This window comes from Methanohalophilus portucalensis (assembly GCF_002761295.1).
In the GTDB taxonomy this organism is placed as follows: domain Archaea; phylum Halobacteriota; class Methanosarcinia; order Methanosarcinales; family Methanosarcinaceae; genus Methanohalophilus; species Methanohalophilus portucalensis.
On record NZ_CP017881.1, the window covers coordinates 230687 to 288357 of the forward strand.

A 57671-nucleotide genomic window follows, 5' to 3' on the forward strand; every position below is an offset into this window, starting at 1 on the left:
GGTGCATCCTGCAAGTGATCAGCATCCAGATCAAAAATAAGGTCTGCGCCCTTCCATTTTTTCTCTTTCATTGTAGGTGCATCGGGATAATCATAAAGGGCAACCGAGTGATACACATGGGCCGGTTGCATTGATACAAGATAATCTCTGAGTTCTCCTCCCGTACCGAATGCTTTATGCCTGTACATCATGGTTTCAGGCATGGAATCATACGATATGAATCCCCATTCACGTTTGGTCAGGGAATGGGGAACATGTATCTTTGCTTCCCTGTAATAATCATGGAACCTTGATTTGAGATAGCGTTTTGTTGATGTGTTCATCTTCAGTGCCTTCTCCGTCTCTAATTTTTATCGGGGATATTAATCTATTGCACAAAACTTTATAGCCCCTTCCCCAATTAGTACAGTTTATGAAAGAAGAGATGACAAGTGCGGATGTGGCAGCACTGGCAACGGAACTTGGCACAGGGGAGGATTCCCTGGTCGACTCCAAGATCGGCAAGATTTATCAGCCCGGTGAGAGCCTACTGCGTATCCACCTCTATATTTTTAAGAAAGGTAAGGCCAATCTTTTAATTGAGGCCGGAAGCAGATTGCACCTTAGTGAATATATTCCTCCCAGCCCTAAAAACCCGCAATCCTTTCCTATGCTTTTACGTAAACATATAATGGGTGGGCGTATAACTTATTTCAGGCAATATGATTTTGACCGTATTATTGAGATTGGTATAAAAAGAGGAGACGATGAGACCGTTCTTGTCGTAGAGATATTTGGACAGGGCAATATAATATTGCTTGACTGCGATAGAAAAATCATTCTGCCTATGAACCCTGTTACTTTTAAGGGCAGACGTATCAGAAGCGGTGAGATCTACCAGTACCCTGAAGCGCAGTTAACACCTCTTGATGTGAATGAGGATCAGTTATGTGAAGTGTTTTCCCATTCCGATTCGGATGTAGTACGAACCCTGGCAACGCGTTTTAATCTGGGAGGCATCCTCTCAGAAGAAGTCTGTCTGCGAAGTGGTATAGATAAAACCCTTCCTGCTTCGGAAGTTAATCCGCAGGTCGCCTCTAAATTGATTGAAGCAATAGGTTTCCTTTTCTCCCCTCTGGAAAAGGGGGAGTTAAACCCCTGTACGGTCAGCAAACCGGACTCAAAAGAAACTTTTGATGTAGTGCCCTTTGATCTTGAAAAATATTCGGATTTTGAAAAGAATTACTATGATTCATTCAACAAGGCACTGGATGATTTCTTTGGCAAAAGAGCTGCAAAATCCCTGGAACAAAAAAAGGAAGCCACTGTGAAAGAAAAAACAGAAGATGTTTTCCAGCGCAGGCTCAAACAACAAGAGGGTGCCATTAAGAAATTTGAGAAAGATATAGAGAAAAACACCTCCATTGCCGAGAAGATATATGAACACTATCAGGACATTGAGCAATTACTACAAACACTGCTTGATGCCCGTGAAAAAGATTATTCATGGAAAGAAATCCAGTCAATAATCTCGGATGCAAAGGACGCATTGCCTGCGGCTAAAAAAATAGTAAATATCGATGGTTCACAGGGTCTTGTAATGCTGGACCTTGACGGCAAGAAGATGAATATTGATGTACGGCTGACAGTCCCCCAGAATGCCATGCGCTATTATGAGAAAGCCAAGAAACTGGAAAAGAAGCGTAAAGGTGCTCTTGCTGCAATCGAAGATACGAAAAAGGCAATGCAAAAGAAAAAAGCTGCACCTAAAAAGCATTTCAAGGTAGTGCACAAGAAACACTGGTATGAACGTTTCAGATGGTTCTTTTCTTCTGATGGTTTCCTTGTGGTAGGTGGCAGGGATGCCACAACCAATGAGGAACTTGTAAAGAAGTACATGGAAAAACGGGATCTCGTATTCCATACTCAGGCACCAGGTGCCCCGATTACGGTTGTCAAGACAGGGGGAAAGTACATTCCCGACACAACTTTGCAGGAAGCAGCGGAGTTTGTGGTTTCATTCTCAAGTATCTGGAAGGGGGGACAGTTTAGCGGGGATTGCTACTGGATATATCCTGAACAGGTCACAAAGACACCGGAATCCGGGGAGTACCTCAAGAAAGGTTCCTTTATAATCCGTGGTGAGCGTAATTATTACCGGGATGTGCCTGTCAGGGCTGCGGTGGGTCTGGAACTCAAACCCGAGACCCGGGCAATCGGTGGTCCTGTCTCGGCTGTGAAAGTGCGGGGTGAACATGTTGTAGAACTGACACCCGGCAAATTCAACCAGAACGATATAGCAAAGAAAATATACCGTATATATGTAGAAAGGTTAAAGGATGTACATTTTGTAAAACAGATAGCATCTCCTGACAAGATTGCCAATGTACTGCCCCCGGGCGAATCAGACATCAAAAAGTGAATCGTGATTGTATGAGAGTTACCAAAAAAAACCTGAAAGGAAATGAAGGGGAGATCACCGTAGTACCGGAGACCCTGGATGACCTCTGGCATCTTAAGTACATAATCGAAAGAGGGGATCTTATATTTGCCTTGACCAAACGCAAATCCGATTCTGCAAACGATAAGATACGCCCTGAAAAAACCGAGAAGAAGACTGTGCGGCTTGGTATCAGGGTCGAAAACCTGGAATTCCATAAGTTTTCCAACCGTCTCAGGATTCATGGTCCAATTGAGCACGGAATGGATGCCGGTTCTTATCATACCCTGAATGTCGAGGACGGGGTTGATATTTCCATTATAAAGCGCTGGAAAAAAGACCAGATTGAAAGGATCAATGAGGCAGAGGCATCCTCGAAAAAACCGGGCGTAATAATTGTTGCAGTCGAGGAAGGGGATGCCGACATCGGGCTTGTGCGCCACTATGGTGTGGAATCCTATGCCCATATATGCCAGTCTTCGGGTAAAGGGGAAGGCACTTTAAGAGAGGTCTTTTTCAATGAGATTCTTGACAAGCTTAAATATGTGGTTTCAGATTCTCAGTCTGTCGTGGTTGCAGGACCCGGCTTTACCAAGGATGATTTTCTCAAATATGTTGAATCAAATGACCCTGAGCTTGCGGCAGGTATTATCGTGGAGGACACTTCTTCGATAGGCACATCTGGTTTCCAGGAAGTGCTGCGCAGAGGTGCGGTTGATAGGATTATGGAGCAATCACGTATAGCCCGGGAAGCATCCCTCATGGAGGCCCTGCTAAAGGAAATAGCTATGGATGGCAAAGTTGTCTATGGGGTGGAGGAAGTTAAGCGGGCCAACAATTACGGTTCAATTGAAACGCTTCTCATTTCCGATGAATTCCTGCTGCATGAAAGGGAGAAAGGCGAAGGTGGAGGAATTGACTCTTTCATTCGGAATGTGGAGTATTCCCAGGGTAAACTTGTGGTTTTCAGTACCGAATTTGAACCAGGGCAAAAACTGGAAGCGCTTGGTGGAATTGCCGCACTCCTGAGATTTAAGGTGTGATCAGTGTTTACGGATGGCCCTGTCGTTGCACTCTATAGAGGCCATTTCCTTGCCATCCATGAACATCCGTACTGTTCCGCCACTTTCTGAAACAGTTATTGCAACTGCCACGGTGTCCCGAGTGATCGCAGCTGCTGATACATGTCTGCCTCCCAGTCCCTTATTTATCCCTATGTCCTTTGCATCAACATCCAGGTAACGACCTGCGGCATGCACTACTCCTTCTTTAGATATTATAAAAACACCATCAAGCAGAGCAAATTCTTTAATCGATTCCCGATTGTTTTTCTTTAAGATGTTCCTTTCATCCTCAGGATGGCCTGAATAAGGGTTGAGGATCATCTGGTGGGAGCGCTGCATCACTTCTTCAAGATCACCGATTATAAAAGCTGTACCTACGGGACTGCCTTCCCTGCCTGTGGAAGCAATTTCCAGAGCAATTTTAAGAACTGCTCTTATTATTTCAGGGGAGACTCTCTGTTCAAATTTTTCCAGAGCTTTTAATAGTGGATTCCCTGAAATATTATGGATAATCACAGCACCTGAATCATCTGTAATTATCAGTCCTACAACCTTTCCTTTTTTAATATTCCCGATTGCCTGTTCAATAGCTGCTGCATTTTCTACATCTTCTATGGAAACCGCGGCATCTCTCTGGATCTGGTTGACAATTTGTTTTAACCTTCCTTCTTCTTCGTCAAGAGGTATCAGGCTTTCGACAGCATTTCTTGATGGATTAGCAGCAAAGTAGACGGGCAGGTCACAACCAAATAAATTCCTGTCAACATCTCCTGATACGATTATTGCAGAGGCTTTAATTTGTGTTGCAGTTTCAAGTGCGGATTTTACAAGTATGTCAGCGGTGTCCATTTCATCCCCGTTTTCTTTTATTCAGATTATATTTTTGCTACTATTAATTTTTGTCTATATAATAAAATAAGGTTTAGTATCCTGTGTCGTTATTCTATTAAAGAATACCATTAATTTCAATATGGTGATTTGGTTTGGTAAGGACATTTGTTGCTGTGGAGTTTCCTGTGGATTTTACGCAGATAGTAATAGAAGTACAGGAAAATTTCAAGGAAATGGGAAAGATGAAAATTGTCCCTGCGGAATTGGTTCATGTTACCTTGAAATTCCTAGGCGAAGTTGATGAAGGCAAAATTGCGGATATAGAACAATCACTTGAAAATATTTCCTGTGAGCCTTTCATATGCCTTATAAAAGGGGTGGGGGTATTTCCCAGCGTCAAAAAACCGCGTGTATTGTGGCTTGGTATTGAAGGTAATTTTGACCCTTTGCATAAGCAGGTTGAATGCTACCTTGAAAAAGAAGGTTTTGAACCTGATGCGCGTGAATTTACTGCTCATGCAACTATTGCACGAATAAGACACATTCCTCGCTCCAACATGAATCAGTTTGCCAGTATAGTTAAGAGAACAGAGGATGTCGAATTCGGGAAATTTACGGTTGACAATTTCAGGCTAAAAAAAAGTATATTGACTCCAGAAGGGCCTGTATATGAAACCCTCCGGGAGTTCAATCTTTAAGTAGTTCGTATTTATCAAACCCGCTTGACCTGGTGATCTCTTTCTCACTGTTTATAAGGAGGCACTCCACTCCTTCAAGTTTTTCTATCATTTCAAGCCCCTTTTCTTCTTCCATCACAAAAACAGTAGTTGCAAGTGCATCTGCTTCTATGGCTGTAGGAGCTATTATCGTTGCACTGATCAGGTTTGAAACCGGGTAGCCTGTGCGAGGATCTGCGATGTGTGATACGCTGGCGGATTTGTTGTAGTAGCGTTCGTAGTTGCCACTGGTCGCAACAGCTATGTTGCGGGCATTGATTATTGTTATTGGCTTTGCTTTTTTATCCGGGTCCTGAAGCCCGATAGACCATTCCTGTCCATCGGGTTTTTCTCCTATATATCGTCCGTCTCCACCAGCATTGACAAATCCGTCTTCAATTCCGTTTTCCTGCAGGCTTATTATGGCCCTGTCTACAGCATATCCCTTGGCAATTCCTCCAAGAACGATTCCCATATTATTTCCAATAATTATTGTGTTGTCATTTATAGTTATATTTGAGGAATTTACGAGGGGAAGTGTGTTGTTTATTTCGTTCTCTGTCGGGGGAATATTAGGTTTATCGGGTCCGAATTTGCTTGCCCACAGGTCCAGTACAGGTTTTACAGTTATGTCAAATGCCCCATCACTGATCTGTGAATAATAAATTCCACGTTCAATTACGTATATTAGTTCATCACTGGCATTTTCTATATCCTTGTTCTCATTGAGGATGTAGATTTCACTGCTGTTGTTATAAGAATCAAGCAAATTGGATGCCCTTTCCATTTTCATAAAAGCATTTTCAATGCTGTTATATGCATGTACTTTATTGTTGTCCACAACCGTTATTGTGACACTTGTGTCCATCAGCATTCTTGTCTGGCTATATGTACGGTATTCTTCAGAATTATCATCTGAGGTAGATTGCACGTATGCAAACCCAACAGTTATAATGATTATTAATGTAAGAATCAACAGGTATTTCGGGTTCATGCGAAGGGAAATGAGGTGTTTTATTTTAAACTTAATTCGAAATCTATAAATATATTCAATTGGTCAGTTCTGCTTTAATAATAACAAATCACGATTATGTAATCATTCCTGCTTTATGGTTGTATGCTCTCCACAATGGTGGATGTTGGATGCGAAAGCAGGTTATATAGAAGGAATATATTGTTGCCTGAATGGCTCGATTGGTATTATGACCAGTATCTGAAGAAGTTGCAAAATTATAATGTGTGATCTTTATGGCAAGTTTGAAAGCAAGTCTCGTTGCGGTTTCATTTATCGTCCTTGTATTAGCAGGGATAAACCTGTATTTGGGATACAGTGGAAACGATCTTCTTGCACATCACTATATGACAGATGGAGAATGGACAGACTCAAGTTGTGGTGGCTGTCATATGGGTGTGTATGAAGAAGTTGCCGAATCCTCTCATGTACAGAGGGATATAGCCCAGTGGGAACCCCTAACCAATTATCATGCTGATATCCAGGGAGAAGAACAGTGGGTGAAAGAATATGGTCGATATCATCCGGGCGGGGGTGAACTGGAAGAATATGGCGTTGATATCGATTGTATGAGCTGCCATGAACAATATGGCTTATATGATGCTGAAAAGAGAGCTATGGCATTTGAATCAGGGAATTTTTCCGCTGCCAACGATGCTGCTTTGGAAGATGCCATTCCTGTGGTTCAGCAGGACCCTCTACATGTGGCTACTTATACCCTGGATGTGGTAACACCTCTGCCAATACTCATTGCTTTTCATGATGCTGTGAATGCAGGGCCTACTAAGACCTCATGTATAGACAGTTGCCATGAAAAGGATGTACCAACAACTGCTGTGATGTGGGCTTCAGAGGACTATGAAGAATACGATGTGCATGCTGAAGTCAACTGTGTGGAATGCCACACTACGGAAGAACACAACATTGCCGGAAGCGAAGTTCATGGACCAGAAACCACAGAAGAGATGTCTGTTCACGGAGAATTGGCTACCATGAAAAGTTGTGAGGATGCAGACTGTCATGAGGGAATTTCCCACGGCCCAGTTGCAGATGCTCACCTGGAATTCCTGGAATGCCAGTCGTGTCATATTCCAGCCCTGCCGGGTGGCGAATTGCCCGGAGGTACTCCACTTAAGTCTTTTAACTGGTCTTCGGGTGAACGTGTGGATTCTTACAGAATGGAAGACTTTGCTCCACAACTTGCCTGGACAAATGGTGTGCAGGAAGGTAAACTCAATTTGCCCGACAGCAAGAATGACAGTGATGTCAAACTAGCTTCTTTCAATGTGGTAACAGGTAGCTGGTGGGATGCAGGTCAGGATGCCGATGTCCTTGCCAATCCGCATACAAGTGCTTCAATGGGTGATCCAATACCTACATCCGAGGTAAAGGCAGCTGATTCCAATGGTGATGGAACGGTAACTTCTGAGGAAATGCAGGCTTATGATGGGGACAGTGACGGTACACCGGATTATCCGAATGCTGTCCTAAGGCAGATTGATCTTCACTATAAGCTGGGACATAACATTGCAGGCTCTGAAACCGGAATGGAAGAGCCCCTTATGTGCGATGATTGCCATGGGGTCTCTGCTTCGGAAACCCTTCAGCAAGTCCACTTTGAGGAAAGGCCGGATTGCCAGACCTGTCATGAAGTGCAGCCTGTGATTGATTGGGCAGCCCTTGGATATGACAGTGATCCTGCAGAAACCGATCCTCCTACCAATTTCTCCGCAAAGACCATAGATATTACAATACCCGGGGCAAAGCCACCTGAGGTAGAAAGGGAGCCTGCATTCTAAGGAGCTGGTATCAAATGGCAGAAATTAATGTAATGGAAACAATCCCTGAAAAAATGATTATTCCTCTCAAGCAGCACAATGGGGATATTTGCGAACCACTTGTAAGCAAAGGAGAAGTTGTTAAGGTTGGCCAGAAGATAGGTGAATGTCCTTCTGAAAAATGTGCTGCAATCCATTCCAGTGTCTGTGGGGAAGTGGTTTCAGTTGAGGAAAGTTCACATCCATCCGGCAACAGGATAAACAGCGTAGTTATACAGCCCATAGAAGAAACAGAATGTGAAGATTTCACTCCTTTCAAAGATTCCGGTAAGGAGCAATTAATCTCGGCTATCAAAGAGGCAGGTATCGTGGAAAATTACGGTACTCCCACTCACCTGGTATTAAATCCTCCTGATTGTGATATCGATACAGTTCTGATCAATGCCACCGCATCGGAATGGGTCGGTCATAACTATGAAACTCCCCTGGAATATGCATCACAGATGCTTGATTCACTCCGTTTGTTGATGAAAGCTGCCGGTGCCAGCCGGGGGGCCATTGTTCTGAGAAATGATGATAAAGATTCAATCGATGCTTTTGATGGCCTGGATTATGAAGGTAAAACTATAATGGTGGCTCCTCTTCTCGGTAAAAGAAGGGTTGGTTATTATTTCAATGACCAGAATACTGATATCATTGTAGCTTCACAGGACAAGATATACGGCAAGAATATTTTTGAATATTTTACTTATAATGTTACAGGTAGGAAGGTGCCTTTCCGTTGCACTCCGGCCAATGCAGGAGTTGCCATATGTGGGGTAAAATCCGCAAAAGCCATTCATGACCTGGTCAATACCGGAATGCCATATATAGAAACAGTGGTTAATGTGTCCGGTCAGGTGAATAATCCTCAGCATCTACTGGTAAAAATAGGTACTACTTTCAGAGATGTCATCGAAGCCTGTGGGGGTTATAGTGGTGAACCTGCGAAACTGATTTCAAATGGAGTAATCACAGGAGTTGCACAGTATGAGGAAGAAGTCCCGGTTACTAAAATGACCACCTCGATTATAGTTCAGGGCAAAGATGAAGTACTAAAGGATATCTCAAAGGATTGTATCCATTGTGCCCGTTGTGTGGATGTGTGTCCTGTAGATCTTATTCCAAACAGGATAGCAGCTCTTTCCAATCAGGGTCGTTTTGATGAGTGTAGACAGATGCATATAGAGAACTGTATAGAATGCGGAAGATGTTCTTCTGTTTGTCCCAGTAAGATTCATGTAATGCAACTCATCCAGTACTCCAAGGAAGCAATTGCAAGAGCCGATGAAGATTTTTCTGAAAAGGAATCATCAAATATTAAATTAGGATGTTCATGCGGAAGTGAATAAAATGACTTTTACAATATCGCCCCCTCCTCATATCAAGCAAGATACAACATTCAAAAAAATAACCTGGATCAAGATTCTGGCTCTTTTACCTGTAAGTGTTGTTTCAATTTATTTCTTCGGACTATATGCACTTGCTCTTATCCTTGCCGGAATCGGTATGGCAATAGTCACGGAACTGGTAATAGAGAAGGCCTTCAATAAAGATATCACAATAATGGACGGGCAGGCTGTTCTTATAGGGTTGATGCTAGCTCTTATGTTGCCGGCTGAAGCACCGATATGGATACCTATTGTGGGTTCCTTTTTCGCAGTGGCCATTGGAAAACATGCTTTTGGAGGGATTGGTTCATATATATTCAATCCCGTGCTGGTTGCCTGGGTTTTTCTAATTCTGGCTTATTCATCCTATATGTATCCCGTATCCTTCCCTGAGCTGGGAGGTATTTCTGACATATTTCTTGAAAACGGGGCAGGGTTGCTTATTGGTGTATCACCGGTTGCTTTGATAGGTGGTTTATATCTGATTTTAAAAAGGTATATTGAATGGAAGATTCCGGCTTTCTATGTGCTTACAACTCTTGTGCTTGCTTTTCTCGTAGGGGATGAAATAGGGCATGTGGTAACAGGTGCATTTGTTTTTGGCGTATTCTTCCTTGCTACAGATTCACCTTCGTCACCGGTGACTAAAAATGGTAGGATTATCTACGGTATACTTTGCGGTGTTTTAACTGTAATTTATGGCCATTTTGCAAATTATATATTTGCAGTTTTTTATAGTATATTTCTGGCCAATTGTGTAACGGCATTTATTGATACTTCTACTTTGCCGGGTTCTTTTGCAGAGGAATCCTTCCTCCAACGTAAATATAGGAAAATAATGGAAAAAATCCCGATTGAAAGGCTTGGGGTGAAGACTGATGACTGAATCAGGAAGAGATGTTGCAGTAATTATCGGCAAACTTGTATTGGTTTGTCTGGTTGCCTCTTTAATGCTTGGCCTTACCTACGTGCCCACACAGGAACAACTTGAAATTAATAAGATAGAAGCACAAGAAGAAGCTATGAAAGAGGTAGTACCTTCTGCTTCAGACTTTGAACCCGTTTATAGTGGAGAGCAAATACTTTATTACAGAGCATTTGATTCCTCTGGTAACTTGGTAGGTTATGCTTTCTTTAGTGAGGAAAACGGCTATAATGGACCAGTTGAATTAGCTGGTGGTATTGATTCTTCCTTTAATACGATTACTGGTATGGAGGTAATGGGTCATTCTGAAACACCAGGCTTGGGTGCAAAAATCACTGAGGATAAATTTAAAAACAAATTTTCCGGCTTAGCTGTTGAAGATCTTCAACTTTCGCAAAACGGGGGTTCTATAGATGCTATTACCGGCGCAACGACTTCATCTCATGCTGTGGTGGATGCATTGAATTCAAAAATTGATGAAATCAAGGAGCATGAAACTTAATCAGGTGATATCTATGAGTAAAGCATTCAACGAGTTCATTCGTGGAATTACAAAAGACAATCCAGTATTTGCTCTTGTGTTGGGCTTGTGTCCTGCACTGGCGGTAACTACTTCTGTAGAAAATGCAATAGGAATGTCTGCAGCGACTGCTTTTGTTTTGATTTCTGCTAACCTGATGGTTTCAGCTCTTAGAAAACAAATTCCTTCCACTGTAAGGCTGCCTATATTTATTTTGATCATTGCCACCTTTGTATCTATTGTCGAAATGGTGATGGAGGCCTATACACCGCCTTTGTACGAAGCATTGGGTGTTTTTATTCCCTTGATTGTTGTAAACTGTGTAATCATCGGGCGGGCAGAAGCTTATGCAAATAAGAATACAGTTCCATATTCTTTGATAGATGCACTTGGTATCTCAGCAGGTTTCCTTTTTGCATTGGTACTCATAGGTGGTACCCGGGAACTTTTGGGCACCGGTCAAATTGTTGTTTTCGGCCAAATGCTTATTGCACTGCCTATGGTGGAGCCTGCTGCTTACATGATCTTGCCTCCAGGTGCATTCCTTACAATAGGTATAATTATGGCACTTATAAATCACAGACGCGCAAAAAAACTTGCAAGAGGTGAATGAAATTGGTAGAAAAAGCTTTATTTGCCATTTTTTTAGAAGGAGCTTTTATTAAGAACTTCCTTATTATACAGTTCCTTGGGCTTTGTTCCTTCCTTGGTGTCACAAAAGACACTAAAGGTGCTGCAGGTATGTCGGGAGCCGTTATTTTTGTCATGACAATGGCTTCAATAATTTCTTACGGAATTTATACGTTTATTCTTGATCCATTGGGTCTTACCTTTTTAAGACTCATCAGTTTCATTGTGGTGATCGCTTCACTTGTACAGCTTGTTGAATTTGTTGTGAGGAAAAATATACCTTCCCTTTACAGGTCACTTGGTATTTATCTCCCTCTTATAACAACAAATTGTGCTGTGTTAGGTGTAGTATTACTTAATGTAATGAATGAATATTCTTTCCTGGAAAGTATTGTATTTGGAATTTCGGCAGGTGTAGGTTATACTATAGTAATGGTGATGATGTCAAGTATAAGAGAAAGAACCTCTTTAGTACCTGTCCCTGCTGCAATGAGAGGTTTGCCTCAGGCATTTATTATCGCTGCCTTCCTCTCAATGGCGTTTATTAACTACTTCAAGGTGATACCTATATGAACCTTACAACAATTCTCATCCAATCTATGGCAACTCTGGGAGGTTTGGGTCTTGCTATTGGTATTATGTTGATTGTTGCTTCCAAGAAATTCAAAGTGGATGTAAACCCTCTTGTAGAAGAAGTAACTGAAATTTTGCCAGGTATAAACTGTGGTGCATGTGGATATGCCGGATGTTCTGACTTTGCTGAACATGTGGTGGAAGATAATGCTCCTCTTACTGGATGTCCGGTAGGTGGTTTTGATGTAGCCAAAGAAATCGGCGGGATTTTGGGACAGGAAGTTTCTGATGCTGAAGCAGAATACCCCTATGTTCGTTGCAATGGGGGTATCCATTGTATCGACAGGTTCAATTATGAAGGTATTGAAGACTGTAAAGCCGTGATGATGCTTTCTGAAGGTGAAAAGGGTTGTAACTACGGATGTATGGGGCGGGGGACCTGTGTCAGGGTTTGTCCCTTTGATGCTATTCATATTGGTGATGACCGTTTGCCCAAAATTAACAAGAATTTGTGTACAAGCTGCGGTATTTGTATTTCATCATGTCCCAACGACATCCTTGTATTTGCAAAGGAGTCAGAAAAGGTGCATGTAGTTTGCATGTCCCATGACAAAGGAAAGACTGTAAAAGCGGTATGTGAAAACGGTTGTATTGGTTGCAAACTTTGTGAGAAAGCATGTCCTGTAGATGCAGTACATGTAACCAAATTCCTTGCAGAGATCGATCAGGAAAAATGTATATCCTGTGGTAAGTGTGTGGAAAAGTGCCCTCAGGGCTGTATTGAAATGAGGTGATTTGATGAGTCGTCTTGGTTATTCAACGGTTACCGGATTGGATGAAAACGTTGAAGCTGTGCTTTGTTATCTAGGTTTCTGGATCACAGGTCTTATATTCCTTCTCATAGAAAGGGAAAACAGGTTTGTACAATTCCATGCATTGCAGTCTATACTAACATTTTTGCCTCTTTCTGTAGCTATCTATCTCATTGCCTGGATTCCATATGTAGGCTGGATACTTGCTGATATTGGAGGATTCTTTTCCCTTTTCCTGACACTTGTCCTTGTAATTATGGCATGGAGGGGTGCAAAGTTCAGGCTGCCTTTTTCAGGAAAACTTGCCTATGAAAAGATTTATAGATGAAGTCACTTCTGGCTTCATCTCCTGTCATGTTTTGCGAAAATTTAAATTCTAATTAACTCTTATTCTTACCTCCCTTGCTCCCCGTATCTGGAGGATAGCTATGAAAGAAGAAATATGGATTGAAAAATACAGGCCCTACAGGCTTGAAGATGTGGTGGGACAATCAGATACAATTGAAAGATTACGATCCTATATAAAAACCAATAATCTTCCACACTTGCTTTTTTCAGGTCCGCCCGGTGTAGGAAAAACAGCTACTGCCGTATCAATTGCCAGAGAACTCTTTGGGGATGATTGGCGGGAAAATTTCACTGAACTGAATGCCTCGGATGAGCGTGGTATTGATGTGGTCAGGACCAAGATAAAGAATTTTGCAAAAACTTCTCCGATTGGTGGAGCGGATTTTAAGATAATCTTTCTTGATGAGGCTGATGCTCTCACACCCGATGCTCAGTCTGCATTGAGACGTACTATGGAACGCTATACGAACAATTGCAGATTTATTCTCTCATGTAACTATTCTTCCAAGATCATTGAGCCAATACAATCCAGATGTGCTGTTTACAGGTTCCGTCCTCTTTCCGATGATGCAATAGGTAAACGTTGTCGGCATATAGCAGAAAAGGAAGGTCTGGATATTGCAGATGATGGTATCGAAGCTATCAAATATGTTGCAGAAGGGGATATGCGCAAAGCAATAAATGCCGTCCAGGCTGCTTCAATGTTTGATTCAAGTATCCATGCGGACAGTATTTATCGGATTACTGCCACGGCCCATCCTGAAGAAATAAAAGCCCTTTTGGAAAGTGCTCTTGGAGGCAACTTTATTTCATCTCGCAAAAAGCTTGAAGATTTAATGGTTTTAAGAGGTTTGTCGGGGGAGGATGTTGTAGGTCAGGTTTACAGGTCACTCTTTGACATTGACATGCCTGCCCGGAAACTTGTCTCAATTGTTGATGTGCTGGGTGAAATCGATTTCAGGATAACTGAGGGGGCAGACGAGCGCATCCAGCTGGATGCTTTACTTGCTCATCTCTCCATTGAAGGTGAGGAATAAGGTTATTGAATGCTTTTTGGTGACCATCTTGTCGATTTACTGGGTTCTGTTCCTTCCTGGCTTGCTACCATCGTAATGGCTGCTTTGCCGGTAGCCGAGCTCAGGGGTGCAATCCCAATAGCTATAGGTTTATACAATATGTCTCCTCTGGAAGCATATTTTCTGGCTGTTTTTGGTAATATGCTTCCAGTGGTGCCTCTTTTATTGTTTCTTGAGCCGGTTTCATCCCGGCTCAGGCGTTTTTACATTTTAGACAGGTTTTTTGGGTGGCTTTTTGCACGCACCCATCGTAACCATTCGGAGAGATTTGAAAAATACGGAACCATGGCACTGGTAATGTTTGTGGCCATCCCGCTTCCGATTACCGGTGCATGGACCGGCTGTGCAGCAGCTTTTGTTTTTGGAATAAAATTCAGACACTCTCTTATTGCCATTCTTGCAGGGGTCATGATTGCCGGTTTTATAGTTACCATATCCACACTGGTGGGGATTAGTGTTATGGATCTTGTAGTTTAAACTTTAGTCACGTGTCTTGCGTGCAATATCAACTGCCATTTTTATATCTTCTTCTTTAACGGTTTTCCTTCCTGCGTGCCTGGCAAGAGCAATGGCTTCATTCGATATTTTTATGCCATATTCTTCCAGTATCCTGGCAAGCTCTGCACTTGCATTTTCACTAATTCTCTCTGCACCTGCTTCTCTGATAACTCTTCCAACCGGTGCAACTGGTATTATTGTCATTCTTTCTTATGTCTCCTTTATCGGGTGATTAATGTATTTTTTGTTTTAATCATCAATTTCTTCATCAAAGTCGATACTGACGCTACCTGATTCTTTTGCCAGTGTTTTGGAAATAAATCCTGATTCAAGATGGCAGGCATGAATTGCTCCACTAGGTACGATACAGGTCGGACATGTGTGTGCTTCCTGTGCCTTTTTGGTGATGTGGTTGTCCCGGATGTCAAAAATTTCCATTCTGGGTACTTCCATCTTTGACATTTCCTGTATTTTTTTGCAATCACTGGTAATATCAACGTTAATCTTTTTACCTTCTTTTTCTGCGTTAATTTTATGTTTGTAACCGCAGATTCTTGAGTTTACAGTAACTTCTGTCATATTTTCACTCCTTTTAAGATAGGTGTTTCTATCTGATAATTATATTTGCTGGTCTTATATAACAGTTATGCACACATCTCACAAAACCACTGTGATTATGTTCGTAGCTATAGTTTTTCTCCGGGAATAATTCGACATCCTTAAATATCCAAAAGAAAGAGATTATTAGCAGTTCATTAAAATGACTTAATCATTCTTTTATGAGGGATACAAATTGGATAGAGATAAAATAATTGAACAGGTTCTTGAAAAACTGGGTCAGGTAAAAGGTGTAGGTGCTACAACACTACTTTCTTCAGATGACAGGGAAACCATAAGGAAAATGGAGGAAAAGGCTGACCAGATGACTTTAATGGGTCTGGGCAGAGGTGATAATCAGGGCGTGAAAAAAGTACTTGATATGGATGTACTTGTGTCTTTCCTTACGGATATGGACTATGAATGGCCTTGTGGCCCAAATGTAATCTTAAAGCATAAAGATAAAAAAGTGGGTGAAGACACTGAGGATGCCGAAAGGATTAAAGAAGTGGAAAAGTGTGCCGATTCTCTTGTAATAGGAAATATTATCATTTATGACAAGGGGATCCTTATGGAGGCCAATAGCAGCAAGGAACCGCTTGTAGTTGTCCTCCCGCCCAAAGAATGTGAACCTGTAGGCTGTATTGAAGGCGTTAGTGATGCAATTCTGGCTTCCCCCTCACCTCCTACTGATGAATACATTAAAGAAAGGATGTGTGAGAAGAACGAATGTGGGAGCGGTACATTCCTACTGGGATTTGATTTTGAGAACAAAAGCTGATTTACAGCTTATAGCAATTTAATTATTATGTAACAGTGTGGTTTTGTGATTACTTCACAAAACCTTATATACCTTCGGATTTTATCTTCTTTATGCATTACTTTCTTTATTAATAGAGGTGTATAAAATGTATGGTATTGCTCTAGATTTGGGAACAAGTGGTTTTCGGGCACAATTGATTGATCTTGATACGAAGGATGTTTTAAAGACTGCTATTACAATGCGCCATCCACTGCCGGGCGGAAATGTGATGGATCATCTGGATTTTTCTATTCAGGTAGGTCCCGATATTTCACATGAAATAATGATGGATACGGTAAAGAAAATAATCGAAAGATTTGATGTTGACCCGGCAGATATCAGACGTATTGCTATATGTGGAAATCCTATACAGCTTTCAATTTTCCAGAACATTGAGATCCGCGACCTGGCTTATGCAGGTAAAAACAAACAAAAAAAGCTTGGTGTCGAAAATGTGGTGCGTGATGCCCGGGTTTTCGATGCCTCAGAGATATTTGATGGTGTGATTCCCCTTCCAAATTGCGAAATCATAGTCCCTCCCGCAATCAAACATGAAATTGGTGCCGATGCACTGGCAATGATGATTATGACCGATTTCTATGAACAGGAAAGACCTTCTCTTGTAACGGATTATGGTACAAATGCAGAAATGGCACTTAAAATAGGGGAAAAGATTATTACTGGCAGTGCAGCTGCAGGTCCTGCAATTGAGGGCCAGGGTATATCCTGTGGTATGCTTGCAAGTCCCGGTGCAATATCCGACGTAAATCCTGAGGGTGATTATTGGAGAATTACGATTTTGGATGAAGATATGTCTCCCCGTAAAGCCCATCTGATTGACCCGACTACCGGTGACATAAAAGAAGCCAGTGACCTGATTGCAAAAGGTATTACCGGTACGGGTGTAATTGCGTCAATTTCTGTTGCCCTGGATACTGGATTAATCAAGAAACTTCCAAATCTACCCAACGGTAAAATTATCCTGGCTGATGGTGTGGAAATTTATGACAGGGATATTGAAGAAGCAGGCAAAGCTATCGGTGCGATACGTGCTGCACACCTGACTTTACTTGTTGAAGCAGGTCTTGCCTATGAAGACCTTGATTATATGTATATGTCCGGTGCAACAGGTGCATATATTGATGCGGACAAAGCCAGAATACTGGGTTCCTGCCCAAACTTTTCCAAATCAATAGTGCAATTTGGTAACACTTCAATCTCCCTTGCAAGGGAACTTGTATTTGATGGAGGTCGTCTTGAGAATGTTAAGGAAGTAGCCAACAGAATAAAGGCCGATCATTTGATGATGGCAGAAAGCAAAACGTTCTCGAACTTCTATGTTTGTGAACTTTCCTACTGGACACAGGGAATGCCCATTGAAACATACAATCAGATGCTTGAAATGTATGGTCTTCCAACATTACCTGAGCCTTATAAGGATCCTGTAATTGAAAAAAGGGTCATAAAGGATATTGATGAAGTAGGCAAAGAAGGCCTTGAAGTTGTGAAAAATCTGGGTATCGTAATAGAAGAGGAGGCTCCGGATTGCATTCTTTGCCGTAAGTGTGAAGAGGAATGCCCTGAAGATGCTATTATAGCGCTGGAAGAAGGCGGTAAGAAATATGTGCATTATGATAGTGAAAAATGCCTTGGAACTTCCTGCCATCGCTGTGTTGCAATTTGTCCGGTGGACGCAATTCATTACATAGACATTGATATCAAAACAATCTGATATCTCTATTTTTTAGCGGGCGCGTGTGGAGCGCGCTTTTCTTCTTATTTATAATTTCCGTTTGTGTCACTTATAATTCTGTATTCCTATTGTTACTCTATATTGATATTTAGAAACAACGTTGTCTTTACAATCAATATTAATATGTTGGATAATACTTGTGTGTTATTGAGGGCTTTGGAGCAAATTGCCTTGTTTTTGTAATGTAATTTTGTTGCAAAATTGATTTGATATAAACGGTGCCCATTATCATCGATAATTCAACATTGATAACATTGGACCGATGACAAATAGAATTGATTTTTAGTTGATTTCTAGATCACGAATCGATTAATATCTACTATTCTTTCCCTTTTGTGATAATTAGCGGTGACGTCCTGGTCTGCTATTCACCGACAAATATATATGGGCGTATTAAAAATCAGATTATGACAGCTAGTAATGGAGATGGAACTTACAGCACTACAAATTTGACGGATATTCGGCAAAGTTTGTTATGTTTATTTATGGAGGTTGTAAGTTTGCCAATGAATAAGGGTTGGTTTTCCTTCCCGTAATTTGTTGGCTAAAAAATTGCATGGGATGCGGATCACCCATCTCCTGGTCCGATATAAACCTGTGCTGGTGGTATCAATCCACTATAATATGAAATATGAATAAATATAGGAGTGAAAGGAAATGAAAGAACACTACTATCCAGGTGCACGCCCTCTGAATGGCGTTGAACTTAACCTCTTCTCTGAAGAGGATTTAAGGATGATCCATTCCGCTACAATGGAAGTCTTCCAGAACCCGGGTATCCAGGTTTCTGATGCTGAAGCAAGACAGATCTTCAAGGAAGCCGGCTGTGACGTCGACGAAAAGTCCCAGATCGTAAAGATCCCTGAATTCCTTGTAAACAGGTCTCTTCGTGACTGTCCATCCAGTTTCTATCTCAATGCACGTGATAAGAAGAAAGATGTAAAGCAGTCACACAAAGGTAAGGTCAACTGGACCTGCTTTGGTACCGGTGTCAAGATGTGCAACTATGAAGCACCAGGCAAGTACAAGACTGTCGATTCCGTCGAGGAAGACGTCGCAAACACTGCCAAACTCTGTGACTGGGCTGACAACATTGACTACTACTCCCTTGCAGTATCTGCCAGAGACTGGGCAGGTAAGGGTGCACAGGATGTCCACGAAACATTCACACCAATGACCAACACCTCAAAGCACTTCCACCACATCGACCCTGTCGAAGAAAGTGTGGAGTACTACAGAGACATGGTTGTTGCATACTATGGTGGCGACGAAGAAATGGCACGTAAGAGGCCTACTATGTCCATGCTTCTCTGCCCAACCAGCCCACTTGAACTCAGTGTAAACGCATGCCAGGTCATCATTAAGGGTGCACGCTATGGTCTCCCATTGAACGTCCTGAGTATGGCAATGTCCGGAGGTTCTTCCCCTGTATTCCGTGCAGGAACCCTCGTTACACACAACGCAGAAGTTCTCGCAGGTATTGTCCTTGCACAGCTCACTGTTCCAGGTGCAAAATGTCTCTACGGTAGTTCTACCACAACCTTCGACCTGAAGAGAGGTACAGCTCCAGTAGGTGCACCAGAGCTCGGTTTGATCAGTGGGGCAGTTGGTAAGCTTGCACAGTACTACGGTCTTCCATCCTTTGTTGCAGGTACCTAGGCAGATGCCAAGATCCCAGATGGCCAGGCAGGTCACGAAAAGACAATGACTACCCTGCTTCCAGCGCTTTCAGGATGTAACACCCTCTATGGTGCAGGTATGCTTGAACTCGGTATGACATTCTCCCTTGAGCAGCTCGTATTCGACAACGATATCATCGAGATGACCAAGTCTGCAATGCGTGGAATTCCTGTTGACGAACTGACCCTTGGTGTAGAATCTATCCAGAAGGTTGGAGTAGGTAAGAACTTCCTTGCACACAAGCAGACCAGGAACTACATCGACAGAGTCTCCGATCCAAAACTCATTAACAGGGATATGTTCGGTGACTGGGCAGCAGCAGGTTCCAAGGATCTTGCAACCGTTGCTCATGAAAAGGTTGTTGACGTCATGAAGAACCACGAAGTCAAACCAATCGATGCTGACATCATGAAAGACATGAAAGCTGTCATGGACAGGGCAGACGAAGATGTCAGGAACGCAATGTAATTTAATTTCAATTTAATTTTTAGGAGAATAAAAATGGCTACACAGGAAGAGTTACAAGAAAAAGGAAAAGCTGCAGTTATGGATTTTGATGACGAAGCAGTTGTAGAAGTTGCAGAAGAATGTATCGCTGCAGGACTTGACCCGGTTGCACTCATTCAGGACGGCTTCACTGCCGGAATGAATGAGATTGGTGACCAGTTCGAGCAGGGTACCCTTTTCCTTCCACACGTCATTGCTGCATCCGAAGCAATGAGTGCAGGTGTTGAAGTTCTCACCCCCGAACTTGAGAAACTCAGCGCAAAATCCGAAGACAAAGGTACAATAGCAATTGGTACTGTAGAAGGTGACATTCACACCATCGGTAAGGATATCGTTGCAACCATGCTCAAGATCGCTGGTTTCAATGTAATCGATCTCGGAAGAGATGTACCAATCGCTGACTACGTTACCGCTGTTAAAGAAAACAACCCAGACATCATTGGTTCCTCTGCTCTGATGACCACCACCATGGTCCTTCAGACACAGATTGAAGAACAGCTCAAGGAAGCTGGTGTACGTGATGGTGTCAAAACCATGGTAGGAGGAGCTCCTGTAACCCAGGACTGGGCTGACAAAATTGGCGCAGACATCTATGGAGAGAACGCATCTGACGTAGTCGTCAAATGCAAGGCAGCAATGGAATAATTCCGTTGATGTGCGTGGGTGTATTGTTTAATACACCCACAAATTTATAACCTCTTTAATATCTATATATATTTGCTATATCAACTATAAATATTTGTAAATGAACTGGAGGAGTTTGTTTGGTAGATCTACAAGCATTAAGACAAGCAGAACATGGAAGACGTATCCGCTTTGGATATATGTGGGCACTTTTCTGTGCTGTACTTTGGGGTCTCTGGTATATACCAGGTACCGTCGTATGGGGTCTTGCACCCTTCGTTGAAATGTACACTGAAGTCGCTTCAACAAGCGGCGACAGTATGGCATTGATAGTTACTGCAGTATTGATTACTGCATTAAATGCTGTTACAGTTGTACTTGCGCTATTCGTATGGAATGGTGTGCTTGGTAATTATGGTGAAATGATAAGGACAGCCAAGTCTTTCCACCCCTGTTCCAAGTGGTTCTTATTTGCATCTGTATTTGGTGGACCGGTTGCAATTCTTGGTTCCTTTATGGCAATGGGATTTGTCGGAGGAGCTTTTGCAGCGGTTGCCGCATTGCTTTATCCTGTTATTGGTGCCGCACTTGCCAATGTATGGCATGGTGAGAAGATCAGTAAGAGGGCAGCAATGGGTATTATTGTTATCATCGCCGGTGGTATAACCATCTTTGGTGGCGGTGTAATTACTGAACTCCAGGCAGGAAGTGTTGGCTGGATTGGATATCTCGGCGGACTGATGGCTGCAACCGGATGGGGTATTGAAGGTGCTGTTGCTGACAAGGGTCTTGACGTTGCAAATGCCGATGTCGGTCTTCACCTGAGATTCATCGCGGAACTTGCCATCTGGATAATCATTGCGTTGCCTTTGCTCGCAATCATGGGTTACCCGGTCTTCACATATGCATTCCAGGTATTCCAGCCTTGGACAATACTAATGTTCGTATTTGCAGGAATCACTTTCGGATTCTGTTATGTGTCCTGGTATAAGTCCTTCCCACTTATCGGTGTCGGACGTGGTCAGGGTATTGCAAACCTGTACGGTATGTTTGCTGTGATTTCCACAATTTTGTTCTTCGGTGACGTACCACAGTGGACTGTGCTGGTTGGTGGTGCTCTCTGTATTGTTGGTAGTTTCATAATGTTCTCCGAAGAGAGTCTGGAACTCGAAACACTAAGGAACTAAAGTGATCAGGAGGTATCAAGAATGTCTAACTTACCACGAAAAATTAGGTTGATGGAACTCATGCAGGATGGCAATGAATACTGGAATTATGATGTCATCAAGCAGGCAATGCAGGACTTTGGTTTTCAGAGTGACTTCTCTCGCGACACGTTGAACATGGACCTGATTGAACTGGCAGCAGTAGCTTTCATCAAGGAAGTCGATCTCAAGGTCGATGATGAAGGTGTTTACAAGAAGGGTTTCCTTCTGCACAAGTATGTAATCACTGAAGCTGGAAAAGCCAGACTTTCCGATGCATGTATGTACGCAATCTAAGGAGGCTTTGTAAATGACACAAATGGAAGCATATACAGCATTCTTTGAATCTTCATATGTCCCTGCAGGGGAATATGTATGGTTGTTTGTTGTACTGCTTATTGCCTTTTTGGCAATCTGGCAGGCAAGGACTTGGGTATCGAATTTCTAAACTTTAAAACGTAAAATATATATAGATATTAAGCAGTTGATGGAGTTGGCAGGTGGGTGTTCACATGCCAATATCCATCGCTGATTGTGTTTTTTCTATAGTTTCACTATAGAACTTTTTAAGGAGGTTGTAACAACGACAAAAGAAGAATTATACAAAGAATTGTCTGACGCTATTGTAAGTTGCAAGAAAGATCAGGTTCTTGCTGCTGTCGAAAAAGCCCGTGGTGAACTCGAGGCTCCAGAAATCATTGAGAACGGTCTTGCAGCAGGTATGAATGAAGTCGGTACCCTTTTTGAAAGGGGTAAGTTATTCCTTCCACACGTCATGATGGCTGCAGAAGCCATGCAGGCCGGTGTGGACGAACTTAAAGATGATATGCCTGAAGCATCCGAAAAAGCTGCTGCTGTAATTGTCAATGGTACAGTAGAGGGCGATGTCCATGACATCGGTAAGGCTATTGTATCCACCATGCTCCAGACATCAGGATTCGAAGTCTATGACATCGGTCGTGATGCACCTGTAGCAGATTTCATTGCCAAGATCAAGGAAACAGACGCAAACATGGTTGGCATTTCCGCACTTATGACCACCACTCTCCAGGGCCAGAAGGAAGTAATCGAAGCCCTTGAAGAAGAAGGTCTCCGTGACAAGGTAAAAGTCATGGTAGGTGGCGCACCTGCAACCAATGCATGGGCCAAAAAGATCGGTGCAGACTGCTATGCAGAAAATGCAACTGAAGCTGTCAGCAAAGCAAAAGAGCTTCTCTTATAAGGTGATTATTTATGGCAAATGAATATTTTGTAAGGATGGGAGACGGCGAACGTATCTCCATGACCAAGGAGCAGATCATTGCAGACCTTCAGGAAGGTACTGCAGATGCAGCAGACCTTGGTGACATTCCTGAACTTTCCGGGGATGAACTTGACAAGCTCGCAGATATCATTATGGATCCCAACCGCATGGTCAGTGTCGAGCCAGGTATGGAAATCCCTGTAACCCATGACATTGGAACCCTCAGAATCGATGGTGACCAGGGTAACAGTGGTGTAGGTATCCCATCCAGCCGTCTTGTAGGATGTATGATGCACGAGAGAGGCTTTGGTGCTGACACAATGGAACTGGGTCATATCGACTACAGTTACAAGCCTGTCAAACCGGTTATTGCTCAGGAACAGCAGGCAATGGAAGTCTGCCAGCAGAATATGACTGTCCCCCTTCTCTACGGTGCAATGCCAAATCTTGGTCTCTATTATACACCAGATGGTCCATTCGAAAACCCTGGTGACCTCATGAAGGCTTTCAAGATCAACGAGGCCCGTGAATCCATCGAACATGCCGGTGACCATGCAACTCGTGATATCACCTGGATCATGCAGCACCTGCAGAAAGTAGGCTGTGACGGTGTCAACTTCGATACCATCGGTGCAGCAGGTGACGGGGACGTATATGCATCCCTATATGCGATGAAAGCACTCAGGGAAGAATTCCCTAACATCTACATCGAAGCAGGTATGGCCGGAGAATGTACCCTTGGTATGCACGGTGAACTTGAGTTCGAAGGTAAGGCTCTTGCAGGCCTCTGGCCACATGAGCAGGTGCCACTTGCTGAAGAAGCCGGTGCAAACGTGTTCGGTCCGGTCTGTAACACCAACACCAGCAAGTCCTCCGCATGGAACCTTGCCCGTGCAGTAACCTTCACCAAAGCAGCCGTTTCAGCTGCAAACATCCCCTGTCATGTTGACATGGGTATGGGTGTCGGCGGTATCCCAATGTTCGAGACTCCACCAATCGATGCAGTAACCCGTGCCAGCAAGGCAATGGTCGAGATTGCAGGTGTCGATGGTATATAGATCGGAGTTGGCGACCCAATCGGTATGCCAATCTCACACATCATGGCTTCCGGTCTTACAGGTATGCGTGCAGCCGGTGACCTTGTTGCCAGGATGCAGTTCTCCGAGGACATGCGCATAAATGAAGCCAAGGACTATGTTTCCAAGAAATTGGGCGTTGAAGCAATTGACCTGAGTGACGAATATGTCATGAGGGAAATCCGTGAAGAACTTGATATTGGTGTACTTACATCCGTGCCAGGATGTGCCAAAGGTATCGCATCCAAGATGAATATTGAGAAACTTCTCGATATTGAAATCAACTGCTGCGATAAATTCAGGGAAATCACAGGCTAATTAAAACAATGTTCTGTCTGCTTCTTGCAGATGGGACTTCTTTCTTCTTTTTTTAAGCTAAATATTAATGATTCTTTTCATGGATCTATTCTGATAAATATTTTATAATTGAACCCCTTTCTGGATATCAAATATAATTTCATTGGGGATGGTAGGGTATTTTTAATATAATTTTGTAAGACTGCTTCAGCCATATTTATGAAAGCAGTTAAATTGTTCAAAATATAATTTAAAATTGTGTATCTTGATGAGGATGTAAATGGCAATTATTGAAACTAAAGAAAGACTAGGGCGCAGCCTTGGGTTTTTTGCTACATTCGCAATAGGTACAGGTACCATGATTGGGGCAGGTATTTTTATTCTTCCTGCAATCGCAACATCCAGCGCCGGGCCTGCTGCAATAATTTCTTTTTTATTCGGGGGAATAATTTCAATGGCCACGGCAATAAGTATGGCTGAGCTGGCAACCGGTATGCCCCGGGCAGGAGGAAGTTATCACTTCATCAGCCGGGCAATGGGGGCTGGTTTTGGTATAGTTATCGGTCTGGGTGCATGGCTAGCTTTAATGTTTAAAGGTTCATTTGCCCTTATAGGTCTTGCCGATTATTTTCAGGTATTTTATTCTGTTCCAATCTATTTTGTGGCAATAGCAACAGGTTTAATCCTTTTAATCATTAACTACAGAGGTGCTAGGAGTAGCGGAACATTACAAAATATCATAGTAATTTTTCTATTATTAATATTAGGCTTATTCATTATTAAAGGCAGTTTTATGCTTGATATGGGGAAATTTACCCCTGTAGTCCCATTTGGATACAGTTCTATCCTTGCTACTACGGGTCTTATTTTCATATCTTTTTTAGGTATCACTCAACTTGCTGCAATTGCTGAAGAGGTGAAAGATCCGTCCAAGAATCTTCCAAGGGCCTTTATTGTTTCAGTCGCTGTTGTAACTCTGATCTATGTTGGTGTTATGGTTGTGATCAACGGGACTTTGAATTTAGACGAAGCTGTGAATACCAGTACCCCTCTTGTAGATGTGGCTGGCATGATGGCCGGTACTTCTGGTAAATTGGCCATAGCATTTGCCGGTCTGCTTGCTACACTTTCCACGGCAAATGCTGCCATAATGTCATCTTCAAGGTTTCCATTTGCCATGGGCAGAGACGCATTGATACCCCAGTGGTTCACAGTCATTCATGAAAAATTCGATACTCCTTCCCGTGCAATTTCGACTACCGGGATAATAATGATCCTTCTTCTGTTGTTGTTTGATGTGGAACAGCTTGCAAAATTGGGTAGTACTTTTAATATTTTAATCTTCGTTTTGATCAATATATCTGTAATAATTCTCAGAAAAAGAACTCTTGAGGAATATAAACCGACTTTTAAAGACCCCCTCTTCCCATTCACACAAATTTTTGGTATTGTCGGCAGTTTGATTTTGTTACCTTTACTTGGTTTGTTGCCTTTATTTTTTGTTCTATTTGTTATATTTATAGGATTGTTCTGGTACCAATTCTACTGTAAAGGTACAGCTGCTCCTGGCTACAGCTTATTTGATATGTTGGAAGATAGGGCATCTAAACCATCCATTGTTCCTGAATCAATGGTCAAAGTTTTGGTCCCTATTTCCAACCCTCAACACGAAAGAGATCTTTTGAATTTGGCAGATTGGCTTGGTGACGATATAATTGGCCTTCACGTGGTCAAAGTTCCACGCCAGACCAGTTTGAATGCAGCTCAGGAAGCCTATCATAAAAACGGTATTGAAGTAGAGTCTAGTTTACAAAAGGAATTTGAAAATTTCCCCATACTTCTTGGTCATGAGAGAGAATATATTATTGCCTTTGATCACACTGTATCAAATTCAATAGTTGAACAAGCCAACATCGAAAAAGTGGATATTATTATAATGGGATGGCATGAATCTGATCGATTCCATTATTCTATTGGAGATGTGACAAATGAGGTCCTGTCTTTCTCCAAAAGTCACATTGTTCTTTTGAAGGGCTATCTTCCTGAGAAGATTAACAGAATTGTAGTATCTTATGATGGAAAAGACAATTCAAGCTATGGTGTTTATCTGGCCAAAAGATTGGCTATTAATACAGGAGCTTCAATCCAAATTATCAATATATCTCATCCTGAAAAGGAATCAATTGACAAAAATGAATTACTTAGTAGTCTTGATAAAATAATCGGGGATGAAGACAGAATTTCAATAGATTATAAGTTTATAGAGCGCTTTTCAATTGTTGACGGGGTTTTGGAATTTGGGAATGCTGGAGACCTATTAATAATTGGTGATTCTGATCAAAGATTTAAAATTTCTTTGCTTGGGAGTTTATCCCAAAAAATAACCAAGTATTCCAGCAAGCCAGTCTTAATTGTGAGAAGATCCAAACCAATATCTAGAGAAGGATTAACTTATTGGCTAAGAAAAAAATTCTGATAAGATAGTTTTAGGAAATCTTCATGGGAATATTTGCTTCTCGTGTAAATGCGATAGGGAATATATTTAACACTCCTAGAAGATCTCCTTCTTTAATGTCTCCGGTGGCCTGGCCAAATATATATGCATATCTAATAATGCGTTCTTTATCCACAAGGCATGCTCCATTTGTGGAAGAGACATTAATTACAGATGTCATGGCGTGGTATATAAAGGCACATGGAATAGCTAATGAATCGGCTTCAAGAACTATTTCTCTGATGGGAATTTTTTTGTATTCTCCAGCTCTTATTTCTAAATCAGCATCAGAAGTTATCATTTCCCATCTTGCCTGAGTTCCAATTGTGAATTCATAAGGAGTGGCTTCTATTTTATTTGAAACGATTTCTCCTTTTTTGCGGGATACAACATTTATTATTTCTGAAGGCATCCAATCACATCATTGTAATATAATATAAATAGCATATATCAAACATTGTTGATAATGCTAATATACTTTTTTGCATAAAAAATGTTTTACTTTTATATATTATGTGGGACTTACGGAGGGTAGATAAAAAGTACAACTGAATTCTCTTTATTATGGATGGATAAAATGGTCACCTCAATATATTTTATGGAAATAATCGTACTTCTACTTTTATTGAGTGTGATGGCTTATACATTAAGTAAATCTTTCAATATTCCTATTATTGTGTTTCTACTCTTAGAAGGTATTATTGCCGGTCCGGAAGTATTAAACATGCTTGATCCGGCGGTCTTTGGCAACGGCTTGACAGTTATTGTATCGCTCTCGGTGGCCATAATTGTTTTTGACGGTGGATTGCATATCGATTTAAGGCATATACGAACCGTTCAGCAAAGTGTTTTGAGGCTTATATCTGTTGGGGTATTAGTCACATTTATTTTGACAACTTTTGTTACACACATGTTGCTCAGTGTGCCACTTGAATTAGCAGCTCTTTTTGGTGCTTTAATCTCAGCAACAGGCCCTACTGTTATAACTCCAATGGTTAAACAGGTGCGTCCTAACCATAAGATAAGTAAAGTGCTTGAATTAGAAGGGGTTTTAAATGATGCAGGTAGTGTAATACTTGCAGCTCTTATTTTTGAATGGATTGTATCTCAATTATCAGGTTTTGAAGTTTTATCTTTTATTTTATTCAGGATTTTTATAGGAGTTGTATTTGGAATCTCCAGTGGTTTTCTTCTCAGTAGATTTTTGTCAATGGAATCTCTTATCACTGATCAAACGACCAGAATAGTTACCATAACAATGGTACTTGCAACTTTTGTAATAGCAGAAATTTTTGGTAACGAATCAGGCATTATGGCAGTAGCTATTTTTGGTATATATGTGGGTAGTTCTAATGTACCCAACAAATCTGTAATAAAAGAATTTAAAGCAGATATTGTTATAATTTTATTATCTTTCATTTTTTTGATTCTGGCATCGATGCTGAGATTTGAAGATATAGTCAATATTGGATTCAAAGGTTTTGCTATCGTAATCCTCCTTATGTTTTTCATTCGTCCATTAGCTGTATTCATTTCTACTTTGAAGTCAAAACTAACGTTGAAAGATAAATTATTCATATCATTTATAGGTCCACGGGGTATTGTCCCGGCCTCTATAGCGACTTATTTTACAATAAAACTCAACAATATGGGTATAATTGGCGGAGAATTTTTGGTAGGTCTTGTATTTTTAGCTGTTATTATATCAGTTGTAACAACTGGCTTTTTATCCAAAAGAGTAGCTAAGTTCTTAGGAGTGATTCCAATGGAGATACTTGTTGTAGGTGGCGGTGAGGTTGGAAAGATCCTCGCCGAGCGTTTTGAAAAGAGAGGGGAAAATGTAGTGGTTGTAGATCCTTCCGAAGAAAATTGTCAGAAACTTATGAAATCTGACATAAGAGTTGTACATGGTGATGCGGAAGATATTAATGTCCTTAAAGAAGCAGGAATTGATCATGCAAAATATGTTGTTGCAACTACTGACAAAGACAATACTAATCTTTTAATTTGCCAGATTGCCAAGACCAAGTTTAATTTTGATAAGGACCAGATAGTTGCACGTGTAAATAATATTGAAAATCTTCATGCTTTCTGGGACCTTGAAATAAGAGCAATGAGTCCTGCAATGACAACTGCTCTTGTGCTGGACAATATGGTCGGCCGTCCTCATATGTTTTCCATGTGTGAAGTTGGGGAAGGGGCCGACATCATAGAGGCACATATAAGTAATCCCAAAGTTGTAGGCAAAGCTATAAGTGAACTTAAATTACCTGAAAGCAGTCTTTTGCTGATGGTCAGAAGAGGTAATGAATCCTTTATTGCCAATGGAAATGTCGTACTTGAATATGACGACATTGTAACTGTAATTGGTGAAGGCGATTCAGCACAGAAGGTTGCAGACCTTTTTGAGCGTTGATTACTTTCAGTCCACTTCAAACATCTATATATACCCAAACGCCATATTCACCTTTGCCTCTCTAGAAGGAAAAACAAGAGGTCAAGGTGATTTCATGGAAGATATTGCAAAGGGTATACAGACCCAATTTAAGGATATGGGAATAGAAGTTCCTCTGAATGAAATTGAAGAACGGCTTGATAAACTTATTAACAAGTTCAAAGTTCCCGCCAATGAGGCACGAAAAAATACTGTAAATGTTTTACTTAAGCAGTATAATGTCGACAAGAATGAATTTTTCAACCAATCAAAACCCGCAACAATGTCCAATATTGCGGATGTGAAAGCAGACCAATGGGTAAATGTCGACATTAAAGTATTACAATTATGGGACAATTCAAACAGTTCAATTTCCCAGGTAGGTCTTGTCGGTGATTCAACCGGTCGAATAAAATTTATCAAATGGGCCAGGGATAATCTTCCTGATGTTGAAGAAGGCAAATCATACCGTTTTAGTAATGTGGTTGTTAATGAATGGAATGGTAAGCTGGAATTAACCCTGAATCGTACCAGTTCTGTAGAACCGCTTGCAACAGATATTGATGCCGGTTCAACTTCTGCGGGTTCTCCTGAAGAATGTCAGGTTTCAGATATGAATCAGGAAAACATGTGGGCCAATCTCAAAGCCAACGTCGTCCAGTTATGGGACAATTCCAATGAAGCGATTTCTCAGGTTGGAATTCTTGGGGATGCATCCGGCACTATCAAATTCATCAAATGGTCTCGTGATGATCTGCCTGATGTAGAAGAAGGTAAATCTTACCTTTTCAATAATGTGGTTGTCAATGAATGGAATGGTAAGTATGAAGTTACCCTAAACCGCACCAGTAGCATTGAGCCTCTGGAAGAAGATATTGAGACCTCCTTCCAGCCACAGGGGTCGGCTGAAGACCGTTTACTTTCAGAATTACGTCAGGAAAACATGTGGGCCAACATTGAAGCCAAGGTTGTCCAATTATGGGACAATTCCAATGATGCGATATCCCAGGTAGGGATTCTTGGTGACAAAACAGGCACTATCAAATTCATCAAGTGGTCTCGTGATGATCTGCCTGATGTAGCAGAAGGACATGTTTATCGCTTCAATAACATTGTTGTCAATGAGTGGAATGGAAACTATGAGGTAATTCTCAACCGCACTACTACAATTGAACCTCTTTCTGAAGAAATAGAAGTAGGAGCTAATAGTTTCCAGGGTGCAATGATTGATATCCAGGATGGGTCCGGTCTTATTAAACGCTGTCCTGAATGTAACAGGGCACTTACAAAAGGAGCCTGTATGGAGCACGGCAAGGTTGATGGGAATTATGATCTGCGTATCAAAGCTGTGCTTGATAATGGGGAAACTGTGCAGGATGTTCTTCTGAACAGGGAAATTACCGAAGAATTGACCGGTATCACTCTTGAGGAAGCAATTAATCTTGCAGCAGATGCCCTTGATCAAACGGTAGTGGTAAGCAAAATGCGTGAGGACCTTGTGGGAAAATATTATTGTGTGGAAGGATCGCTTGCTGATCGTTACTTAATAGCAAAATCCATTGAACCATTATCCACTGTTGATATGGAAAAGGTTGATGAGCTTATTGCAGATCTGGAGGTGGCCTAAATGTCTACCTATGTACGTGAAGTAGCAAAAAGAATGTTTGCAAAAGAGTTTAGGAATTCGGATCTCTCATTCAGGGAAGGTGACGATGTTTATTCTCCTCAGTATCTGTTAACACCAACCGGGGCCAGGGTAAATCGCCTTTTTATTGTAGGGACTCTTATCGAGAAGGAAAATATAGGCAATGAAGCGGAATACTGGAGAGGTCGGGTTACAGATCCTACAGGTACCTTCACAATATATGCAGGTCAGTATCAACCGGAAGCAGCACAACTGCTTTCAGAATGTGAAACTCCCGCATTTGTAGCTGTTGCAGGCAAACCCAGTGTTTATGAGACTCCTGATGGGGACACTATTACTTCCATAAGACCAGAATCCATAAGTATAGTTGATGGTAACACACGGGACATGTGGGTAGTCGATACTGCCATTCAGACAATTAATAGATTACATAACCTGGATGGTTCGGATACATATGTGGTTCGTGCTAAAGAACATTACAATACCGATAAGGGAAGTTATTCATCCATGGTACTGGATGCTCTGAAATCCCTGAAAGAACAGATTTGATGTGTGCTTTATGCACACCTTTTTTTGCATAAGTATAATAAATGAGTAAATCTATTTTTATTCGGGTGATATTTGTGAAAACTTATCTGTTGGTGTGGTTTAACAGTGAAGGTGCAAGTCCCTCTGAAGTTAACCGTCGCCTTCTGTCTCTGGGGTTTAAACCAATTCAGGGATATTATGATTATGTCTATGAATGGGGCAATAATGTTCATGTTGAGGAAATCCTCCAGTTTGGGGATAAAGTACACCTGAGCCTCAATGGGCTTGGAGTTATATTTAAAATAGAAACGATTGATGGGAAAAAGTAAACGGATTAATTGTCCGCTTTTTCTAGTTCTCTTGAAAATCCGACAAATCCACAGGATTTTCCTTTAATTTCTATAAATCTTGCTTTTACTTCACCGTTTTCAATATTTAGTTCGGCGGCCATAGGGTCTGACATGCGGGGTGATGTCGGGGAGCCGGGGCACAATACCAGTACATCTGTTTTTTCCAGGATTGGGCTGTGAATATGGCCGAATATAAGCACATTAACACCCATTTCAAGGGCTTTGTATCGCAGGGCAGTTGTGTCATTTATTGATAGGGCGGCTTCGTGGACCACGCCTACACTTACACCTTCAATGTCAAGTTGCAGGGTTTCGGGAAGTATCTCTTTTAATTCGTATGTATCAGAATTTCCATATACTGATTTGAGTTTCCCTGTCTCGTTGAAAGCCTTATAACACTCAAGTGTAGTAAAATCCCCTGCATGTATTACCATGTCATACTTGTCAATCAGGCTTTTCAAACCAGGAGGAATTTCTCCACTTTTGAGATGTGTATCTGAAATAACTAGTATCTTCATGTTTTTACCTTAATGAAGACTCAGGTCTACAAGTTCGTATTCCAGGTTTTCCATTTCAAGTTTACTCATTATAGTCGGGACCTGCTCATCTATTGCAAGCACAAGGGATGAAAGCCCATGGAATGCAGCTTCTACGACCGATTCCTTAGCCCCATACATAACATCGGGTTGACTTCCAATTTTTTTGAGTGCCACGAGCGATTCAACTCCAATCACCGCTATATAGTCCTTTGATTCGGTGAGTTTTTTCAATCGTTCCAAATCTACATTTCTGGAGCCCTGCCTTTCGCTGCGGGGAATCTTGCAGACTGTAATACTTGCCGTTTCCAGATCGATCATCCCGGTAAGGTTGGTGACACCTACGTCTTCTCCTTCTTCTGCATCAGATACGGTGACACCCCGGGCATCTGCTTCTTCTTTAGTGTCAACATATAGCAAACCGTTTCTCATATGAAGATAGACATCTTCGCCTTTATCCAGATTTTCATCGGCAATAGCAGTCCAGGTAGATACATGGCTTATGATATCACTCATTACGAATTTGGCATATCTTTTCATGTCAGCAGCATTTTCCAGGACCCACTCTACTCCATTTTTTGTAATTCTGTAACGTACCCTTCCATCAGAATAAATATATCCTTCAGATGTAAGTTCTTTGATATATTCTGAAACTGCCTGTGGTGTCACTCCGACTTTCTCTGCTATTTCCTTCTGTCTGACATTGGGTTGATGGGCGGCAACTTCGATAAGTATCTGGAATTTGGTAATGCCGCTTTTACTCTGGAGAATGTCAATCATTTCTTTTCCTCATTTATTTTCAATCTCTGGCCCATAACCGTTAACCCATTTGCTCTTCTTGCAAGGGATCTTATGTATAATGCACTTCTGTTGAGCTTACGTGTAAGAGCACTCATAGAATGGTTGCCACTTTCTACTTCCTTTTCAAGTTCTTCTATCAGATCTTTTATCTCTTCGTAAGGAGTGAATGTTAAAGTAATTATTTCACTGAGGTCGTCAAAAGAACACTGGAAATTCGCCTGTACTTTTGAATACGATGAGTGATATTCCTTATCCGGTTTCTCTCCAGGTTTGGGCATGCGCCACTGGCTTTCCAGTAACCCGCATTTCTGGAGTATATCGATACTTTCCTCTGTGTCAATTCCCATTTTTTCGTCAAGCTGGCCTTTTGTCATCCACTCTGAACTGAGTGCATTGAAGACATGTTTATGCTCCTTTGACCTGAATGTTTGTAGGAGGGGTACCATTTCAGATGGGTCGTTTATTATTCGGGTTCTCCTGGGCATCACAAAACCTCATATGTAGGTTATTGATTCGATTTAGAAAAGGTTAATACAGCTATACTAATATGGTCTTAAGATTAATAAATGTGTTGTAGTATTTGTATTGATACTTATCGCAGTTTTTCTTCATACATCTATACCGTTACATTTATTCAATCCTGTTAACAATACTGTTCAGTTATTATGACAGAGGCACTGTATTCTAAAATTTTCAGGTTGCTTGATAACCAACAGCTTTCAATTAGTGGCATCACGAGAGACCTCAAATCAGAAGGTATTGATGAACATCGTTTGATCATGACCGGTTATTTGAGGGCACTGAGAGATCTGAAAAAACTTGATGAAATAGAGGTGCCTCCATCAAAGACCTATAAACTTTCAGATAACGTTGAGAAAGAAGAAGATAATATTTATTCTCTTATGGGCCATCATCTGAAAGATGTTCCTGCATCCAAACGCATCTATGTAGCAATCTATGTATTTTCTTATCTGTTGGAAAGGCCAGTTTTCAGAGCTGAGTTAAAATCAATGGGTTTTCATGAAAATACTATTATGGGTGCAGTGCAACAGGGCAATCCTATAATAGAAGTGCCTGAAAAAGATATTAGGCCTTTTCGTAATTCCATAACGCGAATCACAATACCTTCAGTAGACCCAGCTTATGAGTTAAAAGTTGAAGATGATAGCTATCTTCAATATACTGGAGTAGTTCTTTTGCCGATACTCAAAGTTTTTGTAAATCTGGAAGGGCTGGTTCCCAAGACAAAACAGCTGAAATTGACTATGTAATTGCTCGTCCAGTTTTTTTATTGAAGTCAATTATTTATCATTCTTTCATTTCTTAATTCTTAGTATGTCTTTTACATCGACTTTTCCAAAATTCTATGTTACCCATTTGGATAACATGTATTACCCAAATCCTTGTGTTTTTATTATAATATTTTGTATCACCAAGAGTTGTAAAACAAGTTTTGTTTAATATAACTCTAAAGGTGATTGTATGAGATCTTTAAATGGAAAATATGGAATACTTTTTGTATCATTTTTACTTGTCTTTTCGACATGTTTGACCGCAACGGCTCACGAATCTCACTCCGATGCTCCTCATGCCCTTGCTGATATTGAAGAGCATGCCGGTGAACTTGTTGAACTTTCCGATACTCTGCATGTTGACTCAGCCCGAATTGCAGATGATGAATCACTGGATGAAGATCTGCGTGCCACTGCCGAATCTGTTCATCTTTCCACCCATGATATGAAACATATCGGTGAACATATTCTCTCCCATGTGGAAACCCTCGAAGGCCTGTATTCCGACCCTGAAAACAATGCAGATGAAATAAATTCCGAGATTGCAGCCATTGAATCTGAAATAGATGAACTCAAGGAACTAGTCAATTCCAACGCTGACGCTGTCCACACTGTTGAATCCAATACTCCTGCTTCCCATCAGGAATATGCTGAATCCCTTCACGAAAATTTCCATGAGGTTGGACATATCGGCACCCATCTTGTAAAATACACGGATGAACTTGGAGGTAGTGAATCCCATGTAGCTGACCATGACAGCTCCAATGCATTGATGGAAGTTAAAGAGCATGCCGGTGAACTTGTTGAACTTTCCGATACTCTGCATGTTGACTCAGCCCGGATTGCAGACGATGAAGCACTGGATGAAGATCTGCGTGCCACTGCCGAATCTGTTCATCTTTCCACCCATGATATGAAACATATCGGTGAACATATTCTCTCCCACGCGGAAACCCTCGAAGGCCTGTATTCCGACACTGAAAACAATGCAGATGAAATAAATTCCGAGATTGCAGCCATTGAATCTGAAATAGATGAACTCAAGGAAATAGTCAATTCCAACGCTGACGCTGTCCACACTGTTGAATCCAATACTCCTGCCTCCCATCAGGAATATGCTGAATCCCTTCACGAAAATTTCCATGAGGTTGGACACATCGGCACCCATCTTGTAAAATACACGGATGAACTTGGAGGAAGTATGACAACGGAAGATTCTGCAACCACTGGTGAGGTATCTAATGAAGAACAAAGCGAACAGGAACCTTCCGCCACATCCAATCAGACACCTGGTTTTGGAATTTTGATGGCAGTATGTGGACTGCTTGCTGTAGGGTACTTAAAGAGACAGTAAACTTTCAGGAGGGTTATAGGTATCTTTTACCTATTCTCTCCTTCCCAAATATATGTTGATTCAGGAGTGAACTAAATAATGCATATATCAGATGGTATCCTCTCCACCACTGCCATAAGCGGTGGCTGGGTTGTAACTATAGTCATAGCCATACTGTCTTTCTGGTGGAGGTATAGGGAAGTTGATGTGGTAGAAGAAATTCCTAAGTTTTCAGTAATGACAGCCGCATTTTTTGTTGCTTCTCTTATTCATATTCCCTTAGGGCCTACAAGCGTACATTTGATATTTAATGGTCTTGTTGGTGTGATTCTGGGTCCTCTTGCGTATGTTGCAATGTTGGTAGGTTTGACTTTACAGGCTTTCCTCTTCCAGCACGGTGGAGTAACAACCATTGGTGTCAATACTATGAATGTCGGAATCCCTGCCCTGTTGTGTTTTTACATTTTCAAGAAAGGGGTAGATTACGGTTTATCTGAAAAAATAATTGGAGGCATAAGTGGAGGTCTAGCAGTTTTCTTTACTACAATACTTCTCTCTATAAGTTTGTTGACCACCGGCGAGGAATTTTTAGGCGTAGCAGGAGTAGCCGCAGCAGCTCATTTGCCGGTAATGATCATTGAAGGAATCGTAACTGCTTCAGTAGTAACTTATCTGGCAAAAGTGAAACCCGAATTATTGCCTGTCAAATTGAATAAGTGAAGAGTGTGATAAAAATGAATTCTAGGTTCAAGCAAATTATGTTTTTTGTATTGGTATTATCTTTAATATTAATGCCAGTCGCTTCAGCACATAGTGTCTTCATGGATGTAGTAGAAAAATCGGAGAGCAATATAAAGGTAAAGGCATATTATGGAGGCGATGATCCGATGAAGAATGCCGAGGTCACAGTTTATATCATTGATGAAAGCGGAGAAACCCTTTATATTGAAGATGTATCGACTGACACAGATGGCTTCTATTCCTTCAGTCCTGAAGAGGGTCAAGAGCAATACAGGGTAGTTGCTTCTGATTTTGGTCATAAGGCAGAAAAAGAAATAGATATAAGTAGTAAATCATCTACTCACTCGTCATCAGGTACTTCTTCAAGTCTGCCATTGTCTGCCGGCATTGTTGCAGGTTTTGGATATCTTGCAGGTATTGCTGGTGTAGGAATGATGATAAGTGCCAGAAGAATGAAGAAGAAATACGAAGAAAAATAATTGAATTTTGGGAGCAAAGGAATGAATTATCCAAGGGTTGATGAGTATTCTGGAATAGAATCAATAATACACAATTTTGATCCACGGGCCAAGATAATTACATTTACAACCCTTATCTTTTCCTTTGTTTTTATTGAAAATATTTCGTTGGCAATATTAGCTATATTGTTTTCAATTATTCTTGTGTCACTAGCAAAATTACCACCAGAATTCGTATATAGGCACCTAAAGTATCCTGTTCTATTTCTGTTTTCGATTTTTTTTGTAATGGCTTTCACAATTAAAGGAAATGACATTCTAAATTTACCCCTCGTAGATTTAACTTTTGAGGGGGTATATCTTGGATCTTTGATATTTTTTAGAGGCGTTGCAGCTTTATTACTTGCATTTTTGATATTTTCAACAAGCAGATTTGATGCAATAATCAAAGCTATTTATATGATGAAACTGCCCAATGTCTTTGTCCAGATGATTGCTTTTTCTTATCGGTATATATTTGTAATTATTGATGAATTCCAGAACATGAAAAAGGCACTTTCATCGAAAGGGTTTGTCTTTGGACTCAATCAATATAGTTTATCTTTAATAGGAAATATGATTGGAGGATTGCTTATAAGGAGCTATGAACGGGGAGATCGAGTTCACAGTTCCATGGTTTCCAAAGGTTATGGCGGTGCTCAACAATTGTTTTTCGAATATAATATGAAGCTAAAGGATTATACTATGGGCATCTCATTTATTGTAATAGCTCTTTTATTCCATATTTATCCGGTGATTCTATGAAAAAAGAAGCAATATGCATATCCAAACTAGAGTATTCATATCCGGATGGGAAAAAAGCATTGAATAATGTTAATATGAAGATATTTGAAGGTGAAAAAGTTACCATAATGGGTCCAAATGGTGCTGGAAAAACCACGCTTTTATTAAATATAAATGGGACGGTGAAAACCCCTTCCCCCTCTGTATCGATATTCGATAAATCTATTTCTTCAATGGATATTGTAGAAAGGATTCAAAATGTGGGTGTGGTATTTGAAGATCCCGATGACCAGCTCTTTATGCCGACTGTTTATGATGATGTAGCTTTTGGCCCCGCAAATATGGGACTGGATAAGGATGAAGTGGATAAAAGGGTAAAAAATGCTCTTTTAAGGGTAGGAATGGAAGATTTTGAGCAATATGTCCCCCACCATCTGAGTAGTGGGCAAAAGAAAAAGGTAGCATTGGCTGCAGTTCTATCAATGGAACCTAAAATTATAGTGCTTGATGAACCCACAGCAAACCTGGATCCCAGAAGTAAATCAGAATTGATCAATTTACTTGAAAAACTTAATCAAGATAAACAAACGACTATTATCACTGTAACTCATGATGTAAATACAATCTCCCGGCTTGCTGACAGGATATATGTATTGAATCAAACAGTGGTTGCTGAAGGTACTCCTTATGAAATATTCTCTGACAAGGAATTGTTAGCAGCACAAAATCTAGAATCGCCTGACACTCTGCAGTTATTTTATATGTTAGCACACCTTGGTTATAGTTGTAACCAACATCCGTTGTCTGTGAATGAGGCCGCAGAAAATCTTATTTGCACAATGCAGCAAAATAATAATTTGATTCAATTGAATATGAATAGTTCTGCTTATGAAAACATAAAAGAGCTTACAAAATTACAGACGGATAATGATTAATATATTTAACCAATACCCGTCTGATTTCCCATATCATTCAAGATAGATAGCCGGCCTCATTGGTGCTGCAAAGCGGGCTTTCTTTTCGGGATCATACGTCTCTTCTCCTTCCCTGGTGATCTGCACTTCACAACCAATTTCCTTTTCAAAGAAACTTATTGCTTCTTTCAGTGTTTCTTTTTCGTCCAGGTTGAAACCGCATACCATCTCGAATTTATCTTCTTTCATGGCTTTTATGTCATCAACAACTTTCTTTGCAAATTTTGGTACTTCTTTTCCATAAGGTCTCATTTCGGGGTCCTGCATGAGTTTCTTTATGAGAATTCCCGGGTTGAGATCTCCCTGTAGCTGGAGTTCAAGAGCCTGCTTAAAAGCTTCTGATTTCCATTGGGAGGCTGTATAGAGGACAAGTTTTTGCGGCTTTATACCGGTGACTTTTATTATTTCCTCAACATCTGAAAAAGTGTTGCTGATCAGCTCTTCTGCAGCTTCGGCATCCCTGTCTATAAATTGCGGGTCATACTCTGGATATTTTTCCAGGGATACATAACCTTGCGTTTCTTCCATTTCACTCCAGATTTCCTCACATATGTGGGGAGTGAAAGGTGCCATCAGGCGCACCCATGTATCGAGTATATCATACTGGAGGGTCTTTCCTCCTCTTCTCTGATACCATTTCACATCATTAAGAAGCAGGAAGAAAGAATTCTGTAGGGCCTGCCGGGTACGTATACTTTTAAGTGCCTCGTTTGTCTCACTGATACGTTGCTGCAGGCGGCTCTGTATCCACCTATCTATCAATTGTTTTTCCTTACAGGCTCCAGAGGTACATTTGGTATCGATAGTATCTTTTGCAAAATGGTAGAACCTGTCCACCTGTCTCCTGGCAGACTCGATACCACTGTTCTTCCAGTCAGCATCCTGTGTCTGTTCTGCACTGGACAGGATATACATCCTGGAAATATCCGCACCATAATCTTTCACTGCCTCACTGAGTGTTAGCAGTGGTCCCTTGGACTTACTCATTTTCTGTCCTTCAAGAGATACAAAACCATTGATTGCAATGGCACGAGGCCAGTTCTCTTCTCCGAATATCGCAACATGATGGAAAAGGAAGAACAGGAGATGGTTTGGTATCAGATCTTTTCCTGAGGACCTGAGATTGACGGGATACCAGTAATTGAAATCCTCTCGCATGCTTTCAATTACAGAGGCATCAATTCCACTTCTTTCTGCTGCATACTGCACACTTCCCTTTCCAAGAAGCACATGATCAAAGAGTTCGGGCACCAGTTGCTCGGTCTTAATATCTTCACTGAGAAACTTTGCAACTATGTAGTAAGACATGTATACCGTGGAATCTCCCAGGGATTCGATCAACCAGTCCTTATCAAAGGGCAGGCGTGTTCCGAGTCCTTTTTTACGGGCGCAGGCCTTGTCTTTTAGCCAGTCAACCTTATTATTGAACTCTACCCTCAGTTCTTCGGGAATTATATCCATATTCTCTATACAGCGGTATACTTTATCCTTCCATTCAGGATTGGAATAATTGAGGAACCACTGGCCCTTAACCATGTTTACTACACATGGAGTTCCACAGCGGCAGACCACAGGTTCACTGAATTCATAGAATATCTCACCGATTTTCTCATCGATCAAATCCTGTGTAAGAAGATCCTTTATCTTTGAGACCTTCGTGCCTGCATATTTCCCGGTATTCTCTTTCAGGGTACCTCCGTGGAATTCCCGCCGATATACCATCTTTGTTGCAGATTCGGCCTTTGGATCATCCTGATCCTGTACTCCAAATTCCTCTACCGCTTCAACTGCCGGATACTCTCCGTATTCAGGAACATCGATAAGAGGTATGAGCTGGATATTCTGGAGATTTTCTGTAATACCGTATTCTGAAAGATCTTTATCATAAAGGTCCTTCAGGGCCAGATAATCATAAGGCGCATGTGCGGGCACACTCATCACAACTCCGCTTCCGTTACCTCCCCTGACAAAAGATGCCGGCAGGGTGATTACTTCCGAGTCTGTCAACGGGTTTTTGACCTTTATTCCGATGATGTCCAGGCCACTTATTTTCTCTATGAATTCGACTCTACGATCTGTGTAGGTAAGTTTGTTGTATGCTTCTTCACTTACAATCCAGGTCTCTTCATACTCGTCGGTTTTCACTTTCGCCTTGACATATTCCACATCAGGGTTTATCCAGAGGTTGGTGACCCCGAATGTGGTTTCCGGACGCAGGGTAGCACAGGGTAATACCATTCCATCATAGGTGAATTTGATCAGGGTATAATCCACGATAGTGGCTTCTTCTCCCCTGAGGATGTCATGGTCTTCCACAGGATTGTCATCATTGGGGCACCATTTGACAGGATGTGAACCTTTTACAATCAGTCCCTTTTCGTAAAGCAGATTGTATTGCCATTCGATAAATTTTTTATATGTTTCATCGGTTGTAGTGAACTTTCTTCTCCAATCAATGGAATATCCAATGGATCGCATGGCTTTTTCTGCTTCCACACTGAAATATTCCACGATTTTTTCCGGAGAATCAAGTCCTTCGAGGATATCCTTCGGGATGCCGTGGAACTTAGAATAGACTTCCATCGTCTGAGGTTCCCTGTTTGTGATTAGTTCGGCAAGTCCTACAATGGGTGTACCGGTTACGTGGAATCCCATCGGGTAGAGTACATTGTATCCCTGCATCCTCTTGTGCCTTGCAATAACGTCCCCGATGGTGAAGGTCCTGGTATGGCCTGCATGCAGATTCCCATTGAGATATGGGTAGGGAATAGTTATGAAATATTTATCCCGGCTGTCAGGTTCGGCCTCGAATACTTTGTCCTGAGACCATATATTTTGCCACCTTTTTTCAATGGTTGCAGGTTTGTAGTTCTGTTCCATTATCATTTCCCCTCAGTACAGGACCTTTCTGATAGCCTCCATTGTGGCATCAACTACAATGGGTTTTGGTGCAACGGATATTACTTCTTCCGGGTCCTTGAGAAGGTGACCTGTAGTCACGCAGACCACGGATTCATTTGCACCTATTACTCCGGTCTCTACAAGTTTTTTCAGGCCGGCAATTGAGGTGGCACTTGCAGGTTCAACACCGATTCCTTCAAGTTGTGCCAGGTCTATCTGGGCTTCCACCAATTCATCGTCAGTAACACTTTCCGCACCACCATTTGATTCGGAAATTGCTATAAGGGCCTTTCTGGCATTAACCGGATTCCCTATCCGGATTGCTGTTGCGATAGTTTCGGGGTTCTTTTCAGGGGTAATATCAGTTTTTCCTTCCCTTACGGCTTTTACTATTGGGCAGGAACCTTCAGTCTGTATTCCCATCATCTGTGGGACTTTATCTGTAATTCCCAGTTTCTTGAATTCTTTGAAGCCTTTATGGATGGCAGTAATGTTTCCTGCATTACCTACCGGAAGTACCAGTCGGTCAGGCATTTGGAAATCCAGCTGGTCTGCGATCTCAAAACCTATTGTTTTCTGTCCTTCCAGCCTGTAGGGATTAATGGAGTTTAAGAGGTAGATCTTTTCCTCATCGCAGAGTTCTCTTACAAGTTCCAGAGCATCATCAAAATTGCCGCGTATGCTAAGCACCTTTGCGCCATGCATCAGGGCCTGCGCAACCTTGCCCAGTGCAACTTTCCCTTCCGGTAACAGTACAACGGCAGGAACTGCTGCTTTTGCACCGTAGATGGAAAGGGCTGCGGAAGTATTACCTGTAGATGCACAGGCAATTGTTTTCATCCCTAATTCCAGGGCTTTGCTGACACCTACGGTCATACCCCTGTCCTTGAAGGAACCGGTAGGATTCATGCCTTCATGCTTGACATATAGTTCCCTGACCCCGATCTTTTCGGCTAACCTGTCACATTTATAGAGAGGTGTGCCACCTTCCTGTATTGTTATAGGTTTTATGTCAACAGGAAGAAGTTTTGCATATTTCCATACAGAAAGTGCAATTCCCTCTAAATCTTCCTTTTTTATATCAATTTGAGAATAATCATAAATTACATCAAGCAAACCGCCGCATTCACAGGTATACAGGACCTCTGTTTTAGGATATTCCTTACCGCATTCGATGCATTTTAAATAGTACATTGGAGTTCTCCTGATAGTTCTAAAGCTTTAATAGGGTGAATCTTATAACCTAATCAATTCCAATATAAATAAAGTACTCGGAAATGGCGCCTGACCCGTTCTATTATGTAATTGTTATTAAATCTGTTGAAAGACCACCGTTATCTTTATTGTAGGGAAGCCCCATCCATCCACCATGTATTGGAAGACAGTTCAGGGTACTCTTTTTATTGATGACCTGAATGCCTTTTTGCAAAAACTGAATGATTTTGCAGATGAGTATGATGTTACCATACAGGCAATGGATGCAGGTAAAATAGCAGGTACGGCCCATATCGAACTTGCAATAAAAAAAGCCATAAGAGCATTCGAATCCGGCAGCAATGTGGCCAGGGACCTGGGGGTTGAAATTCTCCGGTATGCTTCCGGAAAACGACAGATTGTTGAAGCTTTTTCTATGGGCATGAAGGAAGGGGATATTTCTGTTGTTTTTCTTGTCCTGGGTGAAAAAAATAAAGTAGATGCTGTTTTACCTGCACTTGATTCAATGGTCTCCAGGATTGAAGTGATCGATTATTCAGCCCAAAAGGAAGAGGCTGTAAGGGGTCATTTCAGAATCGGTTATGCAGAGACAGACGCAATCGGAGTATCACGGATACCTGACATTGTGATGGAGCGAGTGTCACTGGTGGACATCCTGAAATAAGACCATTGGTAAACTTATTAATAAGTACATACAGATTATTCATCTATATATCTATCAAATGAGAGGATTATTAATGCCACACCCGAAGACTGCAGAGAATATTATGAAAAATGCCGGTCCGATAGAAAGTGCCTTACTCCCAAAACTGATCCATGTCACAGAAGCTGCTGCTATTGCTGCTGCCCATCAGATAGGCAAAGGTGACAAGAATTATGCCGATCAGGTATCTGTGGAGGCAATGCGCAGAATGCTCAATTGCCTGGATATCAGGGGTGTCATCAAGATTGGTGAAGGTGAAAGGGATGAAGCACCAATGCTCTATATTGGTGAAGAAGTCGGAACAGGGGAAGGCGACCTGAAGGTTAATATTGCAGTTGATCCGCTGGAAGGTACCAACCTCTGTGCAGACGGTGTACCGGGTTCCATCTCAGTTATGGCCATGTCCGAACCCAACGGGTTGTTCCACGGTCCAGATGTCTATATGGATAAAATCGTGGTGGGTCCGGAAGTCGTGAAGTATGAACGAGAACACCCCGGCGAGGAAATTGATCTGGACGCCCCGGCAATTGACAATCTTGAGATAGTGGCCCGTGCTTTAAACCGCAGTGTAGAGGAACTTGTGGTTGTGATTCTGGACCGTGAACGTCATAAGGATAAAATCGAGGAAATCCGGAAAACCGGTGCCAGGGTAAATCTGGTTTCCGACGGTGATCTCATGCCCGGCGTATCAACGGCTATACGTGGCTCAGGTATTCATGTGGTAATGGGCTCGGGTGGCTCGGGTGAAGCTGTACTTACAGCCTCTGCAATGAAGATCCTGGGTGGAAAGGTTCTTGCACGCCTGGTTTTGCCTTCAGTTGCCAATCGCAAACCCGATGATGTAATTGCCCGGGAAGTAGAGGAAAAGATGCCCCGGCTTAAAAAGATGGGTATAAACGAAGACAACATGAATGATATTCTTGACACTGAAAAACTTGTACCCGGTAAAGATGTAATCTTTGCTGCAACTGGTGTGACCTCCGGGCATTTCCTCAAAGGCACCAACCTTTTTGGTTATGGGGACGCAAGGGTACATAGTATATCAATGGGTAGTTCGGGTGTTGTCAAATTTTCAGATTCGGTATATATACATGATAAGGAAAGCACGCCTCTCAGGCTATAATATGGAGATTTTGTTCTGTTAAATATACATATAGCAACCTTTGGCTGTACAGCCAACCAGTCCTCTTCCGAGATCCTTGAAGCTAAAGCGGTGGGTCTGGGCCACAGGCTTGTATCTGAAAGAGAAGCTGATGTAATCATATGCAACACCTGTACAGTCAAGGATACTACAGAGCAGAAGATATTGCACAAGATCAAGGAATGGGGTCTTCAGGGCAGGGAAGTAATTGTCACAGGTTGCATGCCTCAGGTCCAAATGGACGAAATATTAGAAAATAATCCCGAGGTTCATGTCCTGGGCATGAATTCCCTTCTTAAGCTCGGAGTAATTCTCAACCGGGTTCATGAAAGGCTGGGGGGACTCTCATTGAGGCCCATGAGTGTCTTTGATGATTCTCCTGAAGGTTTACTCAATGTTCCCCGTAAGAGGTCCAGTCCGAATATCCATATCTGCCAGATATCACAGGGTTGCAATAACCGTTGTTCCTATTGTATTGTTACACTTGCCAGGGGTCCCCTTTACTCCTTCGATGCCGATTCAATCGTTACCGACATCGAGCAGGCTGTTTACGAAGGATGCAGTGAGATCTGGCTAACATCCCAGGACAATGCTCAGTATGGTTTGGATAAAGGTATTTATCTGCCTGCACTGCTTGAGAGGATTATTGCAATTCCCGGAGATTTCAGGCTACGTGTGGGTATGATGAATCCTGCTTCAACACTTGAAATTCTGGATGACTTGTTAGAGGCTTATTCAAGTGAAAAGATATACAAAGTTTTACATCTTCCCATCCAGTCAGCTTCGGACAAAGTGCTTGACAGGATGAAACGCAAACATACAATGGAACAGGCAAACATTATAGTCGAAAAGTTCAGGGATGCATTTCCCGAAAGTACCTTTTTCACAGATATTATTGTGGGTTTTCCCGGGGAGGATGAGGAGGATTTCGAACTTACACTGGACTGGATTCGAACCTATCGCCCTGATAAGGTAAATATTTCACGTTACACACCCAGGCCGCACACTGAAGCATTGCAATTCAGAAATATAGATACACGTATCGTTGTGGAGCGCTCGGGCAAACTCCATCGTCTCTGTAATCAAATCAAACTCGGAAAAAAGGAAGATATGGTAGGAAGGGAAGTTGATGTATTCATCTCACAACAGGCAAAGGTAAAAGGATTGATGTCCCGCACTGATTCTTATAAACCTGTTGTGATCCCTGAAGCAGGTGAATTCTGTCCGGGTCAACGTTGCAGGGTGAAGATAGAGGAAGCAACCCCGGGTTACTTTATAGGCTACCCGGTTTAAGATTATCATCTTCACCGGTTTGCATTCTGTTAACTATTTCCCGGTCATAGGATTTCACGATATCACTGCGGGTTATTATTCCGATCAGGCTTATTCCATCATTTCTGGAGACAACAGGTAATCTGCCCACATCATGGGCTGCCAGTCTTTTGAGTACGATATCAAGGGATTCATCAGGATATGCAGTAGCAACATCTTCAGTCATTATTTGGATAACTGGTTTTTCCAGTTCCCCTTGCTTTACTTTGTCGCGCATATCATGAAGGGTAACAATTCCTGCAAGTTTTCCCTGATTGTCAAGTACAGGAAAACCTGCATGTTTGCTTTTCTGCATCAGGTTAAGAAGATTGGCAGTTGTATCTCTTACGTTAAGGACTAAAACATCCCTTACCATATTATCCCTGACAGTCAGTGATTCCATCAAATTAATCTTGGTACCTGCCCTGATAACGTGTCCTCTTCTCCTGAGCAATTCTGTATATATCGACTCTTCATGAAGGTGAGTTGATATTACATTGCTGATCACACAGGTCAACATAAGGGGCAGTATAAGGCTGTAATCACGGGTCAATTCAAAAAGGATAAGCATGGCAGTCAGGGGTGCCCGTACAACTCCCGCAAAAACTGCCCCCATCCCTACAAGGGCATATGCTCCCGCAGGTGCTGTATAAAGAGGAAAAATATAATTCACCAGATTTCCAAAACCCCCTCCCAGCATGGAACCTGCAAAAAGGGATGGTACGATTGCTCCCCCTGAACCCCCGGAACCAACAGTGAAGGCAAATGCCACTATTTTCAGGACAAGCAATATCAACAACATTTGCATGGCAAGTTCGTTGTTTAAGGATTGTTTGATGACATCGTAACCGATTCCGAATATCTGGGGATAGAAATAACCGATACATCCGACAACAAGTCCACCCAGGGCTGGTTTTAAATAGGGTTTAATCGGGAGTTTTTCAAAGGAATCCTGGGTTAGATATGTACACTTTATGAATATTGCAGCCACAATGCCTGCAAGTACACCCATAATGATGTAGAGTATTGGCTCGCGAAACGGGCTCTCCATCCCGTAATAAGAAACCTGTATGGGCTGGATTCCAAAAATGATATCAGTTACAAGGGTAGAGAACACTGAAGAAAGAACTACCGGTATCAGGGTTCTCGCCTGTAATTCTCCAAGAATTACCTCTACTACAAAAACCACTCCGGCAAGAGGGGCATGAAATGCCGCTGCAATTCCTCCGGATGCCCCACAGGCAATTAATATCCTGAAACGGTGGTCCGGACTTTTCAACCGGTTGGCCACAGTGGCTCCTACACCGGTTCCCGCAAGTATGCCGGGAGCTTCTTTGCCCACTGATCCTCCTGTACAGATTGAGATCATTGAAAGGAATACTTCATAAAAAGCAAATTTACTCTGTATCTTCCCGCCTTGCAGAGCTGTTGCCTCTACAACCTCTGCAACTCCACAACGACTTTTTTTCATAAATTGATGGGATATCAGGCCAACACATAATCCTCCGGCAGCGGGGAGGAGGATGATATATTTAGGGAGGCTGTTATCCGGGGTATTGAAAAAAAGGGTTGTAAAGTAAAAGGTAACCTGATCATAGGCCACAAAAGCCAGGCCTGTTATTATTCCTATTATTATGGCAAGGAAATTAGAAATGAACCCTTCGGTGTAATACCGATTCTGTAACTCGTTTTTGAGGTTATTCAAAAAAGGTCGCCTTCATAAATAAGAAAATAATAAGGAAAGGACTCCTTATTTATGTTTTCTTCATCATTTCGAGTAAGTCACACACCTTTTCAATAGTATCGTCCAGTGTCTTGGTGCCTGTCTCATCCTCGCTGAATGGCTTCTTGACAATGCCGCCGAAATGTCCGCCATCTCCCACAACAACCATTCCATGAATATGCATCCAGTCCTGGATTACCTGTATGGTCTTTTCTTGTCCCCCATTTCTGGAGCCACCAATAGCAATACCTGCACCAATCTTATTGCTGAGCTTGAAATTATGTCTCCTGAGCAGGACGCTTCTGTCAAATAGGGCTTTCAGCTGGGCAGTGGGACTTCCGAAATAGACCGGGGAAGCCACGATAATTGCATCCGCTTCATCCAGTTTTGGATAGATCATTTCCATATCGTCTTTGATAGGACATTCCTCGCTTTCCCTGCAATTGCCGCATGCAATACAGGGTTTGACTTCCATCTCTGAGAGGAAAACCTTCTCAGTGGTAAATCCTCTTTTTTCAGCCATTGCGAGGACCCTGTTTATCATCTGTTCACTGTTTCCGTTCTTTTTAGGACTACCTGATATGCCCAGAATTTTCATAAGATCACCTGTCTGCCCGTATAGGTTTATGTTAATATTAGCTTTTGGGTGACTTTGGTATAAATTTATTAATCATAGGCCCTTCTCCTTATTGTAAAGAGGGAGCCGGGAATAATCATGTTATCCAGTCTTTTTAATCCTGATTCAGTGGCTGTGATCGGGGCATCAAGGAAAAAGGGTAAAGTGGGAAATGCTGTCCTGTCCAACCTGGTAAAGGATTTCAGAGGAAATATCTATCCCGTCAATCCCGGCGAGGAAAAGATTGAGGGCCTTACATGCTATGCCTCCATCCTTGATGTGGCCGATGAAGTGGATCTTGCTGCTGTAGTCGTACCTGCAAAAGTAGTGCCTCCTACGCTGGAAGAATGCGGCAGGGCAGGGGTGAAGTACGTGGTGGTAATCTCTGCGGGTTTCAAGGAGGCAGGTGTTGAGGGAGCTAAACTTGAACGCAGGTCCCTGGAGATTTGTAAGGAATACGGAATTCACATGGTAGGTCCTAACTGTCTGGGAATCATGGATCCGGTTGCAGGTCTGAACGCCTCTTTTGCCGCATCGATGGCATATGAGGGCAATATTGCAATGATGTCACAGTCCGGTGCCATATGTACTTCCACCCTTGATTGGGCAGAAGCCAACGGAATGGGTTTTTCCAAATTCGTAAGCCTTGGGAATAAGGCTGATCTGGGGGAAAACGAATTCCTGGCCGAATTCCGGGACGATCCGTCAACCTCGGTTATTGCAGCCTATCTGGAAGGTATCAAAAATGGGTCACAATTCATTGAAATTGCCAGGGATGTCTCCAGGAAAAAACCTGTGGTTTTGGTCAAATCAGGCCGTACAGCTGCCGGTTCCCGGGCAGTATCATCCCATACAGGAACTCTTGCCGGCTCTGACCAGGCCTATAATGCCGCTTTTGATAAAGCCGGTGTGATACGTGCGGATACGCTGGAGGACATGCTGGATTACATAAGGGCATTTTCAACCCAGCCAATCCCTGCAGGCAGGCGAATTGCCATACTCACAAACGCAGGTGGCCTGGGTATTCTCACGGCGGATGCATGTTATTATGAAGGTCTGGAGCTGGCTTCTTTATCTGGTGAAACAATTGAAGGCTTACGTGAATTTCTGCCGGATGCTGCCAGTTTCTACAATCCTGTGGATGTACTGGGGGATGCAAGTGCAAAACTCTACGGTGATGCCCTTGAAATTGTGTTAAAAGATCCTAATGTGGATGGTGTTATCCTGTTGACTTCTCCCCAGGCTATGACTGATGTGGGAAGCATCGCAAGGATCGTAATTCAAAAAATGGAAAATTCTGATAAACCGGTACTTTGCAGTTTTGTAGGGGGTACACGTGTTATGGAAGGTAATTCCATTCTTGTAGCAGGGGGAGTACCCAACTACATTTTCCCTGAAAGAGCAGTTGCCAGTATGGGTGCCCTGTGTGATTACGGAAAAAGGAGAAGTATAACTTATCCTTTACCCAAACCGGTTCATTCGGATAGGAAAATGGCATCTGCACTGCTCGATGAAGCAGCAGCAAAGGATAAAAAAATCCTGGGGCTTGAATCATTTGATCTTCTGAAAGCCTATGGTATTCCAGTTGTGGATATCGGGAAGGCTTCCACTGTGGAAGAAGCGGTGGAGGAAAGTGAAAGGATTGGTTACCCTGTAGTTATGAAAGTCCTTTCTCCTGACATTTCACACAAGACCGATGTTGGAGGTATCCGGCTTTCACTGATGAATAAAGATGATATCAGGCGTGCCTATCATACAATGATGTCGGATGTAGGCCGCTACATGCCTTCTGCACGAATTACAGGTGTACAATTGCAGAGAATGATTGAAGGTGGCCGGGAAGTGATAATAGGTATGAACAGGGATGTGCAGTTCGGCCCGCTTCTTATGTTTGGTCTGGGGGGTACATATGTAGAGATCCTTAAAGATGTGTCTTTCAGGCTCGCCCCACTCAATGAAAAGGATGCTCACTCAATGATTTCTTCCATCCGTTCATATCCTTTACTTACAGGTGTAAGGGGAGAAAAAGCATATGATGTGGATGCGGTGGCGGATATCCTCGTGCGTGTTTCCAGGCTTGTGGAAGATTTCCCGCAGGTCCTTGAGTTTGAAATAAATCCGTTAATGGTCCTTCCAGAAGGTGAAGGTTGTTTTGCTATGGATATGCGTCTTACATTGAAAGAATCAAATTGATAACAGGGAGGGTTTGTATGGCTTCAATACTTGTAAGTTCTTCTGAAAATTATTCCGGTAAAAGTTCGATATGCAGTGGCCTTGGCTTGATTCTTAAAGAGCGTGGGAAAAGTGTGGGCTACATGAAACCGGTGGGTAACCTGCTGGTTGATGTTGATGGTGTTCTCTCCGATGAGGATGCAGAACAAATGCGGGACCTGCTGTCTCTTGAGACCCCCCGCAGCTGCATCACTCCGATTATGCTTACCGAGAATCTTACCAATGATGCTCTGATGGGGGTGGAAAAACACCTGGAAGAAACCCTGAAACAGGCTTATTCGGAAGTTTCCAGAGGTAAAGATATGGTTCTCATAGAGGGTGAAGGAGGTATAGGCAGTGGTGCCATGTACAATTTGTCAGATCCCCAGGTAGCTTCCATACTGGATAGTAAGATCCTGCTGATTACCCGTTTTGATTCGGTTAGTGCAGTGGACCGGATTCTCTGTGACATTGAATTGATAGATGACAGGAATATGCTTTCAGGTGTCATTCTCAATGAAGTTGAAGAAGATAAACTAGGAATGGTAAGGGATATGGTCGTACCCTTCCTTGAAAAGAAAGGAGTGAAGGTATTTGGTGTAATTCCTCGCGATCATACACTTGGGGCGGTTTCTATAGCAGAAATTGTGGAAGATTTGAGAGGAGATGTCCTGACGGGTGCACAGGAAATGGGTAAACTTGTTGAACATTATCTTGTGGGTGCTATGGAAGTTAATTCGGCGATTAAGTATTTCCGGCGCACACCAAACAGTGTAGTAGTGACTGGGGGGGACCGCGCGGATATACAGATGGCGGCTATAGAGGCTGGGGCAAGGGCATTGATCCTGACGGGCAATCTCCGGCCCAGCGAAGCTGTACTTGGAAGTGCTGATGAAGCAGGCGTGGTTGTTGTACTTGTAAGGGGTGACACTCTTTCCACGATAGAAAGAATGGAAAATTTAATAGGACATGCCCGGATTCAGCAGAAGACCAAGATTGAAACAATCGTTAGACTGATTGAAGAGAATGTGGATGTTGACTCTATACTGGATTCAGCAGGTTTATAAGAACATATATAATATGGATATGTATATAGGGGCTTGGCTGAAGTAGCCTATGTTAATGGAAAGGTTGACTGGTGATGGATACCGTGCAGGACAAGGATTATTTCACTATTGATGATTTTGATGTTGACGACAAAACAATTCTGGTGCGAGTTGATATCAATACCCCGATGGACCCCGAGGGCAGTATTCTGGATGACCTGAGGATAAGCAGCCACATTCCCACAATAAAGGATCTTGAAGATTCACGGGTGGTATTGATTGCCCATCAAAGCAGGGCTGGAAAAAGTGATTTCACAACTATGCAGCCTCATGCAGAAAGACTAAGTTACTATCTGGGCAGGGAAGTGGAATACGTAGATGATATTTTTGGCTCCCATGCACGTTCAAGGATTGCAGCAATGGAAAAAGGGGATGTGCTTTTGCTGGAAAATGTACGTTTCTATTCTGAGGAAACCATTTCACGATCTGCCAAAGAGCATGCAAGCACACATATGGTGAAAAACCTGGCTCCCCTTGCGGACATCTTTTTGAATGATGCTTTTGCAGTATCCCATCGTTCTCATCTTTCTTTAATGGGTTTTACACATCTCCTTCCCTGTGGTGCAGGCCGTTTAATGGAAAAAGAGATTACCTCACTGGACAGAGGGATAAAGGGAGGGGGAAGACCCTGTATTTTCGTACTGGGTGGTGCCAAGGTTGACGATTCCCTTACGGTTGCTGAAAATGTACTTTCAAATGGTGGCGCTGACCGCGTACTTGTGACAGGTGTTGTTGCAAATGTAATGCTGGCTGCATCAGGTTTTGATATCGGGAAAGCAAATAAGGATTTCATTGAATCCCAGGGCTACGTTGAACAGATAGACAGGGCAAAGAAAATTCTTGACGATTTTGACGGAAAAGTGGGTTTGCCCGTAGATGTAGCATTGAATGATAACGGCAGCAGGATCGAAGTATCGGTCGAAGAAGTTGGGGATTCGATACTACCAATCAATGATATAGGAATTGAAACGATTGTTGCTTATTCCAGGGAAATCAGTCAGGCAGGCACTGTGATTCTCAATGGACCTGCCGGGGTTTCCGAATTTGATGGGTTTGAACTGGGGACCTATGAAATTGTAAAAGCTGCCACTGAAGCCGATTACTCTATTGCAGGAGGCGGCCATATTTCTGCCGAGGTGCGGAATATGGGTTTCGATCACAGTTTTTCCCATATAAGTACAGGAGGCGGCTCATGCATCGACTATCTTGCAGGCACTCCTCTGCCGGCAATCGAAGCCCTTAAAAAAGCTGCTGTCATAATATCAAAACACGATTGAGTGGAGGTAATATTATGCTTGGCCTGGATGAAGGCAAGATGGCGGTAAACCTTGCCCGCAATACTATCACTGAATTTCTTGAGAGCGGTACTAAGCTTGATCCGGATTCTATAACCCTCTCTCCGGTCTTTGAAGAGGAGCGCGGCGTTTTCGTAACCCTCTCCATGGAAGGAGATTTGAGAGGCTGTATTGGTCATCCCTATCCAGATTCATCCCTGAAGGATGCAATTGTTGATTCTGCCATTTCAGCATCAACAAGGGATCCGCGTTTTCCTCCTGTAAAGTTGCAGGAGATGTCTGTAATCACGGTCGAAGTTACCGTCCTGACCCCGCCTGAAAAGATTGATGCGGCTCCTGAAGATTTGCCCGGTCTTATAGAGATAGGCAGGCATGGGCTTATAGTCAAACAGGGTTTCTATCAGGGTTTACTCCTGCCACAGGTGGCCCCTGAGCAGGGATTTAATGCTGTGGATTTTTTGAGTCATACCTGCATAAAAGCCGGACTTGCACCGGATGCATGGCTTACAGGTGCCGAAGTGTACTGGTTTGAAGGACAGGTCTTTTCCGAAGGATCTCCTGAGGGGCAAATCGTGGAAAAGCAGTTCTAAACTGCTTATCTTTTCATATTTTCAAGTTCTGTAAGCAGCTTATCGGTTGAATACACGAGTTTAATTAGGGTTTTTTCTATCATCAGGTTGACCGTACCTTCGATTCCAAGTGTGCGGAAATCAGTCCTCAGTCCCATTACCGGGATGTTTTTAGCATAAGCATAGCCGATTTCCCAGGCTGTACCGGAATCCACATCGCTGCCTCCATCCAGTATAGCAATTATAAGATCGGCTCTATCTATAGCTTCTGAATTTTTCCGGAACAATTCTGCAGCATCCTGTTCTTTGCGCATATTTTTCGTATCTGCTGAATCCCTTTGTGGCAGGAACACGTCATATCCTGCACTTTCGATTCTCTCTGTGAGTTGTTCATTGAAATTCTTCTCAGCCTCGGAAAAAAGAGGGCCTGCCAGGTATATTTTTTTGTAATTCATTGTGTCCCTTGCCTGCCTGTATGGTAATAACTTTAATTAGTGGTAAAACATAACACTAAGGCATGAAAGATAAGGTTAATGCAGGCATAATCGGTGCCTCCGGCTATACGGGGGGAGAATTGATGCGCCTTCTTCTCAATCATCCTCATGTAAATCTTGAAATGGCAACTTCAAGAAAACTTGCCGGACAAAATGTATCCAAAAAACATGCCCATCTGGCCGGTTTGACAGATCTCGAATTTGAAGAACTTGATCCGGTTGCTGTAAGGCAGAGGTGTGACGTGGTATTCCTGGCGGTGCCTCATGGCAGTGCGATGGATATTGTACCTCAACTTATTGGCAGTGGCCTGCGTATAGTGGATCTGAGTGCGGATTATCGTCTGGGTGTGGACGAATTTGAAAAGGTCTATGGCACTAAACACCATGACCCCCGCAAAGCAGTATTTGGCTTGGTGGAACTGCATCCCGAGGTAAAGGGGGAAACCTTTGTTGCCAATCCGGGTTGTTATCCCACAGGAGCTACCCTGGCGGCTGCTCCAGTTGTTAATGCAGGGCTTGCAGATATTGCAGTTTTTGATTCCAAATCCGGCATAACAGGCGCCGGTGTGAATCCAAGCCAAGCATCCCATTACCCTAACATGGCGGAAAACATCCAGCCCTACAAGCTCACAACCCATCGCCACCAGGCGGAGATATGGCAGGAATTGAATGGCCTTGGTGGCCTTGATAGTGTTAATTTTACTCCTCATGTAATCCCTGCTATCCGCGGGATACTGACTACAGCTCATCTCTTTCTTAAAGAAGAATGCTCAGAAGAAGATATACGGCAACTATACGATTCTTTTTACTCTGACTGTCCCTTTGTAAGACTGGTCGATGATATACCTGCGCTGGGTAATGTACGTGGCTCCAATTTCTGTGATATTGGTTTTGAGATTGACGCAAACAGTAACAGGCTTGTAGTTATCTCGGCAATTGACAATCTCGTAAAAGGAGCTTCAGGACAGGCTATACAGAACATGAATCTCATGTGTGGTTTCAGGGAAACCGATGGTCTATGGAACGCGGGCCTTGCGCCCTGATTTATTTGGAGGTGGATTTATGCTTGTAAAAGAAATTATGAACAGTGATGTGATTTATTGCAGTCCCGAAGACAAAGTAAGTGATGCTGCCAGGTCGTTGAAGGATAATGACATAAGTGGTATGCCTGTAGTGGATGACGGCAAGATTGTAGGTATACTTTCAGAGGTTGATTTGCTGGCTCTGCTGGAAACCCCCGAACATGGTGATTTCTGGCTCCCCAGTCCCTTTGAGGTGATAGAAATCCCTATCCGGGAATTTATAAGCTGGGAAGATACCAAAAAAATGCTTTCGGATGTAGGTTCAATGCCGGTTAGCAAAATAATGCGCTCCGGTGTATTCACTGTCTCTCCTGAAGATTCAATTGAAGATGCTTCCCACCTGATGTCCAGACACAAGATAAACCGCCTGCCAGTTGTTGAAGATGATAAGCTTACAGGCATCATTACCAGGGGAGATATCATCAGGGGTCTGGGTAGTCTGTGAGGGTCCGGTCATGAGAGTAATTGATGGTGGTATATGTGCGGTACGTGGGGTCCATGCTGCCGGTTTGAAGGATGATTACATGGGCCTTGCACTGATTGAAGGTGCAGGTCCTTGCGCAGGTGTTTTTACCCGCAATAAGGTTGTAGCGGCGCCGGTGGTGCTTACCAGGGACAATCTTGAAAATCATAAATATGTTGCAGGCACAATTATAAACAGTGGAAATGCCAATGCCTTCACCGGTGAACAGGGAATGGCCGATGCCCGTGAGATGGCAAGGCTTGCTGCTGATAAGCTGGGAGTTCAGAAATCCCACATCGCAGTTGCATCCACCGGTGTGATTGGTCGTTTTCTTGATGTAGGTTGGATAAAAGATCATCTGGATGAAGTTTATGGGGCGCTTTCTGCAGATCCCCAGGGCTGTCGCAATGCTACAAAAGCCATCATGACCACTGACCTGATCGAAAAGGAAGTGTCTGTAGAACTGGAATGTGGTGTACGTATCGGAGGTATTGCAAAGGGTTCCGGCATGATAGAACCCAACATGGGAACAATGCTTGCTTTTATCTATACTGATGCTATTCTTTCTGCCGATACACTGAAAGAATGTCTTGTAAAAGCCAACGATTCCAGTTTTAACATGATGGTAGTCGATGGTGATACCAGTACCAATGACATGGCTCTGTTAACCGCAACAGGTGCTTCTTCAATAGCTCCTGATGTAGCAAATTTCCAGAGAGGACTTGATTATGTCCTTGTGGAACTTGCAAAGAAAATTGCCCGTGACGGGGAGGGTGCTACCAAACTTATCGAAGTACAGGTAAACGGTGCCTCTGACCTGGCTGATGCACGCAAGGTTGCCAAAACCATTGTACGGTCACCTCTTGTAAAATCTGCAATATACGGGCATGATCCCAACTGGGGAAGGGTTGTTGCTGCAGCTGGATATTCAGGTGCCTCTCTTGATCAGGATAAGGTTTCCCTGAAATTTTCGGATGGGAAAAATGCAGTTACTCTGGTAGATCACGGTCAGGTGGCGGATACCTCTGCCAACCAACAACTAAAATCCATAATGGAAAGCGATACTGTCATAATTTCAGTGGACCTTTCACTTGGGGAAGCTTTTGCGGTTGCCTGGGGTTGTGATCTGACATATGATTATGTGCGTATTAATGCGGAATATACTACATGATATTGTTTCAGGGGAATTTTAATGGATATATCTGAGTGGGATAAGAGATACATTGAAGGTTATGAGTCGGTTGCACGAAATATTTCCTGTGTAAACAGAATATTTGTTGCCTATAACAGTAATGTGGACGCCATCAAGCATATTGGCCCCGGTGATGTGGAAAACCTGCTGAGGAAAGTGGATGTGGATACTGTCCAGCAGAGAATATTTTCCTATCCCCGACAGATAGATTCTCCTGTAGATTTCCTTGCACGACTCCTGATTGCAATGAAGGACGGTAAAGCTGCGGAAATTCCCACCTATTCAACTGATATCCATGAATGGTTGACCGATAATCTTGTTTTTGATGAAGCCAGGATGGGGGGGCAGGCCGGGATAATATCCAATCTGCTTGCCAACATGGACCTGAATAAAGTAATTGCTTATATCCCCTGGCTTTCCCCTGAGCAGGCAGATTATTTTGTATCTTCACCTAATCTTTTACATCCTTTTGTCAGGCAGGGAAGAATGGAATTGCTTCCTCCTGCAGAGGCCTGCAACTCCGATTATAAAGCCAAGGTAAACTGGATAATCGAATTCAATAAAGGACTCTCTGTAAAATATGCCGAGGACAGGATAATAGTTCCTCGCAATAACCGCCTGATCATTTCATCACGTCCGCCCTGGATCCGTATTGATATGTCTGATGAGATCTATGAGCATCTTCCCGAGATGGGCAGAACCGTAGATGGGGCAATTCTCTCTGGTTACCAGATGATAAAAGAAGAATATGAAGATGGTAAGACTTACAGGGATTATGTAGAACGTGCGGTAGGGGCAATAGGCCAGTTAAAAAAAGCCAATCCTGATATTTGTATACATGTGGAATTCACCTCCATACAGAAT

General features: G+C 42.4%; 56 protein-coding genes and 2 pseudogenes (2 of these 58 running past the window's edge). 44 read left to right on the forward strand and 14 right to left on the reverse strand.

Features of this window, described 5'->3' with window-relative positions; translation table 11 throughout:
- On the reverse strand, window positions 1-323 hold the beginning of the coding sequence (gene priS, locus BKM01_RS01285) for a DNA primase catalytic subunit PriS (protein ID WP_072360570.1). 904 nt of this gene lie to the left of the window's left edge; the window shows 323 of its 1227 coding nt (coding positions 1-323); it begins with the start codon at window positions 321-323; its stop codon lies off the left edge, out of view.
- Window positions 324-412: 89 nt separating this feature from the next.
- Between priS and rqcH the strand changes: the two genes are divergently transcribed.
- The gene (gene rqcH / locus BKM01_RS01290) at window positions 413-2401 is read left to right on the forward strand and encodes a ribosome rescue protein RqcH (RefSeq protein ID WP_072360568.1); all 1989 of its coding nucleotides are present in this window, start codon (window positions 413-415) and stop codon (window positions 2399-2401) included.
- 11 nt (window positions 2402-2412) lie between these two features.
- On the forward strand, window positions 2413-3462 hold the full coding sequence (locus BKM01_RS01295; protein WP_072360566.1) for an mRNA surveillance protein pelota: 1050 nt from the start codon (window positions 2413-2415) through the stop codon (window positions 3460-3462).
- Here BKM01_RS01295 and BKM01_RS01300 read toward each other — a convergent pair whose 3' ends face one another.
- Window positions 3463-4332: a DNA integrity scanning protein DisA nucleotide-binding domain protein gene (locus tag BKM01_RS01300; protein WP_072360564.1), complete on the reverse strand. Its 870-nt coding sequence runs from the start codon at window positions 4330-4332 to the stop codon at window positions 3463-3465.
- Between the two features lie 134 nt (window positions 4333-4466).
- Between BKM01_RS01300 and thpR the strand changes: the two genes are divergently transcribed.
- Window positions 4467-5012 (forward strand): RNA 2',3'-cyclic phosphodiesterase, encoded by a 546-nt coding sequence (gene thpR, locus BKM01_RS01305; protein WP_072360563.1) that lies wholly within the window; start codon window positions 4467-4469, stop codon window positions 5010-5012.
- Here thpR and BKM01_RS01310 read toward each other — a convergent pair.
- Window positions 5002-6024, reverse strand: coding sequence for an FAD:protein FMN transferase (locus tag BKM01_RS01310; RefSeq protein WP_072360561.1), 1023 nt, complete (start codon window positions 6022-6024; stop codon window positions 5002-5004). The genes thpR and BKM01_RS01310 overlap by 11 nt on opposite strands.
- A gap of 254 nt (window positions 6025-6278) precedes the next feature.
- Between BKM01_RS01310 and mmcA the strand changes: the two genes are divergently transcribed.
- The 10 genes from mmcA (at window position 6279) to BKM01_RS01360 (ending at window position 14611) form a co-directional block, all read left to right on the forward strand.
- Window positions 6279-7841, forward strand: a complete 1563-nt coding sequence (gene mmcA, locus BKM01_RS01315; RefSeq protein ID WP_072360559.1) for a methanogenesis multiheme c-type cytochrome — start codon at window positions 6279-6281, stop codon at window positions 7839-7841.
- Window positions 7842-7855: 14 nt separating this feature from the next.
- Window positions 7856-9211, forward strand: a complete 1356-nt coding sequence (gene rnfC / locus BKM01_RS01320) for an Rnf electron transport complex subunit RnfC (RefSeq protein ID WP_072360557.1) — start codon at window positions 7856-7858, stop codon at window positions 9209-9211.
- A 1-nt stretch (window position 9212) separates the two neighbouring features.
- Complete coding sequence (rnfD, locus tag BKM01_RS01325; RefSeq protein ID WP_072360555.1) at window positions 9213-10136, forward strand: Rnf electron transport complex subunit RnfD; 924 nt, start codon at window positions 9213-9215, stop codon at window positions 10134-10136.
- Complete coding sequence (gene rnfG, locus BKM01_RS01330) at window positions 10129-10677, forward strand: Rnf electron transport complex subunit RnfG (protein WP_072360553.1); 549 nt, start codon at window positions 10129-10131, stop codon at window positions 10675-10677. Before rnfD ends, rnfG begins: the two co-directional genes overlap by 8 nt.
- A 13-nt stretch (window positions 10678-10690) precedes the next feature.
- Complete coding sequence (gene rnfE / locus BKM01_RS01335) at window positions 10691-11308, forward strand: Rnf electron transport complex subunit RnfE (protein WP_099816281.1); 618 nt, start codon at window positions 10691-10693, stop codon at window positions 11306-11308.
- Window positions 11305-11898 (forward strand): Rnf electron transport complex subunit RnfA, encoded by a 594-nt coding sequence (gene rnfA / locus BKM01_RS01340; protein ID WP_072360549.1) that lies wholly within the window; start codon window positions 11305-11307, stop codon window positions 11896-11898. Before rnfE ends, rnfA begins: the two co-directional genes overlap by 4 nt.
- Entirely contained in the window at window positions 11895-12692 is a 798-nt protein-coding gene (locus tag BKM01_RS01345; protein WP_072360547.1) for a Fe-S cluster domain-containing protein, read from the forward strand. The genes rnfA and BKM01_RS01345 overlap by 4 nt, the downstream gene beginning before the upstream one ends.
- A 4-nt stretch (window positions 12693-12696) precedes the next feature.
- Window positions 12697-13038 carry a DUF4870 domain-containing protein gene (locus BKM01_RS01350; RefSeq protein WP_072360545.1) on the forward strand — a complete coding sequence of 114 codons (342 nt, stop codon included), beginning with the start codon at window positions 12697-12699 and terminating at the stop codon, window positions 13036-13038.
- Window positions 13039-13138: 100 nt separating this feature from the next.
- A complete protein-coding gene (locus BKM01_RS01355; protein WP_072360543.1) occupies window positions 13139-14095 on the forward strand; it encodes a replication factor C small subunit in 957 nt (318 codons plus the stop codon).
- Window positions 14096-14104: 9 nt separating this feature from the next.
- Window positions 14105-14611: a COG2426 family protein gene (locus BKM01_RS01360; protein ID WP_072360541.1), complete on the forward strand. Its 507-nt coding sequence runs from the start codon at window positions 14105-14107 to the stop codon at window positions 14609-14611.
- A 3-nt stretch (window positions 14612-14614) separates the two neighbouring features.
- Here BKM01_RS01360 and BKM01_RS01365 read toward each other — a convergent pair whose 3' ends face one another.
- Both BKM01_RS01365 and BKM01_RS01370 read right to left on the reverse strand, forming a co-directional pair.
- Window positions 14615-14836 (reverse strand): histone family protein, encoded by a 222-nt coding sequence (locus tag BKM01_RS01365; RefSeq protein WP_072360539.1) that lies wholly within the window; start codon window positions 14834-14836, stop codon window positions 14615-14617.
- 45 nt (window positions 14837-14881) lie between these two features.
- A complete protein-coding gene (locus BKM01_RS01370; RefSeq protein ID WP_072360536.1) occupies window positions 14882-15211 on the reverse strand; it encodes a DUF6951 family protein in 330 nt (109 codons plus the stop codon).
- A gap of 214 nt (window positions 15212-15425) precedes the next feature.
- On the opposite strand from BKM01_RS01370, the gene BKM01_RS01375 reads away from it, so the two are divergent.
- The 10 genes and pseudogenes from BKM01_RS01375 to BKM01_RS01415 all read left to right on the forward strand — a co-directional run bounded on the left by BKM01_RS01375 (window position 15426) and on the right by BKM01_RS01415 (window position 26892).
- Window positions 15426-16010: a hypothetical protein gene (locus BKM01_RS01375; protein WP_072360534.1), complete on the forward strand. Its 585-nt coding sequence runs from the start codon at window positions 15426-15428 to the stop codon at window positions 16008-16010.
- A gap of 127 nt (window positions 16011-16137) precedes the next feature.
- Entirely contained in the window at window positions 16138-17763 is a 1626-nt protein-coding gene (locus tag BKM01_RS01380) for a methylamine methyltransferase corrinoid protein reductive activase (RefSeq protein ID WP_072360533.1), read from the forward strand.
- 678 nt (window positions 17764-18441) lie between these two features.
- Window positions 18442-19932, forward strand: a pseudogene (gene mttB, locus BKM01_RS01385) ([trimethylamine--corrinoid protein] Co-methyltransferase).
- Window positions 19933-19965: 33 nt separating this feature from the next.
- A complete protein-coding gene (locus BKM01_RS01390) occupies window positions 19966-20616 on the forward strand; it encodes a cobalamin B12-binding domain-containing protein (RefSeq protein WP_072360528.1) in 651 nt (216 codons plus the stop codon).
- Between the two features lie 179 nt (window positions 20617-20795).
- Window positions 20796-21782, forward strand: coding sequence for an EamA family transporter (locus BKM01_RS01395; RefSeq protein ID WP_072360827.1), 987 nt, complete (start codon window positions 20796-20798; stop codon window positions 21780-21782).
- Window positions 21783-21803: 21 nt separating this feature from the next.
- On the forward strand, window positions 21804-22097 hold the full coding sequence (locus BKM01_RS01400) for a hypothetical protein (protein WP_072360526.1): 294 nt from the start codon (window positions 21804-21806) through the stop codon (window positions 22095-22097).
- Window positions 22098-22110: 13 nt separating this feature from the next.
- Window positions 22111-22248, forward strand: a complete 138-nt coding sequence (locus tag BKM01_RS10865; RefSeq protein WP_169922772.1) for a hypothetical protein — start codon at window positions 22111-22113, stop codon at window positions 22246-22248.
- 162 nt (window positions 22249-22410) lie between these two features.
- Entirely contained in the window at window positions 22411-23022 is a 612-nt protein-coding gene (mtbC, locus tag BKM01_RS01405) for a dimethylamine corrinoid protein MtbC (protein WP_084006322.1), read from the forward strand.
- Between the two features lie 11 nt (window positions 23023-23033).
- Window positions 23034-24437, forward strand: a pseudogene (gene mtbB, locus BKM01_RS01410) ([dimethylamine--corrinoid protein] Co-methyltransferase).
- 259 nt (window positions 24438-24696) lie between these two features.
- A complete protein-coding gene (locus tag BKM01_RS01415; RefSeq protein WP_072360524.1) occupies window positions 24697-26892 on the forward strand; it encodes an amino acid permease in 2196 nt (731 codons plus the stop codon).
- 10 nt (window positions 26893-26902) lie between these two features.
- Here BKM01_RS01415 and BKM01_RS01420 read toward each other — a convergent pair whose 3' ends face one another.
- On the reverse strand, window positions 26903-27322 hold the full coding sequence (locus tag BKM01_RS01420) for a DUF22 domain-containing protein (protein ID WP_072360522.1): 420 nt from the start codon (window positions 27320-27322) through the stop codon (window positions 26903-26905).
- A 165-nt stretch (window positions 27323-27487) separates the two neighbouring features.
- Here BKM01_RS01420 and BKM01_RS01425 point away from each other — a divergent pair, with 165 nt between their 5' ends.
- From BKM01_RS01425 to BKM01_RS01440, 4 genes are all read left to right on the forward strand, one after another.
- Window positions 27488-29326 (forward strand): cation:proton antiporter domain-containing protein, encoded by a 1839-nt coding sequence (locus BKM01_RS01425; protein WP_072360520.1) that lies wholly within the window; start codon window positions 27488-27490, stop codon window positions 29324-29326.
- A gap of 94 nt (window positions 29327-29420) precedes the next feature.
- Complete coding sequence (locus tag BKM01_RS01430; protein ID WP_072360518.1) at window positions 29421-30971, forward strand: hypothetical protein; 1551 nt, start codon at window positions 29421-29423, stop codon at window positions 30969-30971.
- On the forward strand, window positions 30972-31538 hold the full coding sequence (locus tag BKM01_RS01435) for an RPA family protein (protein ID WP_072360516.1): 567 nt from the start codon (window positions 30972-30974) through the stop codon (window positions 31536-31538). It abuts the gene before it with no gap.
- Window positions 31539-31612: 74 nt separating this feature from the next.
- Window positions 31613-31846 (forward strand): hypothetical protein, encoded by a 234-nt coding sequence (locus BKM01_RS01440; RefSeq protein ID WP_013038109.1) that lies wholly within the window; start codon window positions 31613-31615, stop codon window positions 31844-31846.
- A 5-nt stretch (window positions 31847-31851) separates the two neighbouring features.
- Here BKM01_RS01440 and BKM01_RS01445 read toward each other — a convergent pair whose 3' ends face one another.
- The 3 genes from BKM01_RS01445 to BKM01_RS01455 are packed head-to-tail and all read right to left on the reverse strand — an operon-like array spanning window position 31852 to window position 33689.
- Complete coding sequence (locus tag BKM01_RS01445; protein WP_072360515.1) at window positions 31852-32385, reverse strand: metallophosphoesterase; 534 nt, start codon at window positions 32383-32385, stop codon at window positions 31852-31854.
- 9 nt (window positions 32386-32394) lie between these two features.
- Window positions 32395-33183 carry a DUF7839 domain-containing protein gene (locus BKM01_RS01450; RefSeq protein ID WP_072360514.1) on the reverse strand — a complete coding sequence of 263 codons (789 nt, stop codon included), beginning with the start codon at window positions 33181-33183 and terminating at the stop codon, window positions 32395-32397.
- Window positions 33180-33689 carry an ArsR family transcriptional regulator gene (locus BKM01_RS01455; protein ID WP_072360513.1) on the reverse strand — a complete coding sequence of 170 codons (510 nt, stop codon included), beginning with the start codon at window positions 33687-33689 and terminating at the stop codon, window positions 33180-33182. The genes BKM01_RS01450 and BKM01_RS01455 overlap by 4 nt, the downstream gene beginning before the upstream one ends.
- Window positions 33690-33869: 180 nt before the next feature.
- Here BKM01_RS01455 and BKM01_RS01460 point away from each other — a divergent pair, with 180 nt between their 5' ends.
- From BKM01_RS01460 to BKM01_RS01485, 6 genes are all read left to right on the forward strand, one after another.
- Window positions 33870-34475 (forward strand): hypothetical protein, encoded by a 606-nt coding sequence (locus tag BKM01_RS01460; protein ID WP_072360512.1) that lies wholly within the window; start codon window positions 33870-33872, stop codon window positions 34473-34475.
- 211 nt (window positions 34476-34686) lie between these two features.
- Complete coding sequence (locus tag BKM01_RS01465; protein WP_072360511.1) at window positions 34687-35850, forward strand: PGF-CTERM sorting domain-containing protein; 1164 nt, start codon at window positions 34687-34689, stop codon at window positions 35848-35850.
- Window positions 35851-35928: 78 nt separating this feature from the next.
- Window positions 35929-36549 carry a cobalt transporter CbiM gene (cbiM, locus tag BKM01_RS01470; protein ID WP_072360510.1) on the forward strand — a complete coding sequence of 207 codons (621 nt, stop codon included), beginning with the start codon at window positions 35929-35931 and terminating at the stop codon, window positions 36547-36549.
- A 71-nt stretch (window positions 36550-36620) separates the two neighbouring features.
- Entirely contained in the window at window positions 36621-37049 is a 429-nt protein-coding gene (locus tag BKM01_RS01475; protein ID WP_233125692.1) for a C2 domain-containing protein, read from the forward strand.
- Window positions 37050-37070: 21 nt separating this feature from the next.
- Entirely contained in the window at window positions 37071-37832 is a 762-nt protein-coding gene (gene cbiQ / locus BKM01_RS01480) for a cobalt ECF transporter T component CbiQ (RefSeq protein WP_072360507.1), read from the forward strand.
- Complete coding sequence (locus BKM01_RS01485; RefSeq protein WP_072360505.1) at window positions 37829-38746, forward strand: energy-coupling factor ABC transporter ATP-binding protein; 918 nt, start codon at window positions 37829-37831, stop codon at window positions 38744-38746. The genes cbiQ and BKM01_RS01485 overlap by 4 nt, the downstream gene beginning before the upstream one ends.
- A 33-nt stretch (window positions 38747-38779) precedes the next feature.
- Here BKM01_RS01485 and leuS read toward each other — a convergent pair whose 3' ends face one another.
- Entirely contained in the window at window positions 38780-41665 is a 2886-nt protein-coding gene (gene leuS, locus BKM01_RS01490; RefSeq protein ID WP_072360503.1) for a leucine--tRNA ligase, read from the reverse strand.
- Between the two features lie 12 nt (window positions 41666-41677).
- On the reverse strand, window positions 41678-42880 hold the full coding sequence (gene thrC, locus BKM01_RS01495; RefSeq protein WP_072360501.1) for a threonine synthase: 1203 nt from the start codon (window positions 42878-42880) through the stop codon (window positions 41678-41680).
- A gap of 175 nt (window positions 42881-43055) precedes the next feature.
- On the opposite strand from thrC, the gene cgi121 reads away from it, so the two are divergent.
- The 3 genes from cgi121 to BKM01_RS01510 all read left to right on the forward strand — a co-directional run bounded on the left by cgi121 (window position 43056) and on the right by BKM01_RS01510 (window position 46038).
- Window positions 43056-43565, forward strand: coding sequence for a KEOPS complex subunit Cgi121 (gene cgi121, locus BKM01_RS01500; RefSeq protein WP_072360499.1), 510 nt, complete (start codon window positions 43056-43058; stop codon window positions 43563-43565).
- 73 nt (window positions 43566-43638) lie between these two features.
- Entirely contained in the window at window positions 43639-44727 is a 1089-nt protein-coding gene (gene glpX, locus BKM01_RS01505; RefSeq protein WP_072360497.1) for a class II fructose-bisphosphatase, read from the forward strand.
- Window positions 44728-44757: 30 nt separating this feature from the next.
- Window positions 44758-46038 (forward strand): tRNA (N(6)-L-threonylcarbamoyladenosine(37)-C(2))-methylthiotransferase, encoded by a 1281-nt coding sequence (locus tag BKM01_RS01510; RefSeq protein WP_233125700.1) that lies wholly within the window; start codon window positions 44758-44760, stop codon window positions 46036-46038.
- Here BKM01_RS01510 and BKM01_RS01515 read toward each other — a convergent pair.
- Window positions 46019-47761: a chloride channel protein gene (locus BKM01_RS01515; RefSeq protein ID WP_072360494.1), complete on the reverse strand. Its 1743-nt coding sequence runs from the start codon at window positions 47759-47761 to the stop codon at window positions 46019-46021. The two genes, BKM01_RS01510 and BKM01_RS01515, sit on opposite strands and share 20 nt — an antisense overlap.
- 49 nt (window positions 47762-47810) lie before the next feature.
- Window positions 47811-48377: a flavodoxin family protein gene (locus BKM01_RS01520; RefSeq protein ID WP_072360492.1), complete on the reverse strand. Its 567-nt coding sequence runs from the start codon at window positions 48375-48377 to the stop codon at window positions 47811-47813.
- Window positions 48378-48494: 117 nt separating this feature from the next.
- Here BKM01_RS01520 and acs point away from each other — a divergent pair, with 117 nt between their 5' ends.
- The 4 genes from acs (at window position 48495) to BKM01_RS01540 (ending at window position 53597) form a co-directional block, all read left to right on the forward strand.
- Window positions 48495-50588: an acetate--CoA ligase alpha subunit gene (acs, locus tag BKM01_RS01525; protein ID WP_072360490.1), complete on the forward strand. Its 2094-nt coding sequence runs from the start codon at window positions 48495-48497 to the stop codon at window positions 50586-50588.
- Window positions 50589-50605: 17 nt separating this feature from the next.
- Entirely contained in the window at window positions 50606-51673 is a 1068-nt protein-coding gene (locus BKM01_RS01530) for a phosphotransacetylase family protein (protein WP_072360488.1), read from the forward strand.
- A 71-nt stretch (window positions 51674-51744) separates the two neighbouring features.
- Window positions 51745-52989 carry a phosphoglycerate kinase gene (locus BKM01_RS01535; RefSeq protein WP_072360487.1) on the forward strand — a complete coding sequence of 415 codons (1245 nt, stop codon included), beginning with the start codon at window positions 51745-51747 and terminating at the stop codon, window positions 52987-52989.
- A gap of 14 nt (window positions 52990-53003) precedes the next feature.
- The gene (locus BKM01_RS01540; protein WP_072360485.1) at window positions 53004-53597 is read left to right on the forward strand and encodes a TIGR00296 family protein; all 594 of its coding nucleotides are present in this window, start codon (window positions 53004-53006) and stop codon (window positions 53595-53597) included.
- Window positions 53598-53602: 5 nt separating this feature from the next.
- Here BKM01_RS01540 and BKM01_RS01545 read toward each other — a convergent pair whose 3' ends face one another.
- Window positions 53603-54031: a nucleoside 2-deoxyribosyltransferase gene (locus tag BKM01_RS01545; protein ID WP_072360483.1), complete on the reverse strand. Its 429-nt coding sequence runs from the start codon at window positions 54029-54031 to the stop codon at window positions 53603-53605.
- 62 nt (window positions 54032-54093) lie between these two features.
- Here BKM01_RS01545 and argC point away from each other — a divergent pair, with 62 nt between their 5' ends.
- The 4 genes in view from argC to pfkC are tightly spaced (at most 21 nt apart) and all read left to right on the forward strand, a layout consistent with a single transcriptional unit that may run on beyond the window.
- Window positions 54094-55113 carry an N-acetyl-gamma-glutamyl-phosphate reductase gene (gene argC, locus BKM01_RS01550; RefSeq protein WP_072360481.1) on the forward strand — a complete coding sequence of 340 codons (1020 nt, stop codon included), beginning with the start codon at window positions 54094-54096 and terminating at the stop codon, window positions 55111-55113.
- A 19-nt stretch (window positions 55114-55132) separates the two neighbouring features.
- The gene (locus BKM01_RS01555) at window positions 55133-55597 is read left to right on the forward strand and encodes a CBS domain-containing protein (RefSeq protein ID WP_072360479.1); all 465 of its coding nucleotides are present in this window, start codon (window positions 55133-55135) and stop codon (window positions 55595-55597) included.
- A 10-nt stretch (window positions 55598-55607) separates the two neighbouring features.
- Complete coding sequence (gene argJ / locus BKM01_RS01560) at window positions 55608-56786, forward strand: bifunctional ornithine acetyltransferase/N-acetylglutamate synthase (protein ID WP_072360477.1); 1179 nt, start codon at window positions 55608-55610, stop codon at window positions 56784-56786.
- A 21-nt stretch (window positions 56787-56807) separates the two neighbouring features.
- A protein-coding gene (gene pfkC, locus BKM01_RS01565) for an ADP-specific phosphofructokinase (protein ID WP_072360474.1) crosses the window boundary here: on the forward strand, window positions 56808-57671 show its 5' portion. Its footprint extends 612 nt past the window's final position; only the first 864 of its 1476 coding nucleotides appear in the window; the start codon lies at window positions 56808-56810; its stop codon lies off the right edge, out of view.

Excerpts from the sequence above, each read along its gene's own strand:
- rqcH (WP_072360568.1), top strand. The coding sequence starts at position 413 with ATGAAAGAAGAGATGACAAGTGCGGATGTGGCAGCACTGGCAACGGAA.
- BKM01_RS01295 (WP_072360566.1), top strand. The coding sequence starts at position 2,413 with ATGAGAGTTACCAAAAAAAACCTGAAAGGAAATGAAGGGGAGATCACC.
- BKM01_RS01300 (WP_072360564.1), bottom strand. The coding sequence starts at position 4,332 with ATGGACACCGCTGACATACTTGTAAAATCCGCACTTGAAACTGCAACA.
- BKM01_RS01310 (WP_072360561.1), bottom strand. The coding sequence starts at position 6,024 with ATGAACCCGAAATACCTGTTGATTCTTACATTAATAATCATTATAACT.
- mmcA (WP_072360559.1), top strand. The coding sequence starts at position 6,279 with ATGGCAAGTTTGAAAGCAAGTCTCGTTGCGGTTTCATTTATCGTCCTT.
- rnfC (WP_072360557.1), top strand. The coding sequence starts at position 7,856 with ATGGCAGAAATTAATGTAATGGAAACAATCCCTGAAAAAATGATTATT.
- rnfD (WP_072360555.1), top strand. The coding sequence starts at position 9,213 with ATGACTTTTACAATATCGCCCCCTCCTCATATCAAGCAAGATACAACA.
- rnfG (WP_072360553.1), top strand. The coding sequence starts at position 10,129 with ATGACTGAATCAGGAAGAGATGTTGCAGTAATTATCGGCAAACTTGTA.
- rnfE (WP_099816281.1), top strand. The coding sequence starts at position 10,691 with ATGAGTAAAGCATTCAACGAGTTCATTCGTGGAATTACAAAAGACAAT.
- rnfA (WP_072360549.1), top strand. The coding sequence starts at position 11,305 with ATGAAATTGGTAGAAAAAGCTTTATTTGCCATTTTTTTAGAAGGAGCT.
- BKM01_RS01345 (WP_072360547.1), top strand. The coding sequence starts at position 11,895 with ATGAACCTTACAACAATTCTCATCCAATCTATGGCAACTCTGGGAGGT.
- BKM01_RS01350 (WP_072360545.1), top strand. The coding sequence starts at position 12,697 with ATGAGTCGTCTTGGTTATTCAACGGTTACCGGATTGGATGAAAACGTT.
- BKM01_RS01355 (WP_072360543.1), top strand. The coding sequence starts at position 13,139 with ATGAAAGAAGAAATATGGATTGAAAAATACAGGCCCTACAGGCTTGAA.
- BKM01_RS01360 (WP_072360541.1), top strand. The coding sequence starts at position 14,105 with ATGCTTTTTGGTGACCATCTTGTCGATTTACTGGGTTCTGTTCCTTCC.
- BKM01_RS01365 (WP_072360539.1), bottom strand. The coding sequence starts at position 14,836 with ATGACAATAATACCAGTTGCACCGGTTGGAAGAGTTATCAGAGAAGCA.
- BKM01_RS01370 (WP_072360536.1), bottom strand. The coding sequence starts at position 15,211 with ATGACAGAAGTTACTGTAAACTCAAGAATCTGCGGTTACAAACATAAA.
- BKM01_RS01380 (WP_072360533.1), top strand. The coding sequence starts at position 16,138 with ATGTATGGTATTGCTCTAGATTTGGGAACAAGTGGTTTTCGGGCACAA.
- BKM01_RS01390 (WP_072360528.1), top strand. The coding sequence starts at position 19,966 with ATGGCTACACAGGAAGAGTTACAAGAAAAAGGAAAAGCTGCAGTTATG.
- BKM01_RS01395 (WP_072360827.1), top strand. The coding sequence starts at position 20,796 with ATGTGGGCACTTTTCTGTGCTGTACTTTGGGGTCTCTGGTATATACCA.
- BKM01_RS01400 (WP_072360526.1), top strand. The coding sequence starts at position 21,804 with ATGTCTAACTTACCACGAAAAATTAGGTTGATGGAACTCATGCAGGAT.
- BKM01_RS10865 (WP_169922772.1), top strand. The coding sequence starts at position 22,111 with ATGACACAAATGGAAGCATATACAGCATTCTTTGAATCTTCATATGTC.
- BKM01_RS01415 (WP_072360524.1), top strand. The coding sequence starts at position 24,697 with ATGGCAATTATTGAAACTAAAGAAAGACTAGGGCGCAGCCTTGGGTTT.
- BKM01_RS01420 (WP_072360522.1), bottom strand. The coding sequence starts at position 27,322 with ATGCCTTCAGAAATAATAAATGTTGTATCCCGCAAAAAAGGAGAAATC.
- BKM01_RS01425 (WP_072360520.1), top strand. The coding sequence starts at position 27,488 with ATGGTCACCTCAATATATTTTATGGAAATAATCGTACTTCTACTTTTA.
- BKM01_RS01430 (WP_072360518.1), top strand. The coding sequence starts at position 29,421 with ATGGAAGATATTGCAAAGGGTATACAGACCCAATTTAAGGATATGGGA.
- BKM01_RS01435 (WP_072360516.1), top strand. The coding sequence starts at position 30,972 with ATGTCTACCTATGTACGTGAAGTAGCAAAAAGAATGTTTGCAAAAGAG.
- BKM01_RS01445 (WP_072360515.1), bottom strand. The coding sequence starts at position 32,385 with ATGAAGATACTAGTTATTTCAGATACACATCTCAAAAGTGGAGAAATT.
- BKM01_RS01450 (WP_072360514.1), bottom strand. The coding sequence starts at position 33,183 with ATGATTGACATTCTCCAGAGTAAAAGCGGCATTACCAAATTCCAGATA.
- BKM01_RS01455 (WP_072360513.1), bottom strand. The coding sequence starts at position 33,689 with ATGCCCAGGAGAACCCGAATAATAAACGACCCATCTGAAATGGTACCC.
- BKM01_RS01460 (WP_072360512.1), top strand. The coding sequence starts at position 33,870 with ATGACAGAGGCACTGTATTCTAAAATTTTCAGGTTGCTTGATAACCAA.
- BKM01_RS01465 (WP_072360511.1), top strand. The coding sequence starts at position 34,687 with ATGAGATCTTTAAATGGAAAATATGGAATACTTTTTGTATCATTTTTA.
- cbiM (WP_072360510.1), top strand. The coding sequence starts at position 35,929 with ATGCATATATCAGATGGTATCCTCTCCACCACTGCCATAAGCGGTGGC.
- BKM01_RS01475 (WP_233125692.1), top strand. The coding sequence starts at position 36,621 with ATGCCAGTCGCTTCAGCACATAGTGTCTTCATGGATGTAGTAGAAAAA.
- cbiQ (WP_072360507.1), top strand. The coding sequence starts at position 37,071 with ATGAATTATCCAAGGGTTGATGAGTATTCTGGAATAGAATCAATAATA.
- BKM01_RS01485 (WP_072360505.1), top strand. The coding sequence starts at position 37,829 with ATGAAAAAAGAAGCAATATGCATATCCAAACTAGAGTATTCATATCCG.
- leuS (WP_072360503.1), bottom strand. The coding sequence starts at position 41,665 with ATGGAACAGAACTACAAACCTGCAACCATTGAAAAAAGGTGGCAAAAT.
- thrC (WP_072360501.1), bottom strand. The coding sequence starts at position 42,880 with ATGTACTATTTAAAATGCATCGAATGCGGTAAGGAATATCCTAAAACA.
- cgi121 (WP_072360499.1), top strand. The coding sequence starts at position 43,056 with ATGTATTGGAAGACAGTTCAGGGTACTCTTTTTATTGATGACCTGAAT.
- glpX (WP_072360497.1), top strand. The coding sequence starts at position 43,639 with ATGCCACACCCGAAGACTGCAGAGAATATTATGAAAAATGCCGGTCCG.
- BKM01_RS01520 (WP_072360492.1), bottom strand. The coding sequence starts at position 48,377 with ATGAAAATTCTGGGCATATCAGGTAGTCCTAAAAAGAACGGAAACAGT.
- acs (WP_072360490.1), top strand. The coding sequence starts at position 48,495 with ATGTTATCCAGTCTTTTTAATCCTGATTCAGTGGCTGTGATCGGGGCA.
- BKM01_RS01530 (WP_072360488.1), top strand. The coding sequence starts at position 50,606 with ATGGCTTCAATACTTGTAAGTTCTTCTGAAAATTATTCCGGTAAAAGT.
- BKM01_RS01540 (WP_072360485.1), top strand. The coding sequence starts at position 53,004 with ATGCTTGGCCTGGATGAAGGCAAGATGGCGGTAAACCTTGCCCGCAAT.
- BKM01_RS01545 (WP_072360483.1), bottom strand. The coding sequence starts at position 54,031 with ATGAATTACAAAAAAATATACCTGGCAGGCCCTCTTTTTTCCGAGGCT.
- argC (WP_072360481.1), top strand. The coding sequence starts at position 54,094 with ATGAAAGATAAGGTTAATGCAGGCATAATCGGTGCCTCCGGCTATACG.
- BKM01_RS01555 (WP_072360479.1), top strand. The coding sequence starts at position 55,133 with ATGCTTGTAAAAGAAATTATGAACAGTGATGTGATTTATTGCAGTCCC.
- argJ (WP_072360477.1), top strand. The coding sequence starts at position 55,608 with ATGAGAGTAATTGATGGTGGTATATGTGCGGTACGTGGGGTCCATGCT.